The organism is Bacillus sp. PS108 (genome assembly GCF_037963335.1).
In the GTDB taxonomy this organism is placed as follows: domain Bacteria; phylum Bacillota; class Bacilli; order Bacillales; family Bacillaceae; genus Bacillus; species Bacillus subtilis.
On the sequence record NZ_CP150155.1, the window covers coordinates 753,342 to 811,012 of the forward strand.

At 45.7% G+C, this 57,671-nt stretch carries 53 protein-coding genes and 3 pseudogenes (1 of these 56 only partly in view); 35 read left to right on the forward strand and 21 right to left on the reverse strand.

Features of this window, described 5'->3' with window-relative positions; genetic code table 11:
• The 4 genes and pseudogenes from NSQ16_RS03850 to NSQ16_RS03865 all read left to right on the forward strand — a co-directional run.
• Positions 1-66: the final stretch of a YezD family protein gene (locus NSQ16_RS03850; RefSeq protein ID WP_003244522.1), read on the forward strand. 102 nt of this gene lie to the left of the window's left edge; 66 of the gene's 168 nt are visible here — the last part of the coding sequence; its start codon lies beyond the left edge, outside the window; its stop codon occupies positions 64-66.
• Positions 67-175: 109 nt separating this feature from the next.
• Complete coding sequence (locus NSQ16_RS03855; RefSeq protein ID WP_041056996.1) at positions 176-820, forward strand: Bax inhibitor-1 family protein; 645 nt, start codon at positions 176-178, stop codon at positions 818-820.
• Positions 821-888: 68 nt separating this feature from the next.
• Positions 889-1,226: pseudogene (locus tag NSQ16_RS03860) on the forward strand (FAD-dependent monooxygenase); the annotation flags it as partial.
• Positions 1,227-1,473: 247 nt separating this feature from the next.
• Entirely contained in the window at positions 1,474-2,580 is a 1,107-nt protein-coding gene (locus tag NSQ16_RS03865; protein WP_080480836.1) for a restriction endonuclease, read from the forward strand.
• Between the two features lie 213 nt (positions 2,581-2,793).
• Here NSQ16_RS03865 and NSQ16_RS03870 read toward each other — a convergent pair whose 3' ends face one another.
• Positions 2,794-3,864, reverse strand: coding sequence for a DUF3900 domain-containing protein (locus NSQ16_RS03870; RefSeq protein ID WP_230488064.1), 1,071 nt, complete (start codon positions 3,862-3,864; stop codon positions 2,794-2,796).
• A 149-nt stretch (positions 3,865-4,013) separates the two neighbouring features.
• On the opposite strand from NSQ16_RS03870, the gene cypD reads away from it, so the two are divergent.
• From cypD to NSQ16_RS03905, 7 genes are all read left to right on the forward strand, one after another.
• Positions 4,014-7,199 carry a bifunctional P-450/NADPH--P450 reductase gene (cypD, locus tag NSQ16_RS03875; RefSeq protein ID WP_003233791.1) on the forward strand — a complete coding sequence of 1,062 codons (3,186 nt, stop codon included), beginning with the start codon at positions 4,014-4,016 and terminating at the stop codon, positions 7,197-7,199.
• Positions 7,200-7,645: 446 nt separating this feature from the next.
• Entirely contained in the window at positions 7,646-9,565 is a 1,920-nt protein-coding gene (gene ltaS1 / locus NSQ16_RS03880; RefSeq protein ID WP_003243930.1) for a lipoteichoic acid synthase LtaS1, read from the forward strand.
• Positions 9,566-9,800: 235 nt separating this feature from the next.
• Positions 9,801-10,565 carry a glucose-1-phosphate cytidylyltransferase gene (locus tag NSQ16_RS03885; RefSeq protein WP_003244408.1) on the forward strand — a complete coding sequence of 255 codons (765 nt, stop codon included), beginning with the start codon at positions 9,801-9,803 and terminating at the stop codon, positions 10,563-10,565.
• Between the two features lie 6 nt (positions 10,566-10,571).
• The gene (locus tag NSQ16_RS03890) at positions 10,572-11,540 is read left to right on the forward strand and encodes a GDP-mannose 4,6-dehydratase (RefSeq protein WP_003244102.1); all 969 of its coding nucleotides are present in this window, start codon (positions 10,572-10,574) and stop codon (positions 11,538-11,540) included.
• 23 nt (positions 11,541-11,563) lie between these two features.
• Positions 11,564-12,475 (forward strand): putative nucleotide-diphospho-sugar transferase, encoded by a 912-nt coding sequence (locus tag NSQ16_RS03895; RefSeq protein WP_017695588.1) that lies wholly within the window; start codon positions 11,564-11,566, stop codon positions 12,473-12,475.
• 28 nt (positions 12,476-12,503) lie between these two features.
• Positions 12,504-13,682, forward strand: a complete 1,179-nt coding sequence (locus NSQ16_RS03900; RefSeq protein ID WP_029317509.1) for a glycosyltransferase family 2 protein — start codon at positions 12,504-12,506, stop codon at positions 13,680-13,682.
• Positions 13,683-14,618 (forward strand): putative nucleotide-diphospho-sugar transferase, encoded by a 936-nt coding sequence (locus NSQ16_RS03905; protein ID WP_041057007.1) that lies wholly within the window; start codon positions 13,683-13,685, stop codon positions 14,616-14,618.
• Positions 14,619-14,647: 29 nt separating this feature from the next.
• On the opposite strand, the gene NSQ16_RS03910 is transcribed toward NSQ16_RS03905, so the two are convergent.
• The 3 genes from NSQ16_RS03910 to NSQ16_RS03920 all read right to left on the reverse strand — a co-directional run bounded on the left by NSQ16_RS03910 (position 14,648) and on the right by NSQ16_RS03920 (position 18,174).
• Positions 14,648-15,877 (reverse strand): MFS transporter, encoded by a 1,230-nt coding sequence (locus tag NSQ16_RS03910; RefSeq protein WP_003243467.1) that lies wholly within the window; start codon positions 15,875-15,877, stop codon positions 14,648-14,650.
• 111 nt (positions 15,878-15,988) lie between these two features.
• Entirely contained in the window at positions 15,989-16,696 is a 708-nt protein-coding gene (locus NSQ16_RS03915) for a YjjG family noncanonical pyrimidine nucleotidase (RefSeq protein WP_033883237.1), read from the reverse strand.
• Between the two features lie 92 nt (positions 16,697-16,788).
• On the reverse strand, positions 16,789-18,174 hold the full coding sequence (locus NSQ16_RS03920) for an amino acid permease (RefSeq protein ID WP_029946523.1): 1,386 nt from the start codon (positions 18,172-18,174) through the stop codon (positions 16,789-16,791).
• 249 nt (positions 18,175-18,423) lie between these two features.
• On the opposite strand from NSQ16_RS03920, the gene yfmT reads away from it, so the two are divergent.
• The 7 genes and pseudogenes from yfmT to NSQ16_RS03955 form a co-directional block, all read left to right on the forward strand.
• Positions 18,424-19,881: a benzaldehyde dehydrogenase gene (gene yfmT / locus NSQ16_RS03925; protein WP_080529053.1), complete on the forward strand. Its 1,458-nt coding sequence runs from the start codon at positions 18,424-18,426 to the stop codon at positions 19,879-19,881.
• Positions 19,882-19,894: 13 nt separating this feature from the next.
• Complete coding sequence (locus NSQ16_RS03930; RefSeq protein WP_003233767.1) at positions 19,895-20,755, forward strand: methyl-accepting chemotaxis protein; 861 nt, start codon at positions 19,895-19,897, stop codon at positions 20,753-20,755.
• Positions 20,756-20,888: 133 nt separating this feature from the next.
• The gene (locus tag NSQ16_RS03935) at positions 20,889-22,778 is read left to right on the forward strand and encodes an ABC-F family ATP-binding cassette domain-containing protein (protein WP_128441441.1); all 1,890 of its coding nucleotides are present in this window, start codon (positions 20,889-20,891) and stop codon (positions 22,776-22,778) included.
• Between the two features lie 122 nt (positions 22,779-22,900).
• Positions 22,901-23,347, forward strand: a complete 447-nt coding sequence (locus NSQ16_RS03940; RefSeq protein WP_088325435.1) for a YfmQ family protein — start codon at positions 22,901-22,903, stop codon at positions 23,345-23,347.
• A 124-nt stretch (positions 23,348-23,471) separates the two neighbouring features.
• Complete coding sequence (locus NSQ16_RS03945; RefSeq protein ID WP_003243655.1) at positions 23,472-23,894, forward strand: MerR family transcriptional regulator; 423 nt, start codon at positions 23,472-23,474, stop codon at positions 23,892-23,894.
• Between the two features lie 65 nt (positions 23,895-23,959).
• Positions 23,960-25,150 carry an MFS transporter gene (locus NSQ16_RS03950; RefSeq protein ID WP_003233759.1) on the forward strand — a complete coding sequence of 397 codons (1,191 nt, stop codon included), beginning with the start codon at positions 23,960-23,962 and terminating at the stop codon, positions 25,148-25,150.
• 291 nt (positions 25,151-25,441) lie between these two features.
• Positions 25,442-25,528 (forward strand): annotated as a pseudogene (locus NSQ16_RS03955) (hypothetical protein); the annotation flags it as partial.
• A 157-nt stretch (positions 25,529-25,685) separates the two neighbouring features.
• Here the strand turns inward: NSQ16_RS03955 and NSQ16_RS03960 are convergent.
• Positions 25,686-27,242 carry an ABC-F family ATP-binding cassette domain-containing protein gene (locus NSQ16_RS03960; protein WP_033883242.1) on the reverse strand — a complete coding sequence of 519 codons (1,557 nt, stop codon included), beginning with the start codon at positions 27,240-27,242 and terminating at the stop codon, positions 25,686-25,688.
• Between the two features lie 172 nt (positions 27,243-27,414).
• Between NSQ16_RS03960 and NSQ16_RS03965 the strand changes: the two genes are divergently transcribed.
• Positions 27,415-28,545: a DEAD/DEAH box helicase gene (locus NSQ16_RS03965; protein WP_015252580.1), complete on the forward strand. Its 1,131-nt coding sequence runs from the start codon at positions 27,415-27,417 to the stop codon at positions 28,543-28,545.
• A gap of 67 nt (positions 28,546-28,612) precedes the next feature.
• Positions 28,613-29,059 (forward strand): GNAT family N-acetyltransferase, encoded by a 447-nt coding sequence (locus tag NSQ16_RS03970; protein WP_230488065.1) that lies wholly within the window; start codon positions 28,613-28,615, stop codon positions 29,057-29,059.
• Positions 29,060-29,111: 52 nt separating this feature from the next.
• On the opposite strand, the gene NSQ16_RS03975 is transcribed toward NSQ16_RS03970, so the two are convergent.
• From NSQ16_RS03975 to NSQ16_RS04000, 6 genes are all read right to left on the reverse strand, one after another.
• Positions 29,112-30,131 (reverse strand): NADP-dependent oxidoreductase, encoded by a 1,020-nt coding sequence (locus NSQ16_RS03975; RefSeq protein ID WP_116316378.1) that lies wholly within the window; start codon positions 30,129-30,131, stop codon positions 29,112-29,114.
• Positions 30,132-30,234: 103 nt separating this feature from the next.
• Positions 30,235-31,035 (reverse strand): Fe(3+)-citrate ABC transporter ATP-binding protein YfmF, encoded by an 801-nt coding sequence (gene yfmF, locus NSQ16_RS03980; RefSeq protein WP_230488066.1) that lies wholly within the window; start codon positions 31,033-31,035, stop codon positions 30,235-30,237.
• Positions 31,036-31,047: 12 nt separating this feature from the next.
• Positions 31,048-32,049: a Fe(3+)-citrate ABC transporter permease YfmE gene (yfmE, locus tag NSQ16_RS03985; protein ID WP_339232579.1), complete on the reverse strand. Its 1,002-nt coding sequence runs from the start codon at positions 32,047-32,049 to the stop codon at positions 31,048-31,050.
• Positions 32,046-33,047 (reverse strand): Fe(3+) dicitrate ABC transporter permease FecD, encoded by a 1,002-nt coding sequence (gene fecD / locus NSQ16_RS03990; protein ID WP_015482945.1) that lies wholly within the window; start codon positions 33,045-33,047, stop codon positions 32,046-32,048. The genes yfmE and fecD overlap by 4 nt, the downstream gene beginning before the upstream one ends.
• 71 nt (positions 33,048-33,118) lie before the next feature.
• Positions 33,119-34,066, reverse strand: a complete 948-nt coding sequence (yfmC, locus tag NSQ16_RS03995) for a Fe(3+)-citrate ABC transporter substrate-binding protein YfmC (protein ID WP_003243996.1) — start codon at positions 34,064-34,066, stop codon at positions 33,119-33,121.
• Between the two features lie 109 nt (positions 34,067-34,175).
• Positions 34,176-34,544: a YfmB family protein gene (locus NSQ16_RS04000; protein ID WP_015252572.1), complete on the reverse strand. Its 369-nt coding sequence runs from the start codon at positions 34,542-34,544 to the stop codon at positions 34,176-34,178.
• Positions 34,545-34,787: 243 nt separating this feature from the next.
• Between NSQ16_RS04000 and NSQ16_RS04005 the strand changes: the two genes are divergently transcribed.
• From NSQ16_RS04005 to nosA, 10 genes are all read left to right on the forward strand, one after another.
• A complete protein-coding gene (locus tag NSQ16_RS04005; RefSeq protein WP_003233729.1) occupies positions 34,788-35,135 on the forward strand; it encodes a general stress protein in 348 nt (115 codons plus the stop codon).
• 189 nt (positions 35,136-35,324) lie between these two features.
• Positions 35,325-36,587: a pectate lyase gene (locus tag NSQ16_RS04010; protein WP_339232580.1), complete on the forward strand. Its 1,263-nt coding sequence runs from the start codon at positions 35,325-35,327 to the stop codon at positions 36,585-36,587.
• 126 nt (positions 36,588-36,713) lie between these two features.
• Positions 36,714-38,150 (forward strand): anion permease, encoded by a 1,437-nt coding sequence (locus tag NSQ16_RS04015; RefSeq protein ID WP_003233725.1) that lies wholly within the window; start codon positions 36,714-36,716, stop codon positions 38,148-38,150.
• Positions 38,151-38,276: 126 nt separating this feature from the next.
• Positions 38,277-39,905: a two-component sensor histidine kinase CitS gene (gene yflR / locus NSQ16_RS04020; RefSeq protein WP_327837990.1), complete on the forward strand. Its 1,629-nt coding sequence runs from the start codon at positions 38,277-38,279 to the stop codon at positions 39,903-39,905.
• Positions 39,877-40,557: a two-component response regulator CitT gene (citT, locus tag NSQ16_RS04025; protein WP_160221430.1), complete on the forward strand. Its 681-nt coding sequence runs from the start codon at positions 39,877-39,879 to the stop codon at positions 40,555-40,557. The genes yflR and citT overlap by 29 nt, the downstream gene beginning before the upstream one ends.
• 2 nt (positions 40,558-40,559) lie before the next feature.
• Positions 40,560-41,519 carry a tripartite tricarboxylate transporter substrate binding protein gene (locus NSQ16_RS04030; RefSeq protein WP_327837989.1) on the forward strand — a complete coding sequence of 320 codons (960 nt, stop codon included), beginning with the start codon at positions 40,560-40,562 and terminating at the stop codon, positions 41,517-41,519.
• 26 nt (positions 41,520-41,545) lie between these two features.
• Positions 41,546-41,671, forward strand: a complete 126-nt coding sequence (locus NSQ16_RS04035; RefSeq protein ID WP_283934150.1) for a hypothetical protein — start codon at positions 41,546-41,548, stop codon at positions 41,669-41,671.
• Positions 41,672-41,712: 41 nt separating this feature from the next.
• A complete protein-coding gene (gene citM / locus NSQ16_RS04040) occupies positions 41,713-43,014 on the forward strand; it encodes a citrate transporter CitM (protein ID WP_003242978.1) in 1,302 nt (433 codons plus the stop codon).
• Positions 43,015-43,069: 55 nt separating this feature from the next.
• Entirely contained in the window at positions 43,070-43,864 is a 795-nt protein-coding gene (locus NSQ16_RS04045; protein WP_015383086.1) for an MBL fold metallo-hydrolase, read from the forward strand.
• Between the two features lie 118 nt (positions 43,865-43,982).
• Entirely contained in the window at positions 43,983-45,074 is a 1,092-nt protein-coding gene (nosA, locus tag NSQ16_RS04050; RefSeq protein WP_003233711.1) for a nitric oxide synthase, read from the forward strand.
• On the opposite strand, the gene NSQ16_RS04055 is transcribed toward nosA, so the two are convergent.
• Positions 45,065-45,340 (reverse strand): acylphosphatase, encoded by a 276-nt coding sequence (locus tag NSQ16_RS04055; protein WP_003243829.1) that lies wholly within the window; start codon positions 45,338-45,340, stop codon positions 45,065-45,067. The two genes, nosA and NSQ16_RS04055, sit on opposite strands and share 10 nt — an antisense overlap.
• Positions 45,341-45,406: 66 nt before the next feature.
• On the opposite strand from NSQ16_RS04055, the gene NSQ16_RS04060 reads away from it, so the two are divergent.
• Positions 45,407-46,072 (forward strand): MOSC domain-containing protein, encoded by a 666-nt coding sequence (locus NSQ16_RS04060; protein WP_003233706.1) that lies wholly within the window; start codon positions 45,407-45,409, stop codon positions 46,070-46,072.
• Between the two features lie 40 nt (positions 46,073-46,112).
• Here NSQ16_RS04060 and NSQ16_RS04065 read toward each other — a convergent pair whose 3' ends face one another.
• The 4 genes from NSQ16_RS04065 to map all read right to left on the reverse strand — a co-directional run bounded on the left by NSQ16_RS04065 (position 46,113) and on the right by map (position 47,814).
• Positions 46,113-46,250 (reverse strand): YflJ family protein, encoded by a 138-nt coding sequence (locus NSQ16_RS04065; RefSeq protein WP_003233704.1) that lies wholly within the window; start codon positions 46,248-46,250, stop codon positions 46,113-46,115.
• Between the two features lie 156 nt (positions 46,251-46,406).
• Positions 46,407-46,562: a hypothetical protein gene (locus NSQ16_RS04070; protein ID WP_032679057.1), complete on the reverse strand. Its 156-nt coding sequence runs from the start codon at positions 46,560-46,562 to the stop codon at positions 46,407-46,409.
• Positions 46,563-46,668: 106 nt separating this feature from the next.
• On the reverse strand, positions 46,669-46,983 hold the full coding sequence (locus NSQ16_RS04075; protein ID WP_029317494.1) for a DUF3243 domain-containing protein: 315 nt from the start codon (positions 46,981-46,983) through the stop codon (positions 46,669-46,671).
• 81 nt (positions 46,984-47,064) lie between these two features.
• Positions 47,065-47,814: a type I methionyl aminopeptidase gene (gene map / locus NSQ16_RS04080; RefSeq protein WP_003233698.1), complete on the reverse strand. Its 750-nt coding sequence runs from the start codon at positions 47,812-47,814 to the stop codon at positions 47,065-47,067.
• Positions 47,815-47,985: 171 nt separating this feature from the next.
• On the opposite strand from map, the gene nagE reads away from it, so the two are divergent.
• Positions 47,986-49,344 carry an N-acetylglucosamine-specific PTS transporter subunit IIBC gene (nagE, locus tag NSQ16_RS04085; protein WP_014479158.1) on the forward strand — a complete coding sequence of 453 codons (1,359 nt, stop codon included), beginning with the start codon at positions 47,986-47,988 and terminating at the stop codon, positions 49,342-49,344.
• Between the two features lie 33 nt (positions 49,345-49,377).
• On the opposite strand, the gene ltaS is transcribed toward nagE, so the two are convergent.
• Complete coding sequence (gene ltaS, locus NSQ16_RS04090; protein ID WP_003233694.1) at positions 49,378-51,327, reverse strand: lipoteichoic acid synthase; 1,950 nt, start codon at positions 51,325-51,327, stop codon at positions 49,378-49,380.
• Between the two features lie 100 nt (positions 51,328-51,427).
• Here ltaS and NSQ16_RS04095 point away from each other — a divergent pair, with 100 nt between their 5' ends.
• The 3 genes from NSQ16_RS04095 (at position 51,428) to NSQ16_RS04105 (ending at position 53,516) form a co-directional block, all read left to right on the forward strand.
• Entirely contained in the window at positions 51,428-51,565 is a 138-nt protein-coding gene (locus tag NSQ16_RS04095; RefSeq protein WP_101172061.1) for a hypothetical protein, read from the forward strand.
• 18 nt (positions 51,566-51,583) lie between these two features.
• Complete coding sequence (locus NSQ16_RS04100; RefSeq protein ID WP_069322453.1) at positions 51,584-51,976, forward strand: DUF1992 domain-containing protein; 393 nt, start codon at positions 51,584-51,586, stop codon at positions 51,974-51,976.
• Between the two features lie 124 nt (positions 51,977-52,100).
• Complete coding sequence (locus NSQ16_RS04105; RefSeq protein WP_015252561.1) at positions 52,101-53,516, forward strand: sodium:alanine symporter family protein; 1,416 nt, start codon at positions 52,101-52,103, stop codon at positions 53,514-53,516.
• Here NSQ16_RS04105 and NSQ16_RS04110 read toward each other — a convergent pair.
• From NSQ16_RS04110 to NSQ16_RS04125, 4 genes and pseudogenes are all read right to left on the reverse strand, one after another.
• On the reverse strand, positions 53,513-54,589 hold the full coding sequence (locus NSQ16_RS04110; protein WP_029726872.1) for an endospore germination permease: 1,077 nt from the start codon (positions 54,587-54,589) through the stop codon (positions 53,513-53,515). The genes NSQ16_RS04105 and NSQ16_RS04110 overlap by 4 nt on opposite strands.
• A gap of 23 nt (positions 54,590-54,612) precedes the next feature.
• Positions 54,613-54,813, reverse strand: a complete 201-nt coding sequence (locus NSQ16_RS04115; RefSeq protein ID WP_003233686.1) for a hypothetical protein — start codon at positions 54,811-54,813, stop codon at positions 54,613-54,615.
• Positions 54,814-54,828: 15 nt separating this feature from the next.
• A complete protein-coding gene (locus NSQ16_RS04120; RefSeq protein WP_003243672.1) occupies positions 54,829-55,983 on the reverse strand; it encodes a Ger(x)C family spore germination protein in 1,155 nt (384 codons plus the stop codon).
• Positions 55,964-57,505: pseudogene (locus tag NSQ16_RS04125) on the reverse strand (spore germination protein). The gene NSQ16_RS04120 and the pseudogene NSQ16_RS04125 overlap by 20 nt, the downstream one beginning before the upstream one ends.
• Positions 57,506-57,671: the final 166 nt, after the last annotated feature.

The window sequence follows — 57,671 nt, forward strand, 5'->3', positions numbered from 1 at the left end:
CAGATTACCCAAATTGAGAAAATAGAAAAGCACCGTTTTTCGCTGAAAAGGAAAGAATCAAAATGATAATGTAAAGGGCGTTTGTTTTCATTAAATTCTCCTTAAAACATATACATATTTCATCCAATTTTTATATAATAGACCTTTAAGATCATTTTTTAGGAGGATTTTTGACATGCAAGCTACGGTTCACGAGAGTAAGCAATCGATCATGCAACGCATTTTGACAGTCTTTGTCTTCACATTGCTGATCGCGACTGTCGGCCTTTTTATCGGCCAATTTGTTCCTGTCGCTTTGATGCTGCCGCTATCTATTCTTGAAGTGGCGATGATTATTCTGGCCTTCTGGATGCGCAGAAGAAAAGCGGTCGGGTATGCGTTTGTATATACATTCGCGTTCGTTTCCGGCATTACCTTATTTCCGATCGTCAGCCATTACGCTTCCATCGCCGGCGCCTATGTCGTGCTTGAAGCCTTTGGCTCTACATTTGTCATTTTTGCCGTCTTAGGCACAATCGGAGCAAAAATGAAGAAGGATTTATCCTTCCTGTGGTCCTTTCTGCTGGTAGCGGTGCTCGCCCTCGTTGTGGTAGGGATTTTCAACATTTTCAGCCCGTTAAACTCAGCGGCGATGATGGCGTATTCCGTGATCGGAACCATCGTCTTTTCCCTTTACATTTTGTATGATTTGAATCAAATCAAACACCGCCACATTACGGAAGACTTGATTCCGGTTATGGCGTTATCGCTGTACCTAGACTTTATCAACTTGTTCATCAACCTGCTCCGCTTCTTCGGCATTTTGAGCAGTGATGATTAATGAAAAAGCGCCTGTCTTTGGATAGGCGCTTTTTTTCCATACATAAAAAGGGCAGATGGAGTGTTTATGAGTATCCTATCATTTTAAATACGCTGGAGCAGGTCACAGTGCTGGAGCCATGGTACGAAGACCCGTCATCATCGGCGGAGACGCCGCCCACGCCGGTGCGCCAACCCTGGCACAAGGAGCGGCAATGGCGATCGAGGATGCCATCGTCCTCGCCGAAGAACTCCAAAACCACGCCGACCACGAAACAGCATTACAGGCGTACTATAAAAGAAGAGCCCCACGAGCGCTCAAAGTCCAGAACCTATCATCTGAAATCGTCCGCCGCAGGCTGAAAGGAGAGCCGGGAGCGGAAGAACTGATTGGGGAGTGCTATGCGGTGTTGAGGGAAGGATATTAAATAGTAAAAGTCCAGATAACTTGGCTTTTATATTTTCTTCTATAACTAATTAGTATATAAACTATTTTTTTCAATTGTAGTATAATTCATGTAAGATTACAAAATTTATCATATAAAAAATAATATCTAAGCTTTAAGTAGACTATAGATGTACTGTGTTACAAACACACGCACTGACGTGTTCGTTATACTTAGAAGGATTAACTTTAAAAATGTTGAAATTCAGGGATTGTAGGGGGCTATAACGTTGAATTTAATATCAAAAAGAAAGTTGTCAGAAGCTGTCGGTTGGTCAGAGAGTGGCGGGAGAAGGTGGATTAATTACTTTAGTGACTATATTCCACAAACTAAGAATGGAAATAGTATTTTATATAATGAAAGTTCAATAAAGGTTTTAAAAATTATAAAACAGCTCAGTGAAAGTGGTCTAACTCAAAAGGAAATTTTAAAATTAATCGTAGAAAAAGGACTGCCCAAGGATATTTACGAAGTTAATGAAATAACTAAGAATGTAAATTCTAACCCGAATGATATACCCTTATCAAGAGACATTATGATTCCCTTTTTGCTTGTAATTAGAGACAAAAAGCCCTATACTTCAAGCTATATAAACGAGGAGTTAACTAAATATTTTATGTTAACCGAAGAACAAAGATCGCGTTCTTACGAGAATAGTAAAGATTCTATTTTTATAACTAGGATAAGACAAGTAAGGTATGGATTAAAAAAATCCAATTACATAGAGGAAATAAGTCAATCAACCTACCAAATAACCCAAGAAGGGTTATCATTGATAAACGACAATCGTAATGAAATTCAAGAAGAAATTGAAGATATGGAGGAAGTAAAAGATCCATTTGAAGTAATGACAGAAAAGTTTGATGATATTAGAAAAGAACTGGCAAAATCAATTATTCAAAAAATTAAAAAAGCCCATTGGAAAAAACTTGAATACATTATTGTTGAATTACTAGTAGCTATGGGTTATGGTGACGGTAAAATTACCGGTAAAACAAATGACGGCGGAATTGACGGTATTATAAAAGAAGATAAATTAGGATTAGATAATATATATCTCCAAGCGAAACGTTGGGATAACCCTATTGGAAGAGAATTGGTTCAAAGTTTCTCTGGTGCACTTGATGATATGGGAGCTAAGAAGGGAGTTTTTATTACAACTTCATACTTTACGAAAAATGCAATCGAGTATGCAGAACGATTGCAAAGCAAGAAAATTGTTCTTATTGACGGTGAGACTCTTGCAAAACTTATGATTGATTATGATATTGGAGTTAATATTAAAGAAAAGTTTTTTGTGAAGAAAATTGATTTTAGTTATTTTGACGAGGAATAAAGATTTCTATTAGTTTGCTAATATAAGCATTTACTTTATTTAATTGAATCGAATCCGACATAAAGAAGGAGCCCAGTTTTTTCAAACTCCTTCTTTATTTGTGACAATCTCATTTAAACTTACGAATTGTAATACCTTTCCTAAAAACAAAATCCGTGATCCACATCAAGTATTGCTCAATGTAAAGATATACTCATAATGTTCTGTTTAGTTTCAATCTCCTAAATTTTTTTTGCTTATTCTTTCTACAATCTCCCTCAAACCCTCAGGCTTATAAAACTCCACCGGTGAACTGCCTTTCTCAAACGAAATCGTCTCGGCTTCAATCAGCGCGACATAGCGCCCGTTTACTTTTGCGAGATGAATAGAATCGCCAAAATCCGCTAGCAATCCCTTAATCTCTGTTTCTCCGACTTTCATTTTCAGCTGGGCCTCTGGCGTGTGCTCGATGATTTGGGCGGAGGCTTCGATGACTTGATGGGTGTCGAGGCGCTCTTGGATTTCCCGTTTTTCGCTTGCTTCCCAAATTTCAATGTCGTGCTCGAACTGCTTCAGTTCTTCGCTGTTGTCTTCAAATGTCTCGTAGACGTGCTCTTGTACCATGTTCATGACCTGATTTTTCATGATTTCCGGCATCGATTCTCTGTACTCGACGAATTTCAGAAAGTCCTCAAAATAGCGGGCGTGCGAGGCCTGGTGGATTTTCAGTTCACCTTCCTCGACCATTCCTTCCTCTGGCATGTACGGGTATTGGATGCTTTTCATGTTTTTTGTCGTGATCGCCATTTCGACTTTTTTAATGAGAGAAGACGCGTCAGAGATGCGGGCGACCTTCGGCTCAAAGTCACATTTCATAATGAAGACAAATGACTCGTCAAAGTATTTTCTCGGCACGGCTGAAGCGACGAGAAACACGCCGCCGCGGACTGCGCTTGTGTCGAGGTACGTGCGGACGAACTGCTCACTCAGCTCATTGAAGTCTTCTTTTGTTTCCGCCAGACGCGCGCGGTTGAACATGTTGTAGTTTGGGTTGGAATCAAGCTCGTGGCCGGGCTCGACGATAAAATGGCCGATTTTCGTCGGCACCTGCTCAGACTGCGGATGACGTTCTGCTTTCCGTTTGACGATTTTTTTCAGTTCCCCGTCGAGAAAGTCCTTCAGCTCGCTTTCTTCAAATTCACTCGTATCAAGGGTCTGGAAGTGCTTGAACTGCTTGTTCGCCTGCTCATCTTTGCCTTCCACCTGTATGACATAAAAGGATAAAAACCGAATTTCAAAATCCATATATAAACTCACCTTATTCGCGTATTGTACAGCTTCTCAAGTATAGAAAAAACAGCGATCATGCGTCAATTGGGAGAACGGAATAATCATGACCATGAAAGGGAAATGTAGTCAAATAGAAGGCATCTCATACGGAAAGGAATGGTTCGATGAAGGAAACAAGCCCGATTCCTCAGCCGAAGACGTTTGGGCCGCTCGGCAATTTGCCTTTAATCGATAAAGACAAGCCGACGCTTTCGCTGATCAAACTGGCGGAAGAACAGGGCCCGATTTTTCAAATCCATACACCCGCGGGCACGACCATTGTAGTGTCCGGCCACGAATTGGTGAAAGAGGTTTGTGATGAAGAACGGTTTGATAAAAGCATTGAAGGCGCCTTGGAAAAGGTCCGCGCGTTTTCCGGTGACGGATTGTTTACGAGCTGGACGCATGAGCCTAACTGGAGAAAAGCGCACAACATTCTGATGCCGACGTTCAGCCAGCGGGCCATGAAGGACTATCATGAGAAAATGGTTGATATCGCTGTTCAGCTCATTCAAAAATGGGCAAGGCTCAATCCGAATGAAGCAGTCGATGTCCCGGGAGATATGACCCGGCTGACGCTCGACACCATTGGGCTATGCGGGTTTAACTACCGCTTTAACAGTTACTACAGAGAAACGCCCCACCCGTTTATCAACAGTATGGTGCGGGCGCTTGATGAAGCGATGCATCAAATGCAGCGGCTTGATGTTCAAGATAAGCTTATGGTCAGAACAAAGCGGCAATTCCGCCATGATATTCAAACGATGTTTTCGTTAGTCGACAGCATTATTGCAGAGCGCAGGGCGAATGGAGACCAGGATGAAAAAGATTTGCTCGCCCGCATGCTGAATGTGGAAGATCCGGAAACGGGTGAAAAGCTCGACGACGAAAATATCCGCTTTCAAATCATTACGTTTTTGATTGCCGGCCATGAAACAACGAGCGGCCTGCTTTCCTTTGCGACTTATTTTTTATTGAAGCATCCTGACAAACTGAAAAAGGCGTATGAAGAGGTCGATCGGGTGCTGACGGATGCAGCGCCGACCTATAAACAAGTGCTGGAGCTTACATACATACGGATGATTTTAAATGAATCACTGCGCTTATGGCCGACAGCTCCGGCTTTTAGCCTTTATCCAAAAGAAGACACAGTCATTGGCGGAAAATTTCCGATCACGACGAATGACAGAATTTCTGTGCTGATTCCGCAGCTTCATCGTGATCGAGACGCTTGGGGAAAGGACGCAGAAGAATTTCGGCCGGAACGGTTTGAGCATCAGGACCAAGTGCCTCATCATGCGTACAAACCATTCGGAAATGGACAACGGGCCTGTATCGGCATGCAGTTTGCCCTTCATGAAGCCACACTTGTGTTAGGCATGATTCTAAAATATTTCACACTGATTGATCATGAGAATTATGAGCTTGATATCAAACAAACCTTAACACTTAAGCCGGGCGATTTTCACATCAGGGTTCAAAGCCGTAATCAGGATGCCATTCATGCAGACGTTCAGGCAGTTGAAAAAGCCGCGTCTGATGAGCAAAAGGAGAAAACGGAAGCAAAGGGCACATCGGTCATCGGTCTTAACAACCGCCCGCTTCTCGTGCTGTACGGCTCAGATACCGGCACCGCAGAAGGCGTCGCCCGGGAGCTTGCTGATACTGCCAGTCTTCACGGCGTAAGGACAGAGACAGCACCTCTGAACGACCGGATTGGAAAGCTGCCGAAAGAGGGAGCGGTTGTCATTGTGACCTCGTCTTATAATGGAAAACCGCCAAGCAATGCCGGACAGTTCGTGCAGTGGCTTCAAGAAATCAAACCGGGTGAGCTTGAGGGCGTCCATTACGCGGTATTTGGCTGCGGCGACCACAACTGGGCGAGCACGTATCAATACGTGCCGAGATTCATTGATGAGCAGCTTGCGGAGAAAGGCGCGACTCGGTTTTCTGCGCGCGGGGAAGGGGATGTGAGCGGTGATTTTGAAGGGCAGCTTGACGAGTGGAAAAAAAGCATGTGGGCAGACGCCATTAAGGCATTCGGACTGGAGCTTAATGAAAACGCCGATAAGGAACGAAGCACGCTGAGCCTTCAGTTTGTCAGAGGGCTGGGCGAGTCTCCGCTGGCTAGATCGTACGAAGCCTCTCACGCATCCATTGCTGAAAATCGTGAACTTCAGTCTGCGGACAGCGATCGAAGCACCCGCCATATCGAAATCGCATTGCCGCCGGATGTTGAATATCAAGAGGGCGACCATCTTGGCGTATTGCCAAAAAACAGCCAAACCAATGTCAGCCGGATTCTTCACAGATTCGGTTTGAAGGGAACCGACCAAGTGACATTGTCGGCAAGCGGCCGCAGTGCGGGGCATCTGCCATTGGGCCGTCCTGTCAGCCTGCATGATCTTCTCAGCTACAGCGTCGAGGTGCAGGAAGCAGCCACAAGAGCGCAAATACGTGAACTGGCGGCATTTACAGTGTGTCCGCCGCATAGGCGCGAATTAGAAGAACTGTCAGCAGAGGGTGTTTATCAGGAGCAAATATTGAAAAAACGAATTTCCATGCTGGATTTGCTTGAAAAGTATGAAGCGTGCGACATGCCGTTTGAACGATTTTTAGAGCTTTTACGGCCGTTAAAACCGAGATATTATTCGATTTCAAGCTCTCCAAGAGTGAATCCGCGGCAAGCATCGATCACAGTCGGTGTCGTGCGCGGCCCGGCGTGGAGCGGCCGTGGCGAATACAGGGGTGTGGCATCAAATGATTTAGCTGAGCGTCAAGCCGGTGATGATGTCGTGATGTTTATCCGCACACCGGAATCCCGGTTTCAGCTTCCGAAAGACCCTGAAACGCCAATTATTATGGTCGGGCCAGGCACGGGAGTCGCGCCATTTCGCGGTTTCCTTCAAGCCCGCGATGTTTTAAAGCGGGAGGGCAAAACGCTCGGTGAGGCTCATCTCTATTTTGGATGCAGGAACGATCGGGATTTTATTTACCGAGATGAGCTTGAGCGGTTTGAAAAAGACGGAATCGTCACTGTCCACACAGCCTTTTCCCGAAAAGAGGGCATGCCGAAAACATATGTCCAGCATCTCATGGCTGACCAAGCAGATACATTAATATCAATCCTTGACCGCGGTGGCAGGCTTTATGTATGCGGTGATGGCAGCAAAATGGCCCCGGATGTGGAGGCGGCACTTCAAAAAGCGTATCAGGCTGTCCATGGAACCGGGGAACAAGAAGCGCAAAACTGGCTGAGACATCTGCAGGATACCGGTATGTACGCTAAGGATGTCTGGGCAGGGATATAGATAAAGAAGACTGGAGACATCCAGTCTTTTTAGTCCTTTCGAAAAAATGGTGATCGCGCTAAACATTGATGCATACAATAACTTCAGTCCGCCGGAAGGGCGGGCTGTCTGCAAAACCTATTTTTCGTTTTTGCTAGTTTATGTTATTCTTATACTCGGTATCTATTTCTTTTTTCAAAGGCACACATGACAAAAGAAATCCTTTTTTTATTTCCGAGAAAAAAATGTGAAACGAAATGAAGGTTTCTTTCGTCCAGTGATTGGTTTCCAAATGGTTGTAATAAAAATGATATGGTGCGAAACATAAATATTCCGGCTTGCCGCGGTGTATTTATTGTTGTGTGATGCCTTGATTTTGTTTGGAAAGAAGGAATTGGAAGGCAGGATATAAAGAGCAGGTAAATATGAATGAAGAACTTAAAGTGTTTAAGAAAGTAGAGGTTGCCATGAAGAAACTTTTTTCTTACAAACTTAGCTTTTTTGTGCTGGCTGTTATACTGTTTTGGGCAAAAACGTATTTATCCTACAAGACTGAGTTTAATCTTGGGGTAAAAGGCACAACTCAGGAGATCCTCCTGATATTTAACCCATTCTCAAGCGCCGTCTTCTTTTTAGGACTGGCTTTGCTGGCGAAAGGGCGTAAATCAGCCATTATTATGCTGATTATCGATTTCTTGATGACATTTGTGTTATATGCAAATATTTTATTCTATCGTTTCTTTGACGATTTCTTGACGTTCCCGAACATTAAACAGTCCGGAAACGTTGGAAACATGGGAGACGGGATTTTCAGTATCATGGCCGGTCATGATATTTTCTATTTCTTAGATATTATCATTTTGATTGCGGTATTGATCTGGAGACCTGAATTAAAAGAATACAAAATGAAAAAACGCTTTGCATCTTTAGTGATCCTTTCTGGGATCGCACTGTTTTTCATCAACCTGCACTATGCGGAAAAAGACCGTCCGCAACTGCTGACAAGAACGTTTGACCGCAATTATATTGTGAAATATTTAGGTTTATACAACTACACCATTTATGACGGTGTACAGACGGCTCAAACAGAGACGCAAAGAGCCTATGCAAGCAGCGATGATTTAACAAGTGTCGAGAATTACACGACGTCTCATTATGCGAAACCAAACGCCGAGTACTTCGGCTCTGCCAAAGGCAAAAATATCATTAAAATTCACCTCGAAAGCTTCCAGTCATTCCTGATTGACTACAAGCTAAACGGTGAAGAGGTGACGCCTTTCTTAAATAAACTTGCGCACGGCGGGGAAGATGTGACGTATTTTGATAACTTCTTCCATCAGACAGGCCAGGGAAAAACATCTGATGCCGAGCTGACAATGGATAACTCGATCTTCGGTCTTCCTGAAGGCTCCGCGTTTGTGACGAAAGGCGAAAACACCTACCAGTCGCTTCCTGCGATTTTAGACCAGAAGGAAGGCTATACAAGCGCCGTCCTGCATGGTGATTACAAATCGTTCTGGAACCGTGACCAGATTTACAAACATATCGGATATGACAAGTTCTTCGACGCAAGCACGTATGATATGTCAGATGAAAATGTGATTAATATGGGGCTTAAGGATAAGCCGTTCTTTACAGAATCGATTCCAAAGCTTGAATCTCTTAAACAGCCATTTTATGCGCATTTGATTACATTGACAAACCATTATCCGTTTAACCTTGATGAAAAAGACGCGTCTCTTAAAAAAGCGACAACAGGCGATAACACAGTTGACAGCTACTTCCAGACAGCGCGTTACCTTGACGAAGCGCTTGAGCAATTCTTCAAGGAGCTGAAGGAAGCCGGCCTGTATGACAACTCAGTCATCATGATTTACGGTGACCATAACGGTATTTCTGAAAACCATAACCGAGCGATGAAAGAGATTCTTGGAAAAGAGATCACAGATTATCAAAACGCACAGAACCAGCGTGTGCCGCTGATGATCCGCGTTCCTGGCAAAAAAGGCGGAGTGAACCATACGTATGGCGGCGAAATTGACGTCATGCCGACACTTCTGCACTTAGAAGGAATTGATTCTCAGAAATATATCAACTTTGGTACTGATTTATTCTCTAAAGACCACGACGATACGGTGGCATTCAGAAACGGAGACTTCGTAACGCCGAAGTACACATCAGTCGACAATATCATTTACGATACGAAGACAGGTGAAAAACTGAAAGCGAATGAAGAAACGAAGAATCTGAAAACAAGAGTGAACCAGCAGCTGAGCCTTTCAGACAGTGTCCTGTACAAAGACTTGCTGAGGTTCCATAAACTAAATGATTTCAAAGCCGTTGATCCGTCAGACTATCATTACGGCAAGGAGAAAGAAATCAAATAAGATGAAAAAGAGCCTTGAGCGGGCGCATTGCCTTCGCTCAAGGCTCTTTTTTTGGTTATACAACCAACTTGAAAAAATAGATTCCATTTGGTCACCAAGGCTGGCTTTCTCTCATATCATTACAGTAGATTTTGAAACCGGATTGAAATCGGACAAATTATCGGGGAAATGCCTTGATAGATTGTGAAGATGTACCAGGTTTCGAACTCAATATTCATAGAGATGAGGGGTAGAGATGAAAGCGGTCATTCTCTGCGGCGGAAAAGGAACGAGAATGAGTGAAGTCACGAATGACATTCCTAAACCGCTCGCCATGATAGGCGGCAAACCGATTCTATGGCATATTATGAAAATTTATCAGTACTACGGAGTAAACGAGTTTATTCTGCTTTTGGGCTATAAAGGAGAAAAAATCAAGGAATACTTTCTCGACTATGAATGGAAGCACAACAGCCTGACACTCGACAGCTCTACGGGAGAGGTACAGATGCTGGGGCAGCCTGAAACGTGGAAAATTACGTTTTTGGAGACTGGGGTAGATACGCTGACAGCCGGAAGAATCTTGCAGGCGAAAGACTATATCGGTGATGAAACATTTCTGCTCACCTATGGAGACGGGCTGGCCAATATCAATCTTTTCCATCTCATCAGCTATCATCAGACAAAAGGTGCTGCCGCGACTGTCACCGGCATTGACAAAGTCTCGCAGTTTGGCACCTTGACAGTTGAGGATGGCATGGCGAAAACATTTTCTGAGAAGACATCAAGTGATGGAATCATCAACGGCGGATTCTTCGTTCTTAGTCCAAAGGTTTTCGATTATTTGCCGAAGGACGGGAACACGATGTTCGAAGATGAACCGCTGAAGAACCTTGCCAAAGATGGGGAGCTTGCTGTGTACCGCCATTACGGATTTTGGACGGCCATCGATACGTATAAAAATCTCTTAGAAGTCAACAAAATGTGGAATCAAGGACAACAAGTATGGAAGGTATGGTGAATTGATTTGAGTTTCTGGAAAAATAAAAACGTATTTGTCACGGGATGCACAGGTCTTTTAGGAAGCTATTTGGTGAAAGAGCTGATCGAACAGGGCGCAAACGTTACGGGGCTAGTCAGGGATCATGTGCCTCAATCCAATCTTTATCAGGGAGAACATATCAAGAAAATGAACATCGTGCGGGGCTCTCTTGAGGACTTGGCTGTGATTGAACGCGCGCTTGGCGAGTATGAGATCGACACAGTCTTTCATCTTGCTGCACAAGCGATTGTCGGCGTGGCAAACCGCAACCCGATTTCTACCTTTGAAGCGAATATCCTCGGCACCTGGAATATTCTCGAAGCCTGCCGCAAGCATCCGTTAATTAAGCGGGTCATTGTCGCTTCAAGTGATAAAGCTTACGGCGATCAAGAAAACCTTCCATACGATGAAAACATGCCGCTGCAAGGCAAGCACCCGTACGACGTCTCAAAAAGCTGCGCAGATCTGATCAGCCACACCTATTTTCACACGTACGGGCTTCCGGTCTGCATTACGCGCTGCGGAAACTTATACGGCGGCGGAGATTTGAACTTCAACCGCATCATTCCTCAGACGATTCAGCTTGTGCTGAACGGGGAAGCGCCGGAAATCCGAAGCGACGGCACATTTGTACGGGACTACTTCTATATTGAAGACGCCGTTCAGGCTTATCTGCTTCTTGCAGAAAAAATGGAAGAAAACAATCTTGCCGGAGAGGCCTTTAACTTCAGCAATGAGATCCAGCTGACCGTACTTGAACTGGTAGAGAAAATATTAAAGAAAATGAACAGTAATCTGAAACCTAAGGTGCTGAATCAGGGAAGCAATGAAATCAAACATCAATATTTATCCGCGGAAAAAGCAAGAAAGCTGCTGAATTGGACACCGGCCTACACTATTGATGAGGGACTTGAAAAAACGATTGAGTGGTATACGGAATTCTTCAAAAAGTAATGTGAAACGAGGTGAACAAGACTGTGACCAGCGCGTATTGCACCGTTTTATCAAAAGGAAGATTATATCAGGCAGTAGCTTTGTTTAAGTCGTTAGAGCAAGTTGATCAAGACAGTCCCATTTTTATACTTTGCATGGATGAAGATACGCACCGCGTGTTACAGAAGCTGAAGATGAAGCAGCTGAACCTTGTGCCGGTGGCCGCTCTTGAAAATGAATTGCTGCTGAAGCTGAAGGAAACTAGAGATCAAAGTGAGTATTGCTGGACGATGAAGCCGATCTTTCTGCAAGCTGTGCTGAACAGCAATCCTGAGCTGGAGCGTGTGACGTATATTGACGGGGATCTCTTTTTCTATGCAGATCCATCGCCGATTTTTGAAAACCAGCCGGACTGCTCGGTGCTGCTTTCACGGGGGGATATTGTAATCCCTTCTTTTGAGAAAGAGCAGATTGACATGCTGCAGCGTCTTTTAGGCAGATATAATTCCGGGTTTATCAGCTTCAAGCATGATGATGCAGGCACGGATTGCTTGGAGTGGTGGAAGGAACGCTGTCTTGAGGAATGCAAAAATGCACCGGGTGAAGGGAAATTCGGTGATCAGGGCTATTTGGATTATATGTCTGAGCTGTTTCCGAATGTGTGTGACATTACAACACCCGGCGTGAACATTGGGCATTGGAATTATGGGCAGCATACGTTTTCCTGGAAAGATGGCCGGATCGTGCTGGAGGATGGCAGTCCGCTGATCTTTTATCATTTCAGCGGATACCGAATCGTCAGCATCAATGAAATCAAACAGATTCATGAAACAACCCGCACAGATCTGCCGTTTGTGCATGAACTGTATCAAGAGACACTGCCGCATATCATTCAGCACATGAAAACGTTAGACCCTGAATTTAACGGTTTTGCTTCAAAAGATGACAACAAATAAATGAGTAAATACAGGAAGTGAAAATGAAGTGAAAGCAAGCGTTATTATTCCTGCATATAATTCAAAGGAGCGCCTTTACAACAGCCTTCTGTCACTAAACCAGCAGGAGTGCGATGAAGAATTCGAAGTCATTGTAGCGGACAATGGCTCTGAGGACGGGACGCTCTCGATGCTTGAGTCATTTCAAGCTGATTTTCCGCTGATCTTTACACGGATTAAAGAAAACAGGGGCATTGCGTACGGACGAAATCAGGCGCTTCGCAATGCCAGAGGAGACATCCTGATTTTCCATGACAGCGATATGCTTGCGGCAAAGGACCTTGTGGCAAAACATATTAAAGCCCATGAGAACGAAGAGAATCTCGTCGTGTGCGGGTTGTTTTGGAAACGGATCTACAGTTTTTACTATGAACGATTTGAAGAAGAACATAAGGAACAGCTCGCAAAGCTCACAGGTGAAATGCCGAAGAAAGACAAACAAAAGCTGCTGGAGGAAGCGGACATCAAAAACGGAAGCTTTCTTGATAAAAGCTTTGACCTCGATACCGACTTTATAGACGTGCTCAAGAAGATTTTAGATGAGTACGGCGATGACTTGAAAGGCTATCATATGCCATGGCGCTTTTTTATCACGAATAATTCCTCTGTGAAACGCAAGCATGTGGTTGACCTCGGTTTATTTGACGAAGGCATTGTGCGGTACGGGTTTGAGGATTATGACCTCGGGATCAGGCTTCATCAGGCCGGATTGACCTTCAGGCTTCGCCGTGATATTGTCAGTGTTCATCAGGAACATCCAAGCAATTGTAAATCTGTAGACGATATTCGGGCAAACATTGCCTATATGTGCGATAAATACAATAACATCCGCTCCTTAGACGTTCATCTCGCTTTTAATGGGCCGTTCCCGCCTGACATGACGAACAGAATCATGGCTGATATTCAAAAGCTGCTGGAATCACAGAAATATGATATACTGCTGAATCTGTTTCTTGAACTTCTGCATGTTGTTAAAGAGCGCAACATTGATCCGGATTGGCGAAAGAAATCCCCAAGGGTGACGGCGAAAAGCTTTGATTTGCAAACTGTCCGCAAGCTTCTGCCTAAGGCGAAGAAAAAGCTAGGCGTGAACGATTTTGCCAACGCACTGTATGCGCTTGTCAACGATTTGCTGCACGTGGATCTTAGATCATTGGATGTGGTATAAGTGAGTACATTTCATTTTTCAACGATAGTGTCAAGGACACATATCTTTAAGCTCATGCCTATGATTCATTCTCTCCATGAGCATTGCGATGATTTTCATTTATATGTGCTGTGTGTCGACCAGAAAGCGTATGAATTGCTTCAGCACGTTCCATGGGAGCATGTAACCTTTGTGCAGCTGCATGAAATGGAAGACCCGGAGCTGTTGAAAGCGAAAAGCAACAGAACGTTTCATGAATATTGCTGGACGTTAAAGCCTGCCTTTTTGTTTCATGTGATGAGCAAGTGGGATGACGCTGAATACTTTGCCCATATGGATACGGATCTATTTTTCTTTTCTGATCCGGCACGTATTTTTGCAGAAAACCCAACGGCGTCTCTGTATTTGACTGATCATCGTAATTCGCCGCGCTTCATGTCCTACTACAACCGAACCGGACGCTTTAATACAGGCTTTGTCGGCGCCGGTAATACAAAGGAAGCATATGAAGCGGTGTGGCAGTGGAGACAGGACTGTATTGAATTTTGCACGGTCGAAATGGATACGGAACGAAAGACATATGGTGATCAAAGATATGTGGAGAAATGGCCGGCGCAGTTTAAAGGTGTTCATGTTGTCAAATCAATAGGAGCCAATACAGCGCTTTGGAATATCGAAAACTATAAGGTCGGGCAAAAGGACGGCCGCGTGTATATAGATGAAACGCCGCTGATTTTCTATCATTTCTCTGGGTTTACACTGGTGACAGAAAAAGAGTTTAATCTTTGCTGGTACTACCGGATTGAAGACGAAGCGACAATTGAGATGATTTATATGCCGTATATATTAAATCTGAAAAGATGGATTGATGAAATACAGTCGGCGTTTCCGGACTTTGCGGATGGCTTTATCCCGAAGCACGCAGTGCCTGACACTCATTTTATCCAGCTGGATTAAAAAAACCCTGCCGCCTGGCAGGGGTTTTTTCAGCTATGCCATTCTCTCAGCTTCTGGTCACTTGGCAATAGGAAGGCAAGGATGCCAAGAACCGGGAGAAAGGCAATGGCGATCATCGTCGGGGTCAGTCCCGCGGCGTCAATCAGAGCGCCCAGCGCCACAGCGCCGATTGCGCCCATCCCGAAGGCAAGCCCGACGGTTAAACCGGACATTGTGCCGATTTTTCCAGGAACTAGCTCCTGTGCGTAGACGACCGTTACAGAAAAGCTCGACATCAGAACCAAGCCAATCAATGCGAGCACGCCATAGGCGAGAACCGGGCCGGCAAATGGCAGCACAATCGCCAGCGGCGCCGAGCATAACAGCGAACCGAGAATAACGAAGCGTTTTCCAAAACGGTCTGCAAGCGGGCCGCCGAGAAACGTGCCGATTGCGCCGAACAGCAAGAAGACAAAAATATAGCTTTGTGCCTGCTGAATGCTTACGTGATATGTATCCATCGCGTAAAACGTGTAAAAGTTACCGATCGCACTCGTATACCAAGATCGAGCAAAAATGAGAAATATAATAATAATAAGAGCAGATACAACAGATTTGGTGATGGCCGTGTTTTCAGCCGTTTTCTTTTGTTTGCCTGATTTCTGGGCAAGGCTGCCGAGACGTGAGGCGTACCATTTCGCGATATACATGAGAAACATAACAGCAAGCGCGGCGACAAGCGTGAACCAAACAGCGCCGAATTGCCCGAGCGGCACAAGGATCAGCGCGGTGATCAGCGGCGCCATCGCCTGGCCTGAGTTTCCGCCCACCTGATAAATCGATTGGGCGAGCCCGCGTTTTGTGCCGGCGGCCATATACGCCACACGGGAGCCCTCCGGATGGAAAATGGCCGAGCCTAATCCAATGAAAAACACACAGCATAAGATCGTTATGAATGACGGGGCAAATGCAAGGCCCAAAATGCCAAGCATGCTGGCGGTCAAACCGACTGGCAGCGCATACGGCCGCGGCCGTTTATCGGTATACCAGCCGACAACAGGCTGCATGACGGATGACACCATGTTTAATGTGAAAGCAATGATGCCGAGCTGTGTAAACGTCAGGCTCATGGAGCGTTCCAAAATAGGGAACATGGCCGGAATCACAGCCTGAAGCGAATCGTTGAGCATATGGCAAATTCCGATAATAATCAAAATCGGATACACCGTGGTGCCTGGTTTTTGAACTGTTTTTTCTTTTAACGGGGCGGCGATAGCCAATTGAGTCTCCTCCTTACATATATAACCAAAGCATACCACCATATTATTCATAAGGTGAAGAATTTATCAAGAGGAAAAAAGATTCTTATGAAAGAAATACCGTCAGCCTGATTAGCAGCTGACGGTATTTTCGATATTCAAAATGTGATATAGCTCTTCAAGCTTACGAATCTCATAGGTTGGTATGATCTCTGGCACATTCGGCTTCATGTCAGGGTTCATCCAGCAAGTATCAAGCCCGGCGAGCTGTCCGCCTTTGATATCAGCAGTTAGTGAATCCCCGATGATTAATGTGTGCTCTGCTGAAAACTGAGGAATCCGTTCAAACACGTAATCGAAATATTCCTTCATCGGCTTTTGGAAGCCTGTGTCTTCAGAAACGAAAATGTCCTTGAAGAATGGAAATAATCCTGAATCACGGAGACGCTTATATTGTGTGTGAGACACGCCGTTTGTCACGATGTACAAATCAAACTGTTGCTGCAGATTTGAGATGAGATCAAATGCACCGTCAATAAGCTGATGTCCTTCTTCAAGAAAGCGGCGGTATTTTTGCTCAAGCAAGGTGCCGTCCGCCTCGTAACCGTACTCCTTGAGCAAAGCGGAAAAACGCGTGTTTACGACTTCATCCCTTGTCATCTTACCTTCTTCAAAGGCTCTCCAGAGACCTTGATTGATGGTTTTATACTGCGCCTTCATGTCATTTGTTAAAGGAATGTTCTGATCTTCAAACAGCAAACGCAGGGCTAAAGCTTCTGCCGCTTGAAAATCAAGGATGGTATCATCTACATCAAATAATAAAGTGCGGTATCGTTTCATCTGTGTGTCTCCCTTTCCTCATATGTATTCAAAGTATAGCACATAAAAAAAGGAAAAAGCCGGCGGGTGAGGCACCGCCGGCTAAAAAGAGATTATTTGTTTAATAAGCTGTGTTTTCTCGAATATAGGAAGTAAACCAGCGTTCCGACAGCGATCCAGATGACAAATGAAAGCCATGTGACGCCGGGAAGGCTGTACATGAACCAAATGCAGATGCCTGCGCTGATAATCGGCACAACCGGAACGAACGGCACTCTGAAGGACGCCTTGATTTCAGGATGTTTCTTTCTTAGCACAATGACAGCAATAGATATGACCGTAAACGCGGCAAGTGTTCCCATATTCACCAGATGGGCCAGCGTTCCGAGGTTAATAAAGCCGGCGATTCCCGCTGCAACGATCCCTGTCAGCCATGTATTGCGGAACGGGGTTTTAAATGACGGATGAACCTTTGCGAACAATCCAGGCAGAAGGCCGTCTCTGCTCATGGCAAATGTCAAACGAACCTGAGCGTACAGCAAAGCGAGCATCACCGTCGTAATCCCGATAATCGCACCGACAGAAATAATTCCGGCAACAGCGTCCTGGCCGACGAATTTCAGCGCAAAGGATACAGGATCTCCGACATTCAATTTGGCATAAGGCATCATGCCTGTCAGCACAAGCGATACCGCGATGTACAGCACCGTGCAGACAGCTAGAGCTGAAATAATGCCGACGGGCATGTTTTTTTGCGGATTTTTCACTTCCTCTGATGCGTTAGAAACCGCGTCAAACCCAAGGTACGCGAAGAATACAGTGGCAGCGCTAAGTATGACGCCTTTCATCCCGAATGGCATAAAAGGAGACCAGTTGTCCGGTTTCACATAGCCGATGCCGACAATAATGAACAATAAAATGATCGCGATTTTCATCAGTACGATGACGTTGTTAAAGCGTGTGCTTTCCTTGACGCCTCTGCTGACAATCGCAGTGATGAGGAGAATGATCACCGCAGCCGGAAGGTTAAATACGGCGCCCGCCGTGCTTCCCGGCGCTCCTGTCAGTGCAGCCGGAATATGAAGATTGAAGCCGGCAAGCAGTGATTGAAAGTATGAAGACCAGCCGGTGGCAACCGCCGACAGTGCAATGACATATTCAAGCATGAGATCCCATCCGATCAAAAAGGCGAGCAGCTCTCCAAGTGTCACGTATGAGTATGAGTACACGCTTCCCGAAATCGGAATGGAAGACGAAAACTCAGCATAACAGAAAGCAGCCAGCGCACAGGCGAGCCCCGCTAAAATAAACGATATGATGAGGGCGGGACCTGCACCGGTCGCTGCCACTGTTCCTGTAATGACAAAAATCCCTGTACCGATGACACAACCGATACCGAGCAAGGTTAAATCAAATGCGCTTAACGTACGGGCAAGGCTTTTTGACTTGCTCTGCGCACTCAATGTTTCAAGCGGTTTTTTTCTAAATAATGAACTCATCAAAAGTTCCTCCTAGAAATATTCAAAATATTCTAATCATTATATGCAGTTCTTGTTGTATTATATTGTCGAAATTTGACGCAGTCAATAAAATATTTTTCTGCTTTAAATGATAGAAGCGAAACAGCGTTGTCGTATCATAGGATAGTAATTTTTACTAATCGTATATTCAATTTTATGCAAGATGAACCGATAGAAAAAATAGATTCGCCCATATTTTGATTTGCGGTTATAAAGGAGATGCTGACCATGTTTCAATATGAAGAGTTGAATAAACAGTTTATCGGCGGGAAATGGCAGGAGGGCAGCAGCCCAAATGTATTGGAAAACAAAAATCCTTATACTCAAAAAACATTCACAACATTCCGTAAAGCGACTGCTGACGATGTAGATGAAGCGTATCGGGCAGCGGCGCTGGCAAAGAAAAAATGGGATGCGGTCAACCCGTTTGAGAAAAGAACCATTTTAGAAAAAGCCGTCACGTATATTGAAGAAAATGAAGAAGCCATTATTTATTTGATTATGGAGGAGCTTGGCGGAACAAGGCTCAAAGCAGCTTTTGAAATCGGTCTTGTCAAAAACATCATAAAAGAAGCGGCAACGTTCCCAATCCGCATGGAGGGGAAAATTCTTCCGTCCACAATAGATGGCAAGGAAAACAGATTATATCGCGTGCCGGCAGGCGTTGTCGGTGTCATCAGTCCGTTTAACTTCCCATTCTTTTTATCTATGAAATCAGTGGCGCCTGCACTCGGAGCCGGCAATGGCGTTGTGCTAAAGCCGCATGAGGAAACGCCGATTTGCGGCGGTACGCTGATTGCGAAAATTTTTGAGAACGCGGGAATTCCGGAGGGGCTGCTGAATGTTGTTGTCACAGACATTGCTGAAATCGGCGACAGCTTCGTTGAGCATCCAGTGCCGCGGATCATCTCATTTACCGGTTCTACGAAAGTCGGCAGCTACATCGGACAGCTTGCGATGAAGCATTTTAAAAAGCCGCTTCTTGAGCTTGGCGGGAACAGCGCCTTCATCGTACTTGAGGATGCAGATATAGAATATGCGGTCAATGCGGCGGTGTTCAGCCGATTTACACATCAAGGACAGATTTGCATGTCAGCCAACCGCGTGCTTGTTCATTCTTCTATTTATGACAAGTTCCTTGAGCTGTACCAGGCAAAAGTGGAATCGCTGAAAGTAGGCGACCCAATGGATCCTGATACGATTATCGGGCCATTAATCAACAGCAGACAGACAGACGGGCTGATGAAGACTGTTGAGCAAGCAATTGAAGAAGGCGCTGTACCAGTGAAGCTTGGCGGATTTAACGGGACGATCGTGGAACCGACGATCTTAAAAGACGTCAAACCGTTCATGAGCATTGCCAAGGAAGAGCTGTTCGGACCAGTCGTCTCCTTTATGAAGTTTGATTCAGAAGACGAAGCGGTGGATATCGCAAACGAAACCCCGTTTGGCTTGAGCGGTGCCGTACATACGTCAAATCTTGAGCGCGGCGTGGCTTTTGCGAAACGCATTGAAACAGGCATGATTCACGTCAATGACACGACCATCAATGATGAACCGAATGTAGCCTTCGGCGGTGAAAAGCAATCAGGCCTCGGCCGTTTAAACGGTGAGTGGAGCCTCGAAGAATTTACAACGCTGAAATGGATCTCGGTCCAGCACGAAAAACGCAGCTTCCCTTATTAATGAAAAGGAGTGAATGGAATTGACCATAAATACGGAAAAAGAAACCGCAGATATTCTGGACGCATTTATCAAAGTAGCCCCTTATTTAAACAGCCTGGTTCAGGATGATATTACAATCGGCATTTATGATACGGAAAAACTGCTCGTGAATATACCGGCCAAAACCTTTTCGCTGAACGTAAAAGCCGGCGATCCGCTGCAGGAAGGGGATATTATCACAGATGCCATCCGAAGCAATCAGAAGAAGACGAGCATGGTTCCGAAAGAATTGTTCGGCTTCCCATTGATCGCGCGTGCCATCCCGCTGCACGACGAGAATGGAAGAGTCATTGGAGGCGTCGGCCTCGGAACGAGCCTTGAGGAGTCGTCAAAGCTGCATGATGTGGCGGAAAGCTTATCAGCTGTCGTTGAACAAACGGCCGCGGCTATTTCCGACATTTCTGAATCAATTAACGGGTTTTCAACTCAAATGTCGGGCATTTCCTCTCAGGCGAAAAAAGTAAGCGAAAGCGCCGGTGAAATCGCTGATATTTCAGTAACTGTTAAAGGCATCTCGGACCAAAGCAATCTGCTTGGCTTGAACGCCGCGATCGAAGCGGCAAGAGCAGGGGAGTCCGGAAAAGGCTTCTCTGTCGTCGCAGATGAGATCAGAAAGCTGGCGACGCATTCAAAAGAAAATGTCGGCCAAATTGACCAGATTACGAAAAAAATCCACAGCCTGCTAAAAGGGCTGGAGGAATCCATTGAGTCAATTAATCAGCATACAGACGGACAAGCCGCTGCCGTTGAACAAATTTCCGCCACAATGCAGGAGATTTCAGGAAGCGCACAGCATCTTGCAAAAATGGCCGAAAAAGCGCTTGAGGAAGAGTAAAAGACCGGGGACAAATGTCCCCGGTCTTTTTCTATCCTGCATTTCCATGAAATTCGTCTGACGTTTTACTAGTTTTATTCCAGCGGCTGATTTAAAATGTACACATGAACTTACGTGAGGATTGATAGGAACCATGAGCATATTAAAAGCGGAAAATCTTTATAAAACATACGGAGATAAAACATTATTTGACCATATCTCCTTTCATATTGAAGAGAATGAGAGAATCGGATTAATCGGGCCGAACGGAACAGGAAAATCAACGCTGCTGAAAGTGATTGCCGGCTTGGAATCTATCGAAGAAGGAGAAATCACGAAATCTGGAAGCGTGCAGGTCGAATTTCTTCATCAAGACCCGGAGCTGCCTGCGGGGCAAACAGTGCTGGAGCATATCTATTCCGGTGAATCGGCTGTGATGAAAACCTTGCGTGAATATGAAAAAGCGCTGTATGAACTGGGGAAAGATCCCGAAAATGAACAGCGCCAGAAACACCTGCTGGCAGCACAAGCGAAAATGGACGCAAACAATGCATGGGATGCAAACACCTTGGCAAAAACTGTATTGTCTAAGCTGGGCGTCAACGACGTAACAAAGCCAGTCAATGAGCTCTCAGGCGGCCAGAAAAAACGGGTAGCCATTGCCAAAAACTTAATTCAGCCCGCTGATCTGCTGATTTTAGACGAGCCGACGAACCATTTGGATAATGAAACGATTGAGTGGCTTGAAGGATATCTAAGCCAATATCCCGGCGCCGTCATGCTGGTGACGCACGATAGATATTTCTTAAACCGTGTCACCAACCGCATTTATGAGCTTGAAAGAGGCAGCCTCTACACGTACAAAGGCAACTATGAAGTGTTTTTAGAAAAACGCGCGGAACGGGAAGCGCAGGCTGAGCAAAAGGAAACGAAGCGGCAAAACCTGCTGCGCCGCGAACTGGCTTGGCTCAGACGAGGAGCGAAAGCCCGCTCCACAAAACAAAAAGCGAGAATTGACCGGGTGGAGTCGCTTAAAGAGCAGAAAGGCCCTCAGTCATCAGGTTCACTCGATTTTGCCATTGGCTCGCACCGTCTCGGAAAACAAGTTATTGAAGCGGAGAACGTTATGATCGCTTATGACGGCCGCATGCTCGTCGACCGTTTTAATGAACTTGTCATACCAGGTGAACGGATCGGGATCATCGGGCCAAACGGCATCGGGAAAACAACGCTGTTAAATGCCCTTGCCGGCCGTCATACGCCGGACGGAGGCGATATTACGATCGGACAGACGGTCAGAATCGGCTACTATACTCAGGATCATAGTGAAATGAACGGTGAGTTAAAGGTCATTGACTATATAAAAGAAACAGCGGAGGTCGTAAAAACGGCAGATGGCGATATGATTACAGCTGAACAAATGCTCGAGCGTTTCCTCTTCCCGCGTTCGATGCAGCAGACGTATATCCGCAAGCTGTCCGGCGGGGAAAAACGCCGTTTATACTTGCTTCAGGTTCTCATGCAGGAGCCGAATGTCCTGTTTCTCGATGAGCCGACGAACGATTTGGATACTGAAACATTAAGCGTTCTTGAGGATTATATTGACCAGTTCCCTGGCGTCGTCATCACCGTATCCCATGACCGCTATTTCCTTGACCGCGTCGTCGACCGTTTGATTGTATTTGAAGGAAATGGCGTCATTTCCCGCTTTCAAGGCTCCTATAGCGACTATATGGAGGAGTCAAAAGCGAAAAAAGCGGCCCCAAAACCGACAGCTGAGGAAAAAACGGCTGAAGCCGAGCCGAAGAAAAAACGGAAAAAGCTTTCTTACAAAGACCAGCTGGAATGGGATGGCATCGAAGATAAAATTGCCCAGCTGGAAGAAAAGCATGAGCAGCTCGAAGCTGACATCGCCGCAGCAGGCAGTGATTTTGGCAAAATCCAAGAGCTGATGGCCGAGCAGGCGAAAACGGCGGAAGAGCTTGAGGCTGCGATGGACCGCTGGACAGAATTGTCCCTCATGATCGAAGAACTGGAAAGCTAAAAAGCGTGGCCGCAGCAGGCCGCGCTTTTTTTCACATAATGGACAAAAACGAACCGGCCTGCTTATGTTAGGATAAAATTGTGTGTCAGCGGCACATGGAAAACTAACGGAGATGATGAAGTATGACATGGGCGATCGTGATGTTAATTCTCATGAGTCTGGTGAAAATCGTATTAACCTGTCTTCCTACAGGCGTCATAGAATGGCTGCTCAGCAAATTTGAAGTGCACGCCAAGCTTAGTGGCGAAAATGCGAGTCTCTCTCTAGATGGAAAACGTCTCGAGGGTACAGAGAAGCAGAAAGTGATTGATCAATTTAACGAAGCTATCTTCCTGGAAAAATATTATATCTATCCAGGTGATGAAGAGCGTTATTTACATCCGGAAAACGGCGGCACGCCGCTGGTGATAGATACAAAAAAAGGAAACAAAGACGTGAAGCTGTTCGTGTACCGCTACGACGACCATATCGACGTCGTGAAACAGTACAAGAAGAAAGTGATCGCGTATCGAGTGCTTTCTGAAAGCCTTCAAAAAGAGTCTCTGTCAGTGGCGGGAAGTTTAGCTTAAACAGGTAAGTGAAAGACGGGTGCTGTATGCTGCTCGTCTTTTTTATTGTTTTTTAAAACTTAACGTTTACGTTAAGGTTCAAAAGGTGTATAATGGTAACAGAAACGGCGAAGGGGGATTTACCTTGGAATGGATGAAGATTGATCAAGTGGCCAAAAGAAGCGGACTGACAAAGCGGACCATCCGGTTTTATGAAGAAATCGGCTTGATTCCGGCGCCGAAACGGACAGACGGCGGTGTAAGACTTTATTCAGAGGATGATATGGAGGAGCTTGAGAAAGTCATCAGCACAAAAGAGGTGCTCGGTTTTTCCCTTCAGGAGCTTCAGCATTTCATGGAAACCAGCCGCCAGCTAGAGTTAAACAAAGAGGGGTATTTGTTGTCACTGGATCCTAAGGAACGGAAAGAAAAACTGGAGGAAATTCAGGAAACCCTGAATCACCAGCTGGATTTGATTGATGAGAAAATCCGCACATTTCAAAGCTTTAAAGAACGCCTGCAGGGCATGAAAGGCAAAGCGGAACGTGCCATTCAATCAATCGAATGAAAAGTTTGTTAAACGCTATTTTTGTAGCGTTTCTTTTAATGGAATAAAGATGGAGGTCAGGTCAAATGGATAAGACAACACAAGTGAATCAGAAAACAGGCTTGCTCAGCCAGCCGAAAGCGGTATGGGCTGTCGCATTTGCCTGTGTGATTTCTTTTATGGGAATCGGGCTGGTCGATCCAATTCTTCCGGCCATTGCCGCACAATTACATGCTTCACCTAGTGAAGTATCACTCTTGTTTACAAGTTATTTGCTAGTAACCGGATTTATGATGTTTTTCTCAGGAGCCATTTCCAGCCGCATCGGCGCAAAATGGACGTTAATTCTCGGACTTATTTTTATTATTGTGTTTGCGGGGCTTGGCGGCAGCTCAAGCTCAATCGCTCAGTTAGTCGGCTATCGCGGCGGCTGGGGATTAGGGAATGCTTTGTTTATTTCAACAGCGCTTGCGGTCATCGTCGGCGTATCAGTCGGCGGCAGCGCCCAAGCGATTATTTTGTATGAGGCTGCGCTCGGTCTCGGGATTTCTGTCGGGCCGCTTGCAGGCGGAGAGCTTGGAAGTATTTCATGGCGTGCACCGTTTTTTGGAGTATCTGTCCTGATGTTTATTGCGTTAATCGCGATTTCTTTCATGCTTCCGAAGCTGCCGAAACCGGCGAAACGCGTCGGTGTGTTTGATGCGATGAAGGCACTCAAATATAAAGGCCTGCTGACAATGGCGGTATCGGCATTCCTATACAACTTTGGATTTTTTATTTTGCTAGCTTATTCTCCGTTCGTACTGGATTTAGATGAACACGGTCTTGGATATGTCTTCTTCGGCTGGGGCCTTCTGCTGGCGATTACGTCAGTCTTTACGGCGCCGCTCGTGCACAAAGCGCTGGGCACAGTGCGTTCGCTCGTCGTTCTCTTTATCGCCTTTGCGGCCATTCTCGTTATTATGGGGATCTGGACAGACCATCAGACTTTGATTATTACATGTATCGTTGTCGCCGGTGCTGTCCTCGGTATGGTGAATACGATCATGACAACCGCTGTGATGGGTTCTGCGCCGGTTGAACGTTCAATCGCGTCTTCAGCCTACAGCTCAGTCCGCTTCATCGGCGGCGCGCTCGCTCCGTGGATTGCGGGAATGCTGTCAGAACACTTTACTGCAAGCACACCATACACAGTAGGCGGAATCGTCGTTTTTGTCGGCATGCTTGTCCTTCTCATGGGACGTAAACATCTTGCTGGAATTAAGGCGGGGCATTAATAACGAAAGACACTGCGCATATGCAGTGTCTTTTTATTAGTTATAATGCATCATAATCGAATTGGTGAAGGAAAGGACAACCTTTATGACACAATTTTACTATTTTTCGGCTGAAAACTCCCTTTAGAAACCGGTTTTTTCGGTCAGCAAGAACGGCGTTCGCGGAAAGGGCATCCGCTTCGGTCAGACATTGATGCGGCTGGGATTTATCTTGGAGAAGCTGAGAATGTGTCCGTTCATTTACGATTGCCATTTCAAGTGATGGTTCATGCTGTAGAGGGGACGTTTGCCATGAAGGCAAAGCCTGACGAATATGATCAGAAATGTTTAGAAACGCTCTATCAATACATACACAGCGTCATGAAAAACAGCTTTTCTGTAGAGTGGTCACCGCTTGTCTGCCAAAAGAGGGCTTGACACTTGATGAATTCACATCTCCATTGCAGCTCATTTTAAAAGACAGAGAGCTTTTGAGAATCGTTCAGAATAAATGGCAGTAAAAACCCGCCCTTTAGCAGGCGGGTTTTTTTATAAATTAAAGCACTTTCGTCGTCCAAGACTCGCAGTTCCACGTTTCTGTCGCGATATCCACATAAAAATCTGGCTCGTGGGAAATGAGCAGAATGGAGCCTTTATATTCTTTCAGGGCGCGCTTGAGCTCTTCCTTGGCATCGACATCCAAGTGGTTTGTCGGCTCATCGAGCACCAGCAGGTTTGTTTCTGAGTTGATTAGCTTGCACAATCTGACTTTCGCTTTTTCGCCTCCGCTTAATACGGAGACGCGGCTTTCGATATGCTTTGTCGTCAGCCCGCATTTTGCCAGAGCGGCACGGATTTCATACTGCGTATAAGAAGGGAATTCGCTCCATACTTCTTCGATGCACGTATTGTTGTTTGTTTCCTTGACCTCTTGCTCGAAATAGCCGGTATAGATGTGCTCACCGCGTTCAACAGAGCCTTCGAGCGGCTGGATTTCACCAAGCAAACTTTTCAGCAATGTCGTTTTTCCGATCCCATTCGCGCCGTAAAGGGCAATTTTTTGGCCGCGCTCCATGCGGAGGTTGAGCGGACGGGACAGCGGGGAATCGTAACCGATCACGAGATCCTTCGTTTCAAAAATCAGTTTGCCTGACGTTCTCGCCGGCTTAAAGTGGAATTCCGGCTTTGGCTTTTCTGCCGCAAGCTCGATCATATCCATCTTATCGAGTTTCTTTTGGCGGGACATCGCCATGTTTCTCGTGCTGACACGCGCTTTGTTGCGGGCAACGAAATCCTTCAGCTCCGCGACTTCCTGCTGCTGCTTTTTGTAGGCCGCTTCAAGCTGCTGTTTTTTCACCTCGTAGACTTCCATAAACTGATGGTAGTCGCCGACATAACGTGTCAGCTCTTGATTTTCAACGTGATAAATCAGGTTGATGACACTATTCAAGAACGGAATATCGTGGGAAATCAGGATGAACGCGTTCTCGTATTCCTGCAGGTAGCGTTTCAGCCATTCAATATGCTGTTCATCAAGATAGTTGGTCGGCTCATCGAGAAGCAGAATTTCCGGCTTTTCAAGGAGAAGCTTAGCGAGAAGGACCTTTGTGCGCTGTCCGCCGCTCAAATCGGTGACATCTCGCTCTAAACCGATATCGCTCAAACCGAGACCGCGGGCGATTTCTTCCACCTTGGAATCAATGACATAAAAATCATTGTTTGTCAGCGCGTCTTGAATGACGCCGACTTCTTCAAGCAGCTTCTCGAGCTCGTCGGGATCAGCCTCGCCCATTTTGTTGTAAATCTCGTTCATTTCCTCTTCCATCGCAAATAAATAATGGAATGCGTCTTTCAGGACGTCGCGAATAGATTTTCCTTTTTCCAGCACGGTATGCTGATCCAGATAGCCGACACGGACATTTTTTGACCATTCGACTTTTCCCTCATCAGGTTCAAGCTTTCCGGTAATAATATTCATGAAGGTTGATTTTCCTTCACCGTTTGCGCCGATCAAACCGACGTGCTCGCCTTTTAACAGGCGGAAGGAAACGTTATTAAAAATGGCCCGGTCCCCGAAGCCGTGGCTTAAATCCTTTACAGATAAAATACTCATGTTTACACCTCTATCGTTATCAAACACGCACAATCGGCGTGTAATATTCACCCTTTTGATTATAAAGGAGGATTCGGAATGTTGAAAGGTATAGGAAAGAAAAAGAAAAATTGCGTTCCGGGCGAGGTTTTGAGATACTATGGAATAGATTTCAGGAATTGAGGAGAACAAAATGACGCAAACTTGGCCATTTTTACATAATGCACAATCATTTATACAAGAGAATTGGAATGCTTCCGGCTTTCAAACGCCAACCCCTGTTCAAGAGCAGGCAGCCCAGCTGATCATGGACGGAAAGGATGTCATTGCAGAATCGCCGACAGGCACAGGGAAGACGCTGGCGTATGCGCTGCCGGTCTTGGAGCGGATCAAACCAGAGCAAAAGCATCCGCAGGCGGTGATTTTAGCGCCTTCCCGTGAGCTGGTGATGCAGATTTTTCAGGTGATTCAGGATTGGAAAGCGGGCTCAGAGCTGCGCGCGGCTTCCTTAATCGGCGGGGCGAATGTGAAGAAGCAGGTCGAAAAGCTAAAGAAACATCCGCATATCATTGTCGGCACGCCAGGCAGGGTATTTGAACTGATTAAAGCAAAGAAACTCAAAATGCATGAAGTGAAAACGATTGTACTTGATGAAGCGGATCAGCTTATCCTGCCGGAGCATCGCGAGACGATCAAACAAATTATTAAAACGACATTAAGAGACCGCCAGCTTCTATGTTTCTCTGCCACGCTTAAAAAGGAAACAGAGGATGTGCTCCGCGAATTGGCGCAAGAGCCTGAGGTGTTGAAGGTGCAGCGAAGCAAGGCAGAGGCAGGGAAAGTGAAGCATCAATATCTCATTTGTGACCAGCGTGACAAAGTAAAGCTGCTGCAAAAGCTGTCAAGGCTTGAAGGCATGCAGGCACTCGTATTTGTGAGAGACATTGGCAACCTGAGTGTATATGCGGAAAAGCTGGCATATCACCACGTTGAACTCGGCGTTTTGCACAGCGAAGCGAAAAAAATGGAGCGGGCGAAAATCATTGCCGCATTCGAAAACGGAGAGTTTCCTCTTTTATTGGCGACTGACATTGCCGCACGCGGTTTAGACATTGAAAACCTGCCATACGTGATTCATGCTGATATTCCAGATGAAGATGGCTATGTCCACAGATCAGGACGAACAGGCCGGGCCGGAAAAGAAGGCAACGTGCTGAGCCTTGTGACAAAATTGGAGGAATCAAAGCTGAAAAAAATGGCGAAGAAGCTTGGTGTTGAGCTGAGTGAAGCTGTGTATGCAGGCGGAAAACTGAAGACGAAATAAAAAGGAGGGCGGAAAGCCCTTTTTTTGTTGTAAAATAATAGAAAAGATTTTGCGCAGAGGTGGGAAAATGGCTTCAATAGACAGGTTTCAAGTAATGCAGGAGCCAGAGCTGAAAATACTTGAACACTGGTTTGAGAATGAGGATACCAGACGGAGAATGGATGGGATGCTGCCATTAGATGAGTGGTACGCACGAGTAAATAAAGATAAACACGATACTGTCATCATGGCGTATGATGGACAGCTGCCGGCAGGGATGGTCGTTATTGAGTTCGGAGAGGAGCGGACGTATATTGGATTGATCGTCAATCCTTTGTACCGGCTTCAAGGGTATGGAAAACAGATACTGCAAAAACTGCTGAATGACCCTGAATTTAAAAGCGTGCGGGAATGGGTGGCATGCATTGAAGAAGACAATCGAATCAGTTTAGCTTGCTTTCAAGCAGCAGGATTCACTTTAGAAGACACGGAACCTGATGAAGATGGTTTTCTTACGCTGATTCTTCGCAACTGATCTCATCGAAACACAAAAGGAGGGCAAAAAGCCCTCCCGTTTTCATCTTCATTCAGCTCGGATCACTGACCTTGATCAGCTGTTTCCCTTTATTTTCTCCCTTAAATAAACCGAGAAACGCGTCAGGAATGTTTTCGAAGCCTTCTGTGATGGTTTCCTCGTAATGGAGTTTACCAGCATTCAGCCATTCGGCCAGCTGTTTTGCTCCCTCAGAAAAACGATCGGAGTAGTCGCTTACGATAAAGCCTTGCATCAGCGACTTCGTTTTAATGAGTTTTGATTGGACACGAGGGCCCATGTCATCTGCTTCGCTTTTTGCGTTATAGGAAGAAATGGCGCCGCACACCGGAATGCGGGCAAATTCATTGAGCAGATTCATCACCGCGTCTGAAATCGGTCCGCCGACATTGTCAAAATACACATCGACACCGTCAGGACAAGCGTTTTGAAGCGCTTTTTGGATATCATCCGCTGTTTTGTAATTGATGGCTTCGTCAAACTGAAGCTCCTGTTTTAAATAGTCGATTTTTTCATCAGAGCCCGCGATGCCGACGACTCGCGCGCCTTTGATTTTGGCAATTTGCCCGACTGTTGAACCGACGGCTCCAGCAGCTCCGGAGACAACCACGGTTTCGCCTTCCTTCGGGCGTCCGATGTCCAGCAATCCGAAGTATGCTGTTAAGCCGGTCATTCCCAAAATGCCGAGATAGGCCGAAGCGGGAGCAAGGCTTGTATCAATTTTTCGCAAGGCAGACTCGCTCACAGCGGAAAATTCCTGCCAGCTGAGATTTCCGATGACGATATCGCCTTTTTTCAGATGATTCCCGTCTGACACAACTTCAGCGATAACCCCGCCAGAAAGCGCTTTATCCAAGGCGAACGGCTCAACATATGACTTCGTATCCTGCATACGGCCGCGCATATAAGGGTCAACCGAAACATAAAGCGTTTTGACAAGCACTTCCCCTTGCTTGGGTTCAGGAACCGGAATGGTTTCAAAGCGAAAGTCTTCATGAACAGGAATACCTTGTGGACGTCTTGCTAATTGAATTTGCTGCTGAGATGCTGTCATTTTCATCCTCCTATCACTTGGTTGACACCACTGTAACATGGACAGGAGAGGAAATACAAAAGGTAAGCTGGCATACAAAAAAGGAGAGGGGCTCCTCTCCTTTTCATTTCGCCCGTAGTTTCGGGCACAGTCCTGTCGGCAGGCACATTGGCTTCTGGTCGATCGGGCTTCTCATGATGCAGCATTCCAAGCCGAAGACTTCACGGAAAAATGGCTGGGTGAACACATCTTCCGGTGTTCCGGCGTTGTATATTTTTCCGTCCAGCACACTGATCAGATAGTCAGCATATTGAGCGGCTTGGTTTAAATCATGGAGCACCATGACAACGGTGCGGCCATGGTCGCGGTTCAGCTTTTTCAGCAGTTCAAGCACTTCAATCTGGTGTGAGATGTCTAAATACGTGGTCGGCTCATCAAGCAAAAGCAAATCAGTGCCTTGCGCAAGTGCCATTGAAATCCAGGCTCTTTGTCTTTGGCCGCCTGAGAGGGCATCCAGCGTCCGATCCTTCAGTTCAATCATGCCCGTTGCTTCCAGCGCCCACTCTACCATGTCATGATCCTCTTGGGTATGCTTGGATAACAGCTTTTTGTGAGGATGTCTGCCAAAATAGCATAATTCCTCTACCGTCAATCCTTCAGGAGCCTGAGGAGATTGTGGAAGAATGGCCATTTTTTTTGCGACTTCTTTTGATGGCTGGCGGTGGATGTCTTTTCCTTCTAGTAGCACTGTACCGCTTTTCGGGGCCATCAGCCTGGCGAGCGATTTGAGGATTGTTGATTTACCGCAGCCATTAGCGCCGATGAGCGCAGTGATTTTTCCTTCTTCTATCTTTAAGTCGACTCCGTCAATAATCACTGTACTGTCATATGAAAGAGTGAGCTGGTCTGCAGCCAGTTTTCCCATGGTATCCTCTCCCTACTGTTTCCTCGCTTCGAATTTCAATAAATATAAGAAATAAGGCGCGCCGATCACGGCTGTCAGTATTCCGGCAGGTATTTCAACCGGAGGCATGATGCCGCGCCCTAACGTATCTGCAATTAATAATATAATAGCACCAATCAATGCCGATGCAGGCAGTAAATATTTAGCTTTTTCTCCGGTAAGCCGTCTGGCGATATGCGGAGCAAGCAAGCCGATAAAACCGATTGAGCCGACGACGGCTACACAGCTTCCCGCCAGCGCCACCGCGGTGAAAATCAGGATGAATCTCAGCCGGTTTGCGTTTTCTCCGAGACCCTGTGCAAGCTCATCCCCGAGTGACATAAGATCCAGCTTCGGTATGAGTATGCAGACGATCGGAAAAAGAATCAAAAGCCATGGCGCAAGCAGCTTGACTTCTTCCCAGTTTCTTCCCCAAAGGCTTCCTGTCAGCCAAATGAGTGCAGCATTCACGTCGCCCGGAAACTTGACCATCATATATTGCATTCCGGCGTGGCAGACCGCGCCTAAAGCAATGCCTGATAAAGCCAGTGAAGAGGGCTGAATGCTCTTTTTTCGGGCTATCATTAATAATAGTACAGCAATAATGGCGGCTCCGGCAAATGCGGAGAACGGAAGCACGTATACCGGCGACTCAGGAAAGATGAGAATCACAGCCATCGCTGCAAGTCCGGAGCCTTTTGAAATGCCGACAACGTCCGGGGAAGCGAGCGGATTTCGGATCACACCCTGTAAAATCGCTCCGGCAGCGGCAAGCCCAGCACCGGCCAAAATCGCTAATATAATGCGGGGCAGACGATATTGCTGGATGATAAATTCAAAGGAATGATCCAGTCCCAGCAGATTCGTCACTACCGCATCAGGTGAAATGTATAATGCACCGATTCCAATGCTGATGACGGACAGAACGATTAAAATCACGGCCAATATGAGTATCGCCAGCAAGGGGCGTTTTTGTTTTCTGGTTGTTTTCCTCATTTCAGATGCCGCCCTTTCCTTGCCAAATATAAGAAAAACGGCGTTCCGATAATCGCGGTGACAATGCCGACCGGTGATTCATAAGGAAATGCAATCCATCTGGCCAGAACATCTGCGTACACCAGCAAAATGGCACCGAACAGTGCCGAAAACGGAAGCACGTATTGATAATGTTCTCCGATCAGCTTGCGGACAATATGCGGGACGAGCAGCCCGACAAAGCCAATCGGCCCGGCGACGGCTACGGAAGCGCCGGAAAGGATTAAAATAATCAAACTGATCAGAATCCTGATGCCGTTCATATTTTGTCCAAGCCCTTTTGCTGTTTCGTCTCCGAGACCGAGAACAGAAACAGAACCGGAAAATACGAGGGCAAGCCCGATGCCAATGACAGAAAAAGGAGCGATGGTTATGACGTCCTGCCAGTTGCTGCCGTCGATTGCGCCTGTCATCCAGTACAGAACATCCTCACCTGACTCATTTAAAATAATGATGGCCTGTGTCATAGAGGAGAGGAACAAGTGCACGGCCATTCCTGACAGCGCCAGCTTGACAGGCGTCATTCCGCCGGATGAGGCAATCATATACACAATCGCGCCGCCTGCTGCCGCACCCGCAAAAGCGAATATAACAGATGAATAGGGCGATGCCGGCAGAATGACGAGAGAAGCAACGACAAAAAGCGATGCACCCGCATTCACACCGAAAATTTGGGGTGAAGCCAGAGGATTTCTGGTCATAGCCTGCATCAGCGCCCCTGCTACAGCTAGGCTGGCGCCGACAAAAACGCCGATTAATGTGCGGGGAAGGCGAAGAGTAGAGATGATGAGCTGTTCCTTTGAACCGTCCCATACAAAAAGATATTTCAATGAATCTATGATGCCGATGTCTGAGGCTCCTACTGAAAGATTCAGCCCAAGCCCAAATATAAAAATAATCAGTGCAATGATGAACATCATCAGTCTTGATGATGAGCGCCGTTTGGCTGAATGATACAACAGTCTCACTTCCTTACTGCGTCTGGTTGCAAAAACGAAGAAGCAAGGATTTCCCTCGCTTCTCATTTGTCCTATTTATTATACACTTTTTTAAGCACATCTTTGGCGCTTGTTTCACTAGACTTGATGCCTCTGAATCTTGTCCAAGTGTCACGGTCCGCATCATAGACTTGTCCATTTTTCACCGCTTTGAGATTTTTCCAGAGCGGGTTCGTTTTCCACTCATCTACAATGGTTTTGCCTTCGTTGGCTGAGATGAACAAAATATCAGGATCGATTTTGCTCAATTGCTCAAGGCTGACCTCTTGATAGGCGTTATCTGACTTCACAGCGTGTGTAAAGCCTAGCATTTTAAAGATTTCTCCGTCATAGGATGATGATGTATGAAGCTGGAAGGAATCCGCTCTTGCAACGCCGAGAACGATGTTGCGGTTTTCATCTTTCGGAAGTTCGGCTTTTAGATCGTTGATGACTTTTTTGTGCTCGGCAAGCTTTTCTTTTCCTTCATCTTCTTTATTTAATGCTTTAGCAATGGTCGTAAAGCTGTCGATCGTTTCGTCATATGTCGCTTCACGGCTTTTTAATTCAATCGTCGGGGCGATTTTTTTCAGCTGTTTATAAATGTTTTTATGGCGCTCAGCGTCAGCGATGATTAAATCAGGCTTCAAGGAACTGATGACCTCAAGATTGGGTTCGCTGCGTGTGCCTACAGATGTGTAATCAATGGAGCTGCCGACAAGCTTTTTAATCATATCTTTTTTGTTGTCATCGGCGATGCCCACCGGCGTAATGCCGAGGTTGTGAACGGCATCCAAGAATGAAAGCTCAAGCACAACCACCCGCTTAGGTGTGCCGCTTACTGTCGTTTTTCCTTCTTCGTCATGGATCACTCTGGAATCCTTAGACTCGCTTTTGCCGCTTCCGTTGTTATTCTGGCTTGATGAACAGCCGGATACAATGAGGCAGGCGAGCAATAAAACACTCATGATGGCAATCAACTTGTTAGAATAGGTGCGCATGTCATTCTTCCTTTTTTCAGATTTAGTAATGAGAATCATTATCACATGTAACACTATAATAGCATGGCTTATCATGTCAATATTTTTTTAGTAAAGAAAGCTGCGTTTTTTACTGCTTTCTCATGAAAGCATCATCAGACACAAATAAGTGGTATGAAGCGTTACCGTGTCTTCGAGACAAAAACGCATGGGCGTTGGCTTTAGAGGTTTCGAACATATCAGCAGTGACATAAGGAAGGAGAGTGCTGAGATAACCGGACAATTTCTTTTCTATTTCATCTGTTAGTGCAAATTCAATGTCGCCGATATTCATGATAATCGAGAAAACAAAGTCGATATCGATATGAAAATGTTCCTCGGCAAAAACCGCAAGCTCGTGAATTCCTGGTGAACATCCGGCACGCTTATGGAAAATCTGTTTGACTAAATCACTCACAATCCAAGCATTGTATTGCTGTTCTGGTGAAAAGTATTGCATTAGACATACCTCCTGCTCGTACGGATAAAGGCAGCGTTTCATGGTCGTGTGCTCCGTGCAGCGGCTTCTCCTTAATTTTGATTTTTCTGAAAATAGGTCCCGTTCCTATCACTTTACCATGGACGGAAAACAAATAGCTACTACCATTCCTCCTGTTTTTCTCTTTAATGTTCTGGAATCTGTTTCAGGTACAGACGATCGGGTATGAAAGAAATATAGAAAACATGAAGGAGGAATATCGACATGAAACCAGTTGTAAAAGAGTATACAAATGACGAACAGCTCATGAAGGATGTAGAGGAATTGCAGAAAATGGGTGTTGCGAAAGAGGATGTATACGTCTTAGCTCACGACGATGACAGAACGGAACGCCTGGCTGACAACACGAACGCCAACACGATCGGAGCCAAAGAAACAGGTTTCAAGCACGCGGTGGGAAATATCTTCAATAAAAAAGGAGACGAGCTCCGCAATAAAATTCACGAAATCGGTTTTTCTGAAGATGAAGCCGCTCAATTTGAAAAACGCTTAGATGAAGGAAAAGTGCTTCTCTTTGTGACAGATAACGAAAAAGTGAAAGCTTGGGCATAAAGCAAGGAAAAAACCAAAAGGCTATGACGGCCTTTTGGTTTTTTTGCGGTCTTTGCGGTGTTATTTTGCAGAATGCCGCAATAGGATAGCGGAACATTTTCGGTTCTGCATGTCCCTCAATTTGCTATTATATTTTTGTGATAAATTGGAATAAAATCTCACAAAATAGAAAATGGGGGTACATAGTGGATGAAAAAAGTGGTGTTAGCTACGGCTCTGTTTTTAGGATTGACTCCAGCTGGCGCGAACGCAGCTGATTTAGGCCACCAGACGTTGGGATCCAATGATGGCTGGGGCGCGTACTCGACCGGCACGACAGGCGGATCAAAAGCATCCTCCTCAAATGTGTATACCGTCAGCAACAGAAACCAGCTTGTCTCGGCATTAGGGAAGGAAACGAACACAACGCCAAAAATCATTTATATCAAGGGAACGATTGACATGAACGTGGATGAAAATCTGAAGCCGCTTGGTCTAAATGACTATAAAGATCCGGAGTATGATTTGGACAAATATTTGAAAGCCTATGATCCTAGCACATGGGGCAAAAAAGAGCCGTCGGGAACACAAGAAGAAGCGAGAGCACGCTCTCAGAAAAACCAAAAAGCACGGGTCATGGTGGATATTCCGGCAAACACGACGATCGTCGGTTCAGGGACTAACGCTAAAGTCGTGGGCGGAAACTTCCAAATCAAGAGTGATAACGTCATTATTCGCAACATTGAATTCCAGGATGCCTATGACTATTTTCCGCAATGGGATCCGACTGACGGAAGCTCAGGGAACTGGAACTCACAATACGACAACATCACGATAAACGGCGGCACACACATCTGGATTGATCACTGTACATTTAATGACGGTTCGCGTCCGGACAGCACATCACCGAAATATTATGGAAGAAAATATCAGCACCATGACGGCCAAACGGATGCTTCCAACGGTGCTAACTATATCACGATGTCCTACAACTATTATCACGATCATGATAAAAGTTCCATTTTCGGATCAAGTGACAGCAAAACCTCCGATGACGGCAAATTAAAAATTACGCTGCATCATAACCGCTATCAAAATATTGTCCAGCGCGCGCCGAGAGTCCGCTTCGGGCAAGTGCACGTATACAACAACTATTATGAAGGAAGCACAAGCTCTTCAAGTTATCCTTTTAGCTATGCATGGGGAATCGGAAAGTCATCTAAAATCTATGCCCAAAACAATGTCATTGACGTACCGGGACTGTCAGCTGCTAAAACGATCAGCGTATTCAGCGGGGGAACGGCTTTATATGACTCCGGCACGTTGCTGAACGGCACACAGATCAACGCATCGGCTGCAAACGGGCTGAGCTCTTCTGTCGGCTGGACGCCGTCTCTGCATGGGGCGATTGATGCTTCTGCTAATGTAAAATCAAATGTTATAAATCAAGCGGGTGCGGGTAAATTAAATTAAGAAAGTGAAAAACACAAAGGGTGCTAACCTTTGTGTTTTTTAATTAATTAAAATGTTTATTAACTTAGTTAAGGAGTAGAATGGGAAAGGGGATCGGAAAACAAGTATATAGGAGGAGACCTATTTATGGCTTCAGAAAAAGACGCAGGAAAACAGTCAGCAGTAAAGCTTGTTCCATTGCTTATTACTGTCGCTGTGGGACTAATCATCTGGTTTATTCCCGCTCCGTCCGGACTTGAACCTAAAGCTTGGCATTTGTTTGCGATTTTTGTCGCAACAATTATCGGCTTTATCTCCAAGCCCTTGCCAATGGGTGCAATTGCAATTTTTGCATTGGCGGTTACTGCACTAACTGGAACACTATCAATTGAGGATACATTAAGCGGATTCGGGAATAAGACCATTTGGCTTATCGTTATCGCATTCTTTATTTCCCGGGGATTTATCAAAACCGGTCTCGGTGCGAGAATTTCGTATGTATTCGTTCAGAAATTCGGAAAAAAAACCCTTGGACTTTCTTATTCACTGCTATTCAGTGATTTAATACTTTCACCTGCTATTCCAAGTAATACGGCGCGTGCAGGAGGCATTATATTTCCTATTATCAGATCATTATCCGAAACATTCGGATCAAGCCCGGCAAATGGAACAGAGAGAAAAATCGGTGCATTCTTATTAAAAACCGGTTTTCAGGGGAATCTGATCACATCTGCTATGTTCCTGACAGCGATGGCGGCGAACCCGCTGATTGCCAAGCTGGCCCATGATGTCGCAGGGGTGGACTTAACATGGACAAGCTGGGCAATTGCCGCGATTGTACCGGGACTTGTAAGCTTAATCATCACGCCGCTTGTGATTTACAAACTGTATCCGCCGGAAATCAAAGAAACACCGGATGCGGCGAAAATCGCAACAGAAAAACTGAAAGAAATGGGACCGTTCAAAAAATCGGAGCTTTCCATGGTTATCGTGTTTCTTTTGGTGCTTGTGCTGTGGATTTTTGGCGGCAGCTTCAACATCGACGCTACCACAACCGCATTGATCGGTTTGGCCGTTCTCTTATTATCACAAGTTCTGACTTGGGATGATATCAAGAAAGAACAGGGCGCTTGGGATACGCTCACTTGGTTTGCGGCGCTTGTCATGCTCGCCAACTTCTTGAATGAATTAGGCATGGTGTCTTGGTTCAGTAATGCCATGAAATCATCCGTATCAGGGTTCTCTTGGATTGTGGCATTCATCATTTTAATTGTTGTGTATTATTACTCTCACTATTTCTTTGCAAGTGCGACAGCCCACATCAGTGCGATGTATTCAGCATTTTTGGCTGTCGTCGTGGCAGCGGGCGCACCGCCGCTTTTAGCAGCGCTGAGCCTCGCGTTCATCAGCAACCTGTTCGGGTCAACGACTCACTACGGTTCTGGAGCGGCTCCGGTCTTCTTCGGAGCAGGCTACATCCCGCAAGGCAAATGGTGGTCCATCGGATTTATCCTGTCGATTGTTCATATCATCGTATGGCTTGTGATCGGCGGATTATGGTGGAAAGTACTAGGAATATGGTAGAAAGAAAAAGGCAGACGCGGTCTGCCTTTTTTTATTTTCACTCCTTCGTAAGAAAATGGATTTTGAAAAATGAGAAAATTCCCTGTGAAAAATGGTATGATCTAGGTAGAAAGGACGGCTGGTGCTGTGGTGAAAAAGCGGTTCCATTTTTCCCTGCAAACAAAAATAATGGGGCTGATTGCGGCTCTGCTGGTCTTTGTCATTGGTGTGCTGACCATTACGTTAGCCGTTCAGCATACACAGGGAGAACGGAGACAGGCAGAGCAGCTGGCGGTTCAAACGGCGAGAACCATTTCCTATATGCCGCCGGTTAAAGAGCTCATTGAGAGAAAAGACGGACATGCGGCTCAGACGCAAGAGGTCATTGAACAAATGAAAGAACAGACTGGTGCGTTTGCCATTTATGTTTTGAACGAAAAAGGAGACATTCGCAGCGCCTCTGGAAAAAGCGGATTAAAGAAACTGGAGCGCAGCAGAGAAATTTTGTTTGGCGGTTCGCATGTTTCTGAAACAAAAGCGGATGGACGAAGAGTGATCAGAGGGAGCGCGCCGATTATAAAAGAACAGAAGGGATACAGCCAAGTGATCGGCAGCGTGTCTGTTGATTTTCTGCAAACGGAGACAGAGCAAAGCATCAAAAAGCATTTGAGAAATTTGAGTGTGATTGCTGTGCTTGTACTGCTGCTCGGATTTATTGGCGCCGCCGTGCTGGCGAAAAGCATCAGAAAGGATACGCTCGGGCTTGAACCGCATGAGATCGCGGCTCTATATCGTGAGAGGAACGCAATGCTTTTCGCGATTCGAGAAGGGATTATTGCCACCAATCGTGAAGGCGTCGTCACCATGATGAACGTATCGGCGGCCGAGATGCTGAAGCTGCCCGAGCCTGTGATCCATCTTCCTATAGATGACGTCATGCCGGGAGCAGGGCTGATGTCTGTGCTTGAAAAAGGAGAAATGTTGCCGAACCAGGAGGTAAGCGTCAACGATCAAGTGTTTATTATCAATACGAAAGTGATGAATCAAGGCGGGCAGGCGTATGGGATTGTCGTCAGCTTCAGGGAGAAAACAGAGCTGAAGAAGCTGATCGACACATTGACAGAGGTTCGCAAATATTCAGAGGATCTCAGGGCGCAGACTCATGAATTTTCAAATAAGCTTTATGCGATTTTAGGGCTGCTTGAGCTTGGGGAGTATGATGAAGCCATTGATCTGATTAAAGAGGAATATGCGATGCAAAATGAACAGCATGATCTTTTATTCCATAACATTCATTCGCAGCAGGTGCAGGCCATTTTGTTAGGGAAAATAAGCAAGGCATCGGAAAAGAAGGTCAAGCTGGTGATTGATGAGAACAGCTCACTCGCGCCTCTTCCTGCGCATATCGGCTTGTCCCATCTTATTACGATTATTGGCAATTTAATTGATAACGCTTTCGAAGCTGTAGCGGAGCAAAGCGTGAAGGAAGTTTTGTTTTTTATCACGGATATGGGCCATGACATTGTCATTGAAGTATCAGACACAGGGCCCGGTGTGCCGTCAGAGAAAATAGAAGCTGTGTTTGAGAGAGGATATTCTTCAAAGGGGATGAGGAGAGGCTACGGTCTGGCCAATGTGAAAGACTCAGTGCGTGAACTGGGCGGCTGGATCGAACTGGCGAATCAAAAAACTTGCGGGGCGGTATTCACTGTGTTTATACCGAAGGAGAAACAAAGGGGGAATCCATTTGATTCACATCGCGATTGCGGAGGATGATTTTCGAGTTGCGCAAATCCATGAGAGATTGATTAAACAGCTTGATGGATTCAAGATTATCGGCAAGGCGGCTAACGCAAAAGAGACATTGGCGCTTTTGAAGGAACACAAGGTTGATTTGCTTCTGCTGGATATTTATATGCCGGACGAGCTTGGGACCGCGTTGATTCCTGATATACGAAGCCGATTTCCTGAAGTGGACATTATGATTATCACAGCGGCAACAGAAACCCGTCATTTGCAGGAAGCGCTAAGGGCGGGGATTGCCCACTATTTGATCAAACCCGTAACAGCTGACAAGTTCAGGCAGGTGCTGCTTCAGTATAAAGAAAAAAGGAAGCTGCTCATGTCTCAGCCGGAGGTCAGCCAATCCATGATCGACCATATTTTTGGGAACAGTGTGAAGACAGCTTTGCCGGCAGAGAATTTGCCGACTGGCATTAATTCGATTACACTGCGAAAAATTAAGGAAGCGCTTCAGACTGCGTCAGAAGGATTGACAGCGGAGGAACTTGGGGAAAAAATGGGGGCGTCACGAACAACTGCCCGCCGTTATGCCGAGTACCTTGTGTCAAAGGAAGAAGCAAGAGCCGAGCTTGAATACGGGATTATCGGCAGGCCGGAGAGAAAATATTATTTGGCGGCGGATTAGATATGAAAAAATCTATAATCCTATTGATTATTCTATTGATCTTTATGCAGGGTGATATCAGGCAGGCGGCTGCGCCGCGCCTGCCGGACGGGCCGATAGAAATTGTCGTCCCTGCCGAACCTTCTGGCGGCTGGGATGTCACAGCGCAGGCGATCCAATCAGTTTTGAGGCAGAAGCAGATCGTGAAGGATGATGTTCATATCGTCTATAAATCCGGCGGCGGGGGAGAGAAAGGCTGGAAATATGTCAACAAAAGCAGCAAACAAACCATCAGCATGACGTCCAGCTTAATATTGAGCAATGATCTTCTCGGGCAAAGCAAATTAAAAATGGCCGATTTTACGCCGCTCGCCATTCTCTCCAAGGAATGGCAGACGGTTGCATTGCCAAAAGGATCAGCGTTAACAAATGGCAAGGATGTGCTGAATGAGATCAATATGCATCCCGGCAAGGTGAAAATCGGCTTTGCCCCGGGGTTTGGCAATGATGATCAGCTCTCGTTCGTCAGAGCGGCAGATATGTACGGCATTGACCCGTTTGACATTCAATTCTCACAGTATGACAGCAGCGAACAGCTCATTCAGGCGCTGATCAGACATGAGATAGAAGCGGCTTCCATGACACTTTCTGAAGCGAAACCATATGAACGAAACGGCGATATCACGTTAGCCGCTGTAACGTCTGATAAAAGACTTCCCGGTTTTCCATATGTACCGACGTGGAAGGAGCAGGGAATCCCGTTTGTTTTTTCTCATTGGAGAGGGATTTTGGGCCCGAAAAATATGTCTGAGGAAGAGATTTCTTACTGGGATCAAGCGCTAAAGAAGGTCACCTCCTCACCTGAATGGAAGCGGAAAATAAACGAACAGGACTGGGAAAGCTTTTATTTGAACAGCAGGGAAACGAAACGGTTTTTAGAAGAGCAATCTGCTTTTTATCAAAGCATCATGACAGGAAATTAAGATCCCGGCATCCCGGGATTTTTTTCATGCCGAAAATTGATCAAAAAGAACAAAACGGTTTTAAAAAATTAAAAATACAAAAAAACCAAATTATTTACTTGCGGTTGGTTTTCTCATACGATGGCAAAAAGGCAAGACAAAAAGGGGAGTAGGGAGAAAAAATGTAAGCGGATTCATTTAAGGAGGAATGGATGTGTTAGCAATCTTAGGCTTTCTCATGATGCTTGTGTTTATGGCATTGATCATGACAAAACGGCTTTCTGTTTTAACAGCATTAGTTTTGACGCCGATTGTGTTTGCACTTATCGCCGGATTTGGATTTACTGAAGTTGGGGACATGATGATTTCGGGGATTCAGCAAGTCGCGCCGACTGCGGTCATGATTATGTTTGCGATCTTATATTTTGGAATTATGATTGATACAGGCCTGTTTGATCCAATGGTTGGCAAAATTTTAAGCATGGTCAAAGGAGACCCTTTAAAAATTGTTGTCGGGACAGCGGTTCTTACAATGCTCGTCGCCTTGGACGGAGATGGCTCGACAACGTACATGATTACGACAAGCGCCATGCTTCCGCTCTATTTGCTGCTAGGCATCCGGCCAATTATCCTGGCGGGAATCGCGGGAGTCGGCATGGGAATCATGAACACGATTCCATGGGGTGGTGCGACGCCGAGGGCGGCGAGTGCGCTGGGTGTTGATCCAGCTGAGCTTACAGGGCCGATGATTCCTGTCATTGCAAGCGGGATGCTTTGTATGGTGGCGGTTGCGTATGTGCTTGGAAAAGCGGAACGAAAGCGCCTTGGTGTGATTGAACTGAAACAGCCAGCCAATGCCAATGAACCGGCGGCTGCGGTTGAAGATGAGTGGAAGCGGCCGAAGCTTTGGTGGTTCAATTTATTGTTAACGCTTTCTTTAATAGGATGTTTAGTATCGGGTAAAGTCAGTTTAACCGTACTGTTTGTCATTGCGTTTTGTATTGCGCTGATTGTGAATTATCCCAATCTCGAGCATCAGAGACAGCGCATCGCGGCGCATTCCAGCAACGTGCTGGCTATCGGTTCAATGATTTTTGCCGCGGGGGTGTTCACGGGGATTTTGACAGGCACGAAAATGGTTGATGAAATGGCGATCTCGCTCGTGTCCATGATACCGGAACAAATGGGCGGATTGATCCCGGCGATTGTTGCCTTAACAAGCGGCATTTTCACATTTTTGATGCCGAATGACGCGTATTTCTACGGGGTGCTGCCGATTTTATCAGAAACAGCTGTCGCATACGGTGTGGATAAAGTGGAAATTGCCAGAGCCTCTATTATCGGCCAGCCGATTCATATGCTGAGTCCGCTTGTGCCATCCACTCATTTGCTTGTCGGACTCGTCGGAGTTTCTATTGATGACCATCAAAAATTCGCATTGAAATGGGCGGTTCTCGCAGTGATCGTCATGACGGCTATCGCTCTATTGATCGGTGCGATCTCTATTTCCGTATGATAATTCAGGCGTAATGACACACACTAACGGCATACAACATTCCGGAGGTGTCATTATGAGTGATCCTTATATGCCGCTGACTTCAGTCAGAAGCGGAACGGGGTTCGAAGCGGCAAAAGGGGTGCACGGCCTGACTGTGCAAATTGCGAATGTCTATTTTATTCAGCTGCCTTCTGAACCTCACTCATTTGTTTTAATTGATGCCGGCATGCCTCAATCAGCCGGCATGATTGTCAATGAAGCCAAACAAAGATTCGGTGAAGGGTTTCAGCTGAAGGCGATTATCCTCACACACGGGCACTTTGACCATATTGGGGCAATCGAAGAGATCCTTGAGCATTGGGATGTACCTGTTTATGTCCATTCTCGGGAAATGCCTTATGTAACAGGTAAAGAGGATTATCCTCCGGCTCGTCCTGACAGCAAGAGCGGGCTGGTCGCCAAGCTGTCGCCGCTGTTTCCGCGGCACTCCATCGATATTTCCTCACATGTCCAGGCACTGCCGGAAGACGGTTCAGTTCCTTTTCTTGACGAGTGGATGTGGATCGCGACACCAGGACACACGCCGGGCCATATTTCGTTATTCCGCGATGACGGCCGCGTGCTTGTGGCAGGTGATGCTGTTATTACAGTGGAACAGGAGAAAATGGCTGACGTCTTGATACAAAAACAGGAGCTTCACGGGCCGCCGGCTTATTTCACGCCTGACACAGAGACGGCCGCGGAGTCCATTCTAAAGCTGGCCGGTCTTGAACCGGAAGCGTTATTGACAGGGCACGGCATACCGATGACCGGCAAAAACTTTCGAAGTGACTTAACTGAATTGGCAAATCGGTTATCGTCTATTTGACACCCGCACCACGCGGGTGTTTTTTATTGTTTTCCAGGAAGTTGCAGAAAAATCATTTGTCTTGCCGCTTAAAAACGATACAATGAAAAGCATGAAGTGATGTGAAGGGGAGAGTTTGTTGGAAGAAAAAGAAATACTCTGGAACGAAGCGAAAGCGTTTATTGCCGCATGCTATCAGGAATTGGGAAAGGAGGAGGAAGTGAAAGACCGTCTCGAGGACATTAAAAGTGAAATTGACCTGACCGGAAGCTATGTACATACGAAGGAAGAGCTGGAGCACGGAGCGAAAATGGCTTGGAGAAACAGCAACCGCTGCATCGGCAGATTGTTCTGGAATTCGCTGAATGTTATTGACAGACGAGACGTCCGGACGAAGGAGGAAGTGCGTGACGCCCTCTTTCACCATATTGAAACCGCCACCAATAACGGGAAAATCAGACCGACCATTACGATTTTCCCTCCGGAAGAGAAGGGTGAAAAGCAAGTCGAGATCTGGAATCATCAGCTGATCCGGTACGCTGGATATGAGTCAGACGGAGAAAGAATCGGCGACCCGGCTTCCTGTTCCCTGACAGCAGCCTGCGAAGAGCTCGGCTGGCGCGGAGAGCGAACGGATTTTGACCTGCTGCCGCTCATTTTTCGCATGAAAGGCGACGAACAGCCTGTCTGGTATGAGCTGCCGCGTTCACTTGTGATCGAGGTTCCAATCACACATCCGGACATCGAGGCGTTTTCTGATTTGGAGCTGAAGTGGTACGGCGTGCCTATCATCTCTGATATGAAGCTTGAGGTCGGGGGCATTCATTATAATGCCGCGCCATTTAACGGCTGGTATATGGGCACGGAGATCGGAGCGAGAAACCTCGCAGATGAAAAGCGGTACGACAAGCTGAAAAAAGTAGCGTCCGTGATCGGCATCGCCGCTGATTACAATACGGATTTATGGAAGGATCAAGCGCTAGTTGAATTGAATAAAGCTGTGCTGCACTCGTACAAAAAGCAGGGTGTCAGCATCGTTGACCATCATACAGCGGCAAGCCAGTTTAAACGGTTTGAAGAACAGGAGGAAGAAGCGGGCAGAAAGCTGACGGGAGACTGGACGTGGCTGATTCCGCCAATTTCACCCGCTGCCACTCATATCTTCCACCGATCCTATGATAACTCAATCGTTAAGCCGAACTATTTTTATCAAGATAAGCCTTATGAGTAAACAATAGAAAAGCGATGATGGCCTTCAAGGCTGCGGGATTCAGTCACAGAGATGTCGGTAACCTTTGAGAAAGGGCTTCCGTTCTTTACAGCCTCAACAAACGATTGCAGGGCGTTTTCCGGACCCTCTGCCAAAATCTCGACACGCCCGTCATCACGGTTTTTGACCCAGCCGGCCAGTTTTCGCTTATCAGCTTCCATTTGAACAAAATAGCGAAAGCCCACACCTTGAACCCGGCCGTCTACAATGATTCGGTATTGAAGCATGTAAAAACCACCTTTTCTTTTTATGATAATCAATCATTTTACAACCTGTAAAGGGGATGTGTTTGTATGAAACCAGAGCGCTATTCAGTTCTTTCTCTTAATCTGGGAAAACCGCAGACGCTTGAATATGACGGAAAGAAAATCGAAACCGGCATCATGAAGCGGCCGGCTGAATCAGCCGTCATGCTGTATCGGGAGAATTTTGAAGGAGACGGACAGGCGGACCTCGTCAACCACGGCGGACCTGATAAGGCTGTCTGTGTCTACCCGGCGGAGCATTATCCGTTTTGGGAAGAGTTCCTCTCAAGACCGCTGTCAAATGCCGCATTTGGAGAAAATCTGACGGTCGCGGGCCTGACTGAGGAGAATGTTTGCATCGGGGATGTGTTCAGGCTTGATGAAGCTGTTGTTCAGGTCAGCCAGCCGCGCCAGCCGTGTGTAAAGCTGGCGAAAAAGTTTGGTGTAAAAGAAATGGTGCTGAAGGTCCAGCAAACCGGCTATACAGGGTTTTATTTTCGCGTGCTGGAGGAGGGCAGGGTGTCTCCCGGCGCGAACCTTGAATTGCTGTCCAGAGGAGAGAAGGGCATATCCGTCCAGTTCGCCAACCGCATCAACTACCATGATGCAAAAAATCTCACCGCCATTGAACGGATTTTAAGTGAGGCTGCACTATCGGAAAGCTGGAGAGCGTCCTTTATGAAAAAAAAGGACAGGCTGCTGCCGGTTGAATAGAAAAAAGCCGCGCATATCAACGTGCGCGGCTTTGCCATATTTAAGATTGTTTTTTCTTTGATTCAAGCAGGTTGGCAAGAAAATAGGTTTTATAGCTTTGAAGCTTTCTTCCTTCATGGTGCGTGATCCCCTGCTTTTTTAGTTCTGCCACATACCAGCCTTTACTGCCGTAATGCATGTCAGAAAACTCCTTTCCCTATCTGATTTCGAAACGATTGGCATTGTAACATCTATAAAAAGATGCTGAAAAGAGATACGGGGAAAACTGAGCCTTTCGCACTAGATGTACGAATGTTCTTCTGTATGTATATGCGGAGCAAAAGCCGAATATGATTTAATGGCCGGTTAGTTTGATCATGACAACGCCAAATGTCATAATGGCGAAAACAATGCCGATATATGTGAGCATCCCGTTTTTTTTCTTAATGCCATAAACGGTCATAATGATGCCTTCAATGAAAAAAATGATGCCGAAAATAATAAACCACATGCAGATAAAGGCTCCTTTCACTGACATAATAGTAGTGTAGCATATCTGAAAGAGCCGGGCTGTGACAATATCAAGAAAGCCGGGCGCATATCGCCCGGCTCATGTTTTATTGTTTATCAACCAATTTGACCAGAAGCTGTGCCAAATGTTCTTTCTCATCTTCGTCTGCAACGCTCCAAAGCTCTTGCAGCAGCATTTCTTCACCGTTTTGCGGCTCTTCATGCTTTGCGAGGTAGTCTCCCAGGATCGCAGCGCTTTTCACAAGCTTGCCGTCATCCAATCCCAGCTTTTTGCCTCGGTTGACTTGTTTTTTCAGGTAGCCTTTAAATTCCTCAAAGTCTTTTAAAATGTCTTCTTTTATTGTGCCATGCATCGCGTTCATTTCGTTTTCAATTTGGATTTTTTCTTGATCTCTGTGCATTGCAAGACCTCCTCGTGCAGAATAATGATGTTTTACCTGCTATTGGAGGAGGTTAAACCTGCCGGAAGCCCGGAATGTGTTTTACAGTTTCGTCAGGATAATCGGTTCATCTTTTGTGATGACGATCGTGTGTTCAACTTGGGCAACCATGCTTTTATCCGGCGTCTTGAACGTCCAGCCGTCTCCAGCTTCAACAATCGTTTCTGCTTTCGTTGAAATAAACGGTTCAAGCGCGATGACTGTGCCATTTTTGAACAGCGCATTATCAAACGGATCATAATAGTTCATGATGTGGTTCGGCGCTTCATGCAGGCTTCGGCCGATTCCGTGGCCGGTCAGGGTTTTGATGACGGTAAAGCCTTGAGAGCGTGCTTCATGATAAACGGCTCTTCCGATCTGGTTTTGGCGCTTGCCCGCTTTTGCCTGCTGAAGCCCCTTTTGAAATGCGTTTTCCGCGCATTGGCAAAGCTTATGAAGGCGTTCTTCTCCTTCACCGAGCACAAATGAGATGCCTGTGTCGGAATAGAAGCCGCCAAATTCAGCGGAGATGTCGATGTTGACAAGGTCCCCTGCTTTTAAAATTTTGGATGTGCTTGGTATGCCGTGAGCCACTTCATCATTTACGCTGATGCATGTCACGCCTGGAAAATCGTATTCCTTCTCAGGAGCTGAAACGGCGCCGTGCTCATCAAGCACAGCTTTTCCGATAAGGTCAAGGTCTTTTGTGCTCATGCCGGGCTCTGCCTTCCGCTTCATTTCTTCACGCGCAAGCGCGACGATTCTTCCGATTTTTTTCAGGCCTTCTAATTCTTGATCGTTTGTTACAATCATCTGTCATTCCCGCTTTCTTTTTAAATAATCTAGATTAAGCTTACCACAACTGTCTTAAAAATAGGAAACACACGGACCTGGGAAAAAAGAAATACCCCCGGGAAAATTGGTATAGATCACTAGATATCTTATATGGTATATTTGAAAAAAAAGGGTATGAGGGGGATGGGTATGCTTTCATTTTTACAAAAACTCGGGAAGTCATTTATGCTCCCGATTGCGGTTCTGCCTGCAGTTGGAATTATCCTTGCGCTTGGCAGAGAGGATGTATTTAATATCCCGTTTGTCTATCAGGCGGGGACGGCGGTTTTTGATCATCTGCCGCTTATTTTTGCGATCGGTATTGCCATCGGCATTTCAAAAGACAGCAATGGGGCAGCGGGTTTATCAGGGGCGATATCGTATCTGATGCTTGACGCGGCAACAAAGACAATTGATAAAACAAATAACATGGCGGTGTTTGGAGGGATTATTGCCGGTTTAATTGCCGGTTACACCTATAACCGCTTCAAGGATACCAAGCTGCCTGAATATCTCGGGTTCTTCAGCGGCAGACGGCTTGTGCCGATTATAACAGCCATTATTACGATCATTTTAGCGGGCATATTCGGAGTCGTCTGGCCGCCGATTCAATCGTGTATAAACTCATTTGGAGAGTGGATGCTCGGGCTCGGCGGCATCGGGGCAGGCATATTCGGCCTTTTCAACAGGCTGTTAATTCCGCTAGGCCTTCACCATGTGCTGAACAATATTTTCTGGTTCCAATTCGGAGAATATAACGGAGTGACAGGGGATCTGGCGCGCTTTTTCGCGAAAGACCCAACAGCGGGCACATATATGACCGGATTCTTCCCAATCATGATGTTCGGTCTTCCGGCGGCGTGTCTGGCTATGGTTGTGACTGCGAAGCCGTCTAAACGGAAAGCGACGGCTGGAATGATGATTGGGTTTGCTTTAACAGCGTTTATCACAGGGATTACGGAGCCGATTGAGTTTGCATTTATGTTTTTATCACCGCTTTTATACGCTGTTCACGCGGTCTTAACCGGGTTATCTTTATTTATCGTCAACTGGCTCGGCATCCGTTCAGGCTTCTCTTTTTCAGCCGGAGCTATCGATTATGTGCTCAGCTATGGAATCGCAGAAAAACCGCTGCTTCTGCTTTTGGTAGGTATATGCTATGCGGCAGTATACTTTATCGTGTTTTATGTACTGATTAAGGCTTTGAATTTAAAAACGCCTGGACGGGAAGACGATGATGTAGATGAAGTGCTGGATGAAAATACTGTCCAGGATGTAAATGAAAACATCATGCTGAAAGGGCTCGGCGGAAAAGAAAACCTTCAAACCATTGATCATTGCGCCACAAGGCTGCGACTGACTGTGAAGGATACCGCTTTGGTGGATGAAGCGCTGCTAAAGAAAGCAGGCGCAAAAGGGGTTGTCAAATCAGGGGGGCAATCGGTTCAAGTCATTATTGGCCCGAATGTGGAATTTGCGGCGGAAGAATTGAGAGCTGCTGTCAAATAAAAAAAGCGGAGAGGGCAACCTCTCCGCTTTTTCTTATTTATCTTCGTTATCCTTTGACGTTTCGGAAGAATCTTCGTCATGTTTTGTGTAATCATAATCGGAAGGGTTCACCTTCTTAAAACCTTTCGGCTCGTAGAACCGCAGCAGGTCTCCGTTTATGATTTTATCGGACATTTCAAGTTCCTTCTTGACGAGCGAGTCTTCTGACTTGTCGACTTCAGATTCATCGAGTTCTTTTCCGGTTTTCGTGTCGTAATACTTACCGGATATTTTCGTGTACTTCGGTGAAATAAAGTCTCCGTTTCGGAACGGAATCACTTCACGGTGTTCTTTCGATAAAATATCAGAACCGGACATCAGATAGTCCTTCGTATCCACTCCGAGCAGATGCAGAATGGTAGGAGCCACATCAACGTCTCCGGCATATTTATGAACTTTCTCGCCCTTCACGCCGGCAGCGTGGATAAAGAGCGGCACCCGTTGAAGCTGGGCATTGTCGTAATCAGTGATTTCATCCTTGCCAAGCACTTTCGCCATCGCTTTATTGTGGTTTTCAGAGATGCCGTAGTGGTCTCCGTACATCACAATAATCGATTTATCATATAACCCGTCTTTTTTCAGATCATTGAAGAATTGTTCAATGGACTGATCAAGGTAATGGGCTGACTGGAAGTAGTTATCGACGACAGAGTCACCAAAGTCTCCAGCCGGGAAGTCTGTATCCCCCTCATCCATTCCGAATGGGAAGTGGTTAGACAGGGTAATGAACTTCGTATAGAACGGCTGCGGCAGGCTTTCCAGCAGCGGCATTGATTCTTTGAAGAACGGTTTGTCTTTCATGCCGTAGTTTTTCGTGTTTTCTTCGTTCATGTCATAGTAAGCAGAATCAAAGAATTTATCAATGCCTTCCGCCTTGTACATTTCGTTACGGTTCCAGAACGTCTGCGTGTTCCCGTGGAAAGTAGCAGATGTGTAATTCTTAGACTTCAGAATCGCCGGAACGGATTGCAGCGTGTTTTGCGCTTTGTTTACGAAAACTGAACCTTGAGCCAGCGGGTACAGAGAGTTTTCCATCATAAATTCAGCATCAGATGTTTTACCTTGTCCCGTTTGGTGGAAAAAGTTATCAAAGTAGAACGTTTCGTTATCATGTGCCAGTTTATTTAAGAACGGTGTCACTTCTTTGCCGTCAATTTTATAGTCGATGATAAATGACTGCAAAGATTCAAGTGAAACGTAAATGACGTTTTTTCCTTCCGCTTTGCCGAAATACACGTTATTCGGCACATCGTAATTGGCTTTCATGTAGTTTTCCACTTCCGTCACGTCGCTGGAATCGGCAAGCGCGCGCTGGCTGTTGGACTTGATATTCTGTACAGCGTCATAAATCGTGAAATTGTATGTTCCCAAGTATTTCACAAGATAGTTCCGGTCGAATGATCTTGTCAGCAATTCAGGACGGTCTGATTCCGCAACTGCCAGGTTGATCAAGAACACAAGAATTGAAGACGCAAAAATAATTCGGAACGATTTTTTGCTTGACGTTTCGGCAGGCTTGTTTACTTTGATCGCCAAGATGATCAGGATGATCGTATCGATAAAGTAAAAGGCGTCAGTCGGTCTCATCAGCGAAAATGCGCTGTCTCCGAGTTGGCCGCCGTTTGTTTTAGCCTGCATAATGACCGGAATTGTAATAAAATCATTGAAAAATCTGTAGTACACAATGTTGGCGTACAGTAAAAAAGACATTAAAAAATGAATCACTATAATGGCTGTCTGCTGTAATTTTTTCTTGAACAAGAGTCCAAAGCCAAGAAAGAACAAGCTTGAGCTAAGAGGATTCACAAAAAGCAATATTTTTTGTATCGTGTTGTCTATTCCTAAGTTGAAGTTCAGGACATAACCGACATACGTTTTGATCCATAACAGGACGACCGCGATTAAGAAGAAGGCCAGTCCTCTTTCTTTTATAAATGTTTTCATTGTTACACTCCTTTTTTCCGATCCAGTTCGAGCGAAACGATAGAAAAAACGAACGTATCCAATATAACACGAATCAGCAGATTAGAAAAGTGAAAATCGTATGAGGGAGAAAGTGGCGAAAAACGCCTTCGAATCAACGTTTCGCTTTGATATTACCAAATGTAAAACAAGGTATCTTTCTAGAAATAAAGGAATAAAATGGTACATTGAGAATTGTATGATAAAATATAAGGTATAGATAAAAAGAGGTGAAATGATGGATTTTTCCCATATTGTGTCTGAAGATAAAATTAAGCGCGCCATCAAAGACGGGGACTTTCAAAACCTCCCGGGAATGGGGAAGCCGCTGCCGAAGGATGACGCGGCACACTTGCCGGAATCGCTGCGCATGGGCTATCGTATTTTGAAAAACGCGGGAATGGCAGAGGACGAGGGCGCGCTCAAAAAAGAGCTTATGACCATCGACCATTTAATCGAAAAGTGCTATGACGAAAAAGAACGCGAGCAATTAATCAGAAAAAAATCTGAAAAGCAATTGCTGCTTGATAAGCTTGTCGACAAAAAAGGCATGTTTTCAAAGCCAGCATCCGCTTTTTATAAGAATAAAGTATATGGCCGGCTTGGACGAAACAGACCTTCTTCCAGCTGATTGGTCTGATCTGCAGGATGGCGATTGATAAAAGCCATCCTTTTTATGTTCCAAGTTCTATGTCAAAAGGTTTATGTTTTTCCATCTATGGGAAATGACCCATAAACGAAAAAAGGGTGATGGGATGGAACGACTATTAGTATGGATAGAGCATATATCTGATTGGCTGTGGGGCCCGCCGCTAATCATCCTGCTGACGGGAACGGGGTTGTATTTCACTATTTTACTGAAAGGTTTTCAATTTCGCTATCCTTTATACATTTTCAAACAGACAATCGGCAGCGTAGGAAAAAAGCCGAAGGGAGAGGGCACAGTCACACCGCTTCAGGCATTGACCTCAGCCCTCAGTTCAACGATCGGTGCAGCGAACATTGTCGGTGTGCCCGCCGCTATTATGTTTGGAGGGCCAGGAGCGGTTTTTTGGATGTGGCTTATTGCCTTATTTGCCATGGCGATTAAGTTTTCTGAAAGTGTTCTTGCTGTTCATTACAGAGAAAAAAATGAGCAGGGTGAATACGTCGGGGGACCGATGTATTACATAACAAAAGGGCTGCGCATGAAATGGCTCGGCGTATTCTTCTCTGTTGCGCTGATTGTGGAGCTGATTCCCAGCATTATGGTTCAGGGAAATTCGGTTTCAGTCTCGCTTGCCGAGACGTTTTCTTTCAATAAAATATACGCAGGAATCGGAATTGCATTTTTGATTGGGTTAGTGGTGATAGGAGGGGTAAAGCGGATCGGAAAAGTAACAGAGTTTGTCGTGCCTCTTATGGCAGGGGCATACGCAGGTGCCGGTCTCCTGATTGTTCTCATGAATCTATCATCAGTGCCGGCGTTTTTCTCTCTCGTTTTTTCAAATGCGTTTACCTCTTCTTCAGCAGTTGGAGGGTTCGCAGGTGCTGCGTTGGCGGAAACCGTTCGCTGGGGATTTGCCCGCGGGCTGTATTCTAATGAAGCCGGAATGGGAACAGCCCCGATTGCACATGCGGCAGCAATGACTGATCATCCTGTGCGGCAAGGGTTTTGGTCTGTGATCGGCATTGTCATTGACACCTTGATCATCTGCACGACCACCGCTTTTGTCGTTCTTGCATCTGGTGTCTGGACAGGGAAGAACGCCTCAATTGACCCGGCAGCACTGACGACGGCTGCATTTCAGCATTATTTCGGTTCTGGCGGAGGGTACTTCGTTTCGGTTTCCCTAGTCTTCTTTGTCGTATCAACCATTATGGTTGTCATTTTTTACGGCGTAAAGCAAGCTGAATTTCTGTTCGGGCGGCTGGCAGGACACGTGATTAAATTCGTATATTTAGCGGCTATTATCATAGGTGCCGCAGGCGGAGCAAAAGCCATTTGGGGCTTTTTGGACTTAGCATTGGCTTTTATTCTCGTTCCAAATGTGATTGCGCTGTTGTTATTGAGCAGAAAGGTAAAAGCGCTGTACACCGAATTCTTTACATCTGAACAGTACTACCTGAAAGATATAAGAAAAACAAAACAGAATCCTGTTTATCAAACAAAAGAAGCTAAAAATTCCTAGTGCTTTGCTTTGGCGCTGAACAACGCTTTGCTTTTTATGATCAAATAAATGAGTAAAGGCAGCAAAAGAGAAATCACTACATTAATGATTGGTTTGATTCTGTTAAAGTCGATTAGCTGATTTGTATTTAAAAAGAACCAAAAGCCGCATACGACTGAGAACATGCCGGTTGGTGTATACATGGCTTTCGGGTCGATTTTTGAGTGTAAAAACGAAAGGCCGTATACCACGATATATAGGGAACCTGCTATCTTCACCATAATGACTGGAATCCAAAAAGCCGCGATGATCAGGTCTGAGCGATCCAGAAAATCCGTAATGCGGATCTGCCTGATGACCATATAAGCAGGATCAAAGAAAGTAGATGTCAGGTTGGGACCAAAGACAGAAATTGAAGAAAATAACATCACGGCCAGCAATAAAGCGCCCAGCAGTATCGCGAAAATGGTGTATTTTAGCGGGACGCTCCGGTTTGAGAAGAGAAGCGGAAGGATAATCAATTCCCCCATTGTCCCAAACGCGTAATAGCCTGATTGAAGGTATGGGATTAGACCTTCAAAAACAGGTGTCAAGTTTTGAAGCTCAATTTGTGTGGCCAGCGTAAATGGAAGGAACAAGACCAGGATGCCGAATGGAAATAGGAATATCTGCGCCATTCTGGTCAATGTTTCTTTTCCCTCTCTGGCAATACAGATCGCCACAAAGATAATAACACCGCCAAGAACAGCCATTGGTGTTCTCGGGAGAAATAAAATGTTAATCAAATTGATGAAAAAACGGATGTCATGAGCATTGATTAACAGGAAATACAAAGAAAACAGTAAAATGATAATCCGGCCTGCGATTGGTGAGGAATCGCTCAGCAGCTCATAGATATTTTTATCCTGATGCTTTTTCATCAGCCTATGCATGAGCCAGAGTGCCGGAATCACGATGACAACGCCGAGGATGTAGCTGTGCCAGGCATTTTGTTTTGCTGATTCGATCATGAGAATCGGAGCATGCTTTAATCCGACTGCTAACGTATACAGAGCTCCGAAAAATAATCCTTGGTATGCAGAGGTCTTGTCCATAAAGCACATCCTTTCTGTCATGTTCAAAACGGAATATATTTAAACAGGTGCCCCAGCCGCGGAAGCAGGGGATTCACTCTCATATAAATCCATAGAAAAGCACTTCCTGCAATCAGCAGGCTGAAGGCCCATTTTGTTAGATTGTTAGCGGAACGAAAATTCTTCCATTCATATGCGTATATGGCAATGCACACAATCAATGTCTGTACGATATAGCTGATCATGCTGACGCACCTCCATTAATGGCTGATCGTTTTGTATAGGACACCGCCCTGCTCAATCGTCACAATTGGGACGACGTGAACCTCCATATCCTTATATACCTCTTCCCATTCCTTTTTCAGCAGATTCTTCGTGGTTGCCGTGCTTCTGATGGTCCTGTCTTGAAAGCCGGCCGGGTCCGCCTTTAGCTTTTGCAAACGATGAACGGTGCTGATCACGTCCTTCTTTATGGTTCTGTTTAGTGCTTTTTGAATGATGTAATACTGGTCATTTTCTCTCGTCTCATAGGTTGATTGGTTTTCCATAATAATTCCTTTGGCTCTGATCTCGATTGTCATTGACAGCTTTCCGTTTTTTTCAGCGGCATGAAAGGATGCATTGGACTTTTGAAGCTGAATGGATGCTTGCCCCATTTGATTCGGCAGGTCTACTATGAATTCTGGCTGGCGGGCTTGATTCAGCAACATCAGGGCTGCTGTCATGTGTTCATCTTTGAAAATATCCATCAATCTGTCCTTTTTAAAGATCGCAAGCCCGTCAATTTTCAAATTAGATTTGCCTTTCCCTCCAGGTTTTGTTTTAGATGCAGAGATGACCGGTGCATACGGATCACTGCCTATTTCTACTAGATCAGACATGAATCTGCTTAAGAAAACGGGGCGGCTCGTTGCGATAATGGCCAGCTCCCGAATCATTTCCGCCGGAAACTGTTCAAGCTGAACATCGGTATTTAAAATGTCCCGCGCTTCTCCCCGGCTGACTAAAATGAGCGCCGTTAATCTGTTCTGCGGATTTCGCGTTAAAATATCAAAGACTGGGGCAACGCCGTCTCTCGCCATATCCTCTCCAATAATGACTGTACGTCTGTGGGACGTATTGATTGTCCGTGACAAGGAGGTTTGCAGCTTGTTGTTCGCTTCTCTGATCGTAGTGCCGGAAGCTGAATCAACATACCATGTTTTTGAACCGGCAGTTCCGCCGCCGCCCCCTGTTTGTCCGCCTAATTGGCCGACCAAGGGAATCTGCATGGCCACTCGATACTGATCTTTTTTCTTATCAATGGCTGAGCTGACAACAAATGCAATGTCATTGATTTCTGTCCGGTCCCAGCACCCCGTTAGAAGGATACAAATGAGAAGCGGCAAAACACACTTATATATTGTTTTCTTCATCTTTTGGGTCCTCTCTTTTCGCTCCCTTCTGTCCGTTGCCGCGCGAATACGTGCCCGGCCTTCTGGTCATCGTCCACCAAGGCGCCCTGACAAAAATATCTTTTACTTCATCTCGTTTAAACGGAGAAATCCCGGATAAATAAGGAATGCCGAAAGATTGCAGCTTGCATAAATGAAGCACTAAGATAATCGTGCCGAGCATAATGCCGAATATCCCAAAAATACTCGCCAAAAACATAAGCGGGAAACGAAGCATCCTGATGGAGATAGCTAAGTTAAACCGCGGAATTGTAAAAGACGCGATCCCTGTTAACGATACGATGATCACCATGGGGGCAGACACAATTCCCGCTTCAACAGCTGCTGTCCCAATGACTAGGGCCCCGAGAATACTGACGGTCTGGCCGATGGTTTTCGGCAGGCGCACTCCCGCCTCACGGAGAGCCTCAAAAGAAATTTCCATAATCAATGCTTCTATGATGGCGGGGAAAGGAATCGGTTCACGCGCAGAGGCCACACTGAACATTAAGTTTGTCGGCATTAAGTCCTGATGGTATGTAATAACGGCAACATAAATAGCCGGCAAATATAAAGCAACGAATAAAAACATATAGCGAAGCCAGCGGATTAAGTTAGACATCAAATAACGCTCATAGTAATCTTCACTGGCCTGCATAAGCTGCCAAAACGTAATCGGGCCTGTTAAGACAAAGGGCGTATTATCTGTGAAAATGGCAAATCGGCCTTCGAGAAGCTGGGCGGCGACGGTGTCCGGCCTTTCTGTGTATTGCAGCTGGGGGAATGGCGAGTACGTGTCGTCTTCGATAAATTCTTCAATATATCCGCTTTCTAAGACAGCATCAATCTTTATCTTTTTGATTCTTTTTTTTGCTTTGTCAATGACCTTTGGATCGGCAAGCCCGTCAATATAGGCCAAGACAACATCGGTTTTGGTTTTCGTGCCGATTTTAAACGAGATCATTTTAAGCTGAAACGTTTTGACGCGAAAGCGCACAAGAGCGGTATTGACCCTGAGGCTTTCAGTGAAGCCCTCTCTTGACCCTCTGATGGTCGATTCTGTTATCGGCTCTTCAATGCTTCTTCTTTGTCCGCCTTTTATATTTAAGATCAGCCCTTTTGAGTGCCCGTCGGCAAATAAAACCGCGTTCCCCTCAATGATGGATGCAGCCACTTTGCTCATACTCGTTTCTATTGCAACACTTGAAATTGATAGAGTATTTTGCAGCGCCTCTTCATGTTCATTTATTTGTTCCGTCAAATGCATTAAGAAAGGGCGGAGGGCGTGATCCTGAATATGTTCAGATTTTACAATTCATTCGATATAAACAATAAATCCGCACAGCCCGTTTCCAAAGTCAAATTGTCTAAATACGATGTCTGAGCAGCCTTCTGTTAATAAGGTCAGATTATCGAGGTTTTCCTTCAAATCGGGAGAGATCGGTCTGTCCTGATTGTCTTCAAGCTCTTTGATGAGCTGAAGCGCTTTGTCGCGTTTATTCATAGAGGCTCACCCTGCTTTTTAATGTCATATTCAATAAGTGCTTGTGACTTTTAGGGTAACCTTGTCTGTTTCATATAATTCAGACTAGGATGAAAGCGCTATAAAAAAGTGTTGACTACCTGTATATACAGGAATACAATATGATTATAAGTTGTATATACAAGTT

Bases quoted from the DNA above. Each gene is read 5' to 3' on its own strand.
- NSQ16_RS04095 (WP_101172061.1), top strand. From the start codon at position 51,428: ATGAGGGAGAAAGTGGCGAAAAACGCCTTCGAATCAACGTTTCGCTTT.
- NSQ16_RS04060 (WP_003233706.1), top strand. From the start codon at position 45,407: ATGAAACCAGAGCGCTATTCAGTTCTTTCTCTTAATCTGGGAAAACCG.
- NSQ16_RS03960 (WP_033883242.1), bottom strand. From the start codon at position 27,242: ATGAGTATTTTATCTGTAAAGGATTTAAGCCACGGCTTCGGGGACCGG.
- NSQ16_RS04010 (WP_339232580.1), top strand. From the start codon at position 35,325: ATGAAAAAAGTGGTGTTAGCTACGGCTCTGTTTTTAGGATTGACTCCA.
- NSQ16_RS04075 (WP_029317494.1), bottom strand. From the start codon at position 46,983: ATGCACAGAGATCAAGAAAAAATCCAAATTGAAAACGAAATGAACGCG.
- NSQ16_RS03940 (WP_088325435.1), top strand. From the start codon at position 22,901: ATGACATGGGCGATCGTGATGTTAATTCTCATGAGTCTGGTGAAAATC.
- NSQ16_RS04070 (WP_032679057.1), bottom strand. From the start codon at position 46,562: ATGTGGTTTATTATTTTCGGCATCATTTTTTTCATTGAAGGCATCATT.
- NSQ16_RS04100 (WP_069322453.1), top strand. From the start codon at position 51,584: ATGGATTTTTCCCATATTGTGTCTGAAGATAAAATTAAGCGCGCCATC.
- yfmE (WP_339232579.1), bottom strand. From the start codon at position 32,049: ATGAGGAAAACAACCAGAAAACAAAAACGCCCCTTGCTGGCGATACTC.
- NSQ16_RS04030 (WP_327837989.1), top strand. From the start codon at position 40,560: ATGAAAAAATCTATAATCCTATTGATTATTCTATTGATCTTTATGCAG.
- NSQ16_RS03975 (WP_116316378.1), bottom strand. From the start codon at position 30,131: ATGACAGCATCTCAGCAGCAAATTCAATTAGCAAGACGTCCACAAGGT.
- ltaS1 (WP_003243930.1), top strand. From the start codon at position 7,646: ATGAAGAAACTTTTTTCTTACAAACTTAGCTTTTTTGTGCTGGCTGTT.
- ltaS (WP_003233694.1), bottom strand. From the start codon at position 51,327: ATGAAAACATTTATAAAAGAAAGAGGACTGGCCTTCTTCTTAATCGCG.
- cypD (WP_003233791.1), top strand. From the start codon at position 4,014: ATGAAGGAAACAAGCCCGATTCCTCAGCCGAAGACGTTTGGGCCGCTC.
- NSQ16_RS03965 (WP_015252580.1), top strand. From the start codon at position 27,415: ATGACGCAAACTTGGCCATTTTTACATAATGCACAATCATTTATACAA.
- NSQ16_RS04000 (WP_015252572.1), bottom strand. From the start codon at position 34,544: ATGCAATACTTTTCACCAGAACAGCAATACAATGCTTGGATTGTGAGT.
- NSQ16_RS04110 (WP_029726872.1), bottom strand. From the start codon at position 54,589: ATGGACAAGACCTCTGCATACCAAGGATTATTTTTCGGAGCTCTGTAT.
- NSQ16_RS03935 (WP_128441441.1), top strand. From the start codon at position 20,889: ATGAGCATATTAAAAGCGGAAAATCTTTATAAAACATACGGAGATAAA.
- NSQ16_RS03855 (WP_041056996.1), top strand. From the start codon at position 176: ATGCAAGCTACGGTTCACGAGAGTAAGCAATCGATCATGCAACGCATT.
- NSQ16_RS03870 (WP_230488064.1), bottom strand. From the start codon at position 3,864: ATGGATTTTGAAATTCGGTTTTTATCCTTTTATGTCATACAGGTGGAA.
- yfmF (WP_230488066.1), bottom strand. From the start codon at position 31,035: ATGGGAAAACTGGCTGCAGACCAGCTCACTCTTTCATATGACAGTACA.
- NSQ16_RS04045 (WP_015383086.1), top strand. From the start codon at position 43,070: ATGAGTGATCCTTATATGCCGCTGACTTCAGTCAGAAGCGGAACGGGG.
- NSQ16_RS04065 (WP_003233704.1), bottom strand. From the start codon at position 46,250: ATGCATTACGGCAGTAAAGGCTGGTATGTGGCAGAACTAAAAAAGCAG.
- NSQ16_RS04035 (WP_283934150.1), top strand. From the start codon at position 41,546: ATGCCGAAAATTGATCAAAAAGAACAAAACGGTTTTAAAAAATTAAAA.
- NSQ16_RS04115 (WP_003233686.1), bottom strand. From the start codon at position 54,813: ATGATCAGCTATATCGTACAGACATTGATTGTGTGCATTGCCATATAC.
- NSQ16_RS03930 (WP_003233767.1), top strand. From the start codon at position 19,895: ATGGAATTGACCATAAATACGGAAAAAGAAACCGCAGATATTCTGGAC.
- NSQ16_RS03920 (WP_029946523.1), bottom strand. From the start codon at position 18,174: ATGAGTTCATTATTTAGAAAAAAACCGCTTGAAACATTGAGTGCGCAG.
- NSQ16_RS03915 (WP_033883237.1), bottom strand. From the start codon at position 16,696: ATGAAACGATACCGCACTTTATTATTTGATGTAGATGATACCATCCTT.
- NSQ16_RS03950 (WP_003233759.1), top strand. From the start codon at position 23,960: ATGGATAAGACAACACAAGTGAATCAGAAAACAGGCTTGCTCAGCCAG.
- map (WP_003233698.1), bottom strand. From the start codon at position 47,814: ATGATTGTAACAAACGATCAAGAATTAGAAGGCCTGAAAAAAATCGGA.
- NSQ16_RS03970 (WP_230488065.1), top strand. From the start codon at position 28,613: ATGGCTTCAATAGACAGGTTTCAAGTAATGCAGGAGCCAGAGCTGAAA.
- NSQ16_RS03885 (WP_003244408.1), top strand. From the start codon at position 9,801: ATGAAAGCGGTCATTCTCTGCGGCGGAAAAGGAACGAGAATGAGTGAA.
- yfmC (WP_003243996.1), bottom strand. From the start codon at position 34,066: ATGCGCACCTATTCTAACAAGTTGATTGCCATCATGAGTGTTTTATTG.
- NSQ16_RS04120 (WP_003243672.1), bottom strand. From the start codon at position 55,983: ATGAAGAAAACAATATATAAGTGTGTTTTGCCGCTTCTCATTTGTATC.
- NSQ16_RS04005 (WP_003233729.1), top strand. From the start codon at position 34,788: ATGAAACCAGTTGTAAAAGAGTATACAAATGACGAACAGCTCATGAAG.
- nagE (WP_014479158.1), top strand. From the start codon at position 47,986: ATGCTTTCATTTTTACAAAAACTCGGGAAGTCATTTATGCTCCCGATT.
- NSQ16_RS04015 (WP_003233725.1), top strand. From the start codon at position 36,714: ATGGCTTCAGAAAAAGACGCAGGAAAACAGTCAGCAGTAAAGCTTGTT.
- NSQ16_RS04055 (WP_003243829.1), bottom strand. From the start codon at position 45,340: ATGCTTCAATACCGAATCATTGTAGACGGCCGGGTTCAAGGTGTGGGC.
- NSQ16_RS04105 (WP_015252561.1), top strand. From the start codon at position 52,101: ATGGAACGACTATTAGTATGGATAGAGCATATATCTGATTGGCTGTGG.
- yfmT (WP_080529053.1), top strand. From the start codon at position 18,424: ATGTTTCAATATGAAGAGTTGAATAAACAGTTTATCGGCGGGAAATGG.